This window comes from Rhodococcoides kyotonense (genome assembly GCF_900188125.1).
Lineage (GTDB): Bacteria > Actinomycetota > Actinomycetes > Mycobacteriales > Mycobacteriaceae > Rhodococcoides > Rhodococcoides kyotonense.
The window spans coordinates 113,335-171,005 of the sequence record NZ_FZOW01000004.1 but is presented as its reverse complement, the minus strand read 5'-3'; the positions used below and the strand labels follow the sequence as shown (position 1 = coordinate 171,005).

Below are 57,671 nucleotides of genomic sequence, written 5' to 3'. Positions count from 1 at the left end.
GAATCCGAGATGTTCAGTACGACAGTAGGTTCGATGGACATGGCAAGTCTCCCGGTGACGGAGTGAGGGTGAGCGACGCGGCCTGTCGACTCGTACAGCTCCCCATGACGTCCTCCCGGTTCGGCTACGTGCCGACTTCGAATCGAACACCACGGACCGATCGACCGCCAGGGTTCGAATCAGCGTGATCGCAACTTCCGCGCGCGCTGATCCGAACCGTTGACGGCAGGCGGCGACGGTGGTGAACTCGAGGAATGTCAAGGGAGGGCAGGTCATGGCACGTTTGACCATCACCGACGCACAACGAGAAGCGCTCGCCGACGCGGCCGCGTTCCCCCTGCTCGACGCCATCGCCGGCCGTCGATCGCGCAGGTTCCCCCTCGGAGGTGAGATTCCCGACGGGCCGCTCGCATTCAAGAGTCGCCATCCCGTGACTCCGCTGAGCGAGGTGGAGCGAGCACTGGTGCTGTCCGTCGTCGGCGGTGTCACGGGCTGGCACTACGGAATCACGCGTCACGGCGGTTATGCGCCCAAATTTCCGAATTACTCGGGCAGTGCCGTCGGACGGACGTTCCCGTCGGCGGCCGGTTTTCACACGAGCCAGTTGTTCTTCACCGACGACTCCGGGACCTACGTGCTACCGACGCGTGATCTGCCCCCTCTCGCAGGCGATTTCGACCTGGAGGACTGGCTGAACCATACTGCGGATCACTATGTGAGACTGTCCGATTCGCGTCTCGAACTGCCGCGTGAAGAGCCGTACATGGAGGGCCACAACACGTGGATCGCCAACCATCCCGGCAGCCTCCTCGCGTTCCCTGTCGCGGACCTGTCCGAGCATCTCGTCGCGAATCTGTCGTTCTTCGCGGCCAACGGTTACGTCGTGTTCGACGACGTGAACAACAGGCCGATTCCGGGTATCGACGCGTTCTCTCACCTGACGCATTACGACGATCCGGTGCCGCTGACATTCGTCGAGCAGTACACGTTGACCGAGGCGAGTGCGGAACTCGCGACGGCCACACACAACGGCGTCCTGCTGCTGCAGGCACTCGGCCTCGGGGGATGGATGTTCGACGGCTTGGACCGGCTGTCGGTTCTCGGCGGATCCGGCGACCCGCGGGCGCCAGGGCTGGGATTCAGATCCGACGCCGACCCACGATGGCCGTTCCCCAACGCAACCGGCCTCGACGGCTATTTCGAGACTCTGACGCCACCGCACGTGGCGACGGTGGCAGACGGCGTCGGGAAGTACATCGAACGAAAGTACGGCCCTGGTGGGCCTTTTCATCCCGATACACCGGGACCGTGGGCAGACACTCGCGCGGTGCGGTCGTCGGCGCTGTCGGCCGAGGCGACCAAGGACCTCGTCACGCTGGAGGCGTCGTACATCTACGATACGTTCGGGAAGTTACCCGGCACGGTGCCGACCGTGCATGTGCTGATGTATCTGCAGGCGCAGAACATCGACTTGGACTTCTACGACACCCATTTCGCCCCCGGCGCGTATCTGCGGACGCACGCCGAACACGGAAAGCGTTGGAACTCTTGACCGATGTGATATCCACCGAATTGACCACCGTCGTCGTGGACTGGGGCCATCCGGATGCCGAAGCGCTGCGGGCGGCGATGGCTGCCGAGGTCGGGCCGCGGTATGCGGACCGGGCTGCCGACATGGCACGGACACAGGCCAATGCCGTCGCCGAGGACACGGTGCACCGGACGTTCGTGACCTATCGCGGCGAGCAGGCCGTCGGACATGCGGCTGTGCGATGGAACGGTCCGGATCTGGAATTGAAGCGCATGTTCGTGCACGCCGATCACCGCGGATCCGGGGTGTCGTCGGCGCTGCTGGAGGCCTCGGAGAACGCTGCGCGCGACGAGGGATTGCCGCGCCTGATCCTGCAGACCGGAGACCGGCAGCCCGACGCCGTGCGGCTGTACGAGAAGAGCGGCTACACCCGGATCCCGATCTTTCCGCCGTACGAGGCGATGCCGTTCTCGAATTGTTTCGAGAAGCGACTGACACCGCATGTGCACGAAAATACATAGCGGGTTATGTATTTTCGTGCACATGGGCGAAGCCCCTACTCGAGCTTGAAGCCGACCTTCACCGTCACCTGAAAGTGGGCGATCGCCCCGTTCTCGATGTGCCCGCGCGTCTCGACGACCTCGAACCAGTCGAGGTTGTTGAGAGTCGTGCTCGCACGGGCGATCGCCTTGCGGACCGCGTCATCGGTGCTCTCCGTCGACGTTCCGACGATCTCCGTGACGCGGTAGACGTTGTCACTCATGTTGTCCCCTTCTCTTCGAGTCTCGTGATTCGTTCCGACTCGATGGTTCTCCCTTTCGCCGCGTTTCGAAACCGATTCGAAGAATCACCGTGATTCGAAGTGTGGTCTTCCTTCGCCGCGCAGAGCACACTCGTGCATCAGCATGAAGTGAACAATGACGACATCGCCGCGAGTCTTCAGAAATTCTGAACGAATTGTGAAGCGCACGTGCAGATGTCGCGCGCCGAGCGGTGGAGAGGAGTGCCCGTGAACGTCGATCGCCCGTTTCCGGTGCACTCCTGCCGATGTCGGGTTCGCTGAAATCACAAGCCTTCACTGTCTTTTCTGCACATCCCGACCTTTCTGCACATCCCGAGGAGTACTTCCGCAATGACGCTTCGGCGCTTCCGCACGTCCATGTCCGGACGACAATCCACACCACGACCTTCACGACGTCGGGGCATCCATCTTCTCTTCACCGCTGTCACGGCAACATCGTTGCTGCTCACCGGATGCGCGGCGTCGACCGTCGCGAGCCCGAACGACGATGCCGACGCAGGTGAGCCGGTGTCGGGCGGCACTCTGAAGTTCGCCCTGCTCGACGCACCCGCGAACCTCGATCCTCATTCGGGCGGTTCCTATCCCGAGTCGCTGATCACGAGCAACACCGCGGACAAACTGACCTACCAGAATCCGGAGACCGGCGCGATCGAACCGTGGCTCGCGAAGTCCTGGGAAATCAACGACGACCTGACCGAATTCACGTTCCACCTGCGCGACGACGTCACGTTCAACGACGGAACCAAGTTCGACGCGAATTCGGTGGTCGAGAACTTCGACATCCTCGGCCGAGGCAACGAGGCGTTGAACATTCCGGCCGTCACCGCGTACTGGGTCGGTTACCAGAACACCGTCGCACTCGATCCGTACACGGCGAAGGTCACGTTCGACCGTCCGAGTGCGGGCTTCCTGCAGGCACTTTCGCACTACTTCTCCGGCATCGTCGGGCATTCGACGTTGCAACTGAACAAGGCCGACCGCGCGCTGCCGCAGAACATCGTCACGACCGGCCCGTTCACGGTGACCGAGCATGTGTACCAGCAGAAGACCGTGCTGACGAAGCGCGAGGGGTACAACTGGGCGCCGGCCAGCCGTAAACACAACGGTGACGCCTACCTCGACACCGTCGAGATCGACGTCATCCCCGAGGCCAGTGTGCGTACCGGTGCGTTGCAATCGGGTGACGTCGACGCCATCCTGGACGTCAACTCGACCGACGAACAGCCTCTCACCGCAGCTGGATACCGCATCGTGCCGCAGCTGATTCCGGGGCGCGACATCGCCTTCGACTTCAAGACCGATCAGTTCCCGACCAACGACCAGTCGGTCCGCGAGGCGATCAAACTCGGCTGGAGCCGTGACGCGCTGCAGAAGACGGTGTTGACCGACAGTTACAAGATCTCCAGTTCCGTTCTGTCCGAGCGCGTTCCCGGGTGGAAGGACTGCAGCTCCGACCTGACGGAGGACCAGGAGAAGGCCAAGCAGATCCTCGACGACGCAGGGTGGAAGGAAGGTTCCGACGGCATCCGCGAGAAGGACGGCCAGAAGCTGACGGTCAAGCTGCTCGGCATCAACAACCTGGTCATCAACAAGCCGGCCTACGAGCTGATCCAGCAGAACCTGAAAGAGGTCGGAATCGATCTGCAGCTGAACGTGCTTCCGATTCCGGACTACACGGCCGCGTCGAAGCAGCAGAACACGTGGAACATCACTGCCGCGAACACCAGCCGTGGCGACGTGTCGGTGCTGGAGCAGACGTATTCGCCGTTGTACACCAACGCATCTCGCATTCAGAAGGACAACCCGATCTATCAGGAAGCCGTCGACACGTTGGCCGCCGTCAGCGCGACGCTCGATCCGGACAAGCGTGCCGAGGCATCCGCGACGGCACAGGACTTCCTGCTGAACAAGTACGTCCTCAGCGTGCCGGTCTACAACCCAGCCCAGGTCACGGCCGTGAGCCCGTCGGTACACAACGTGGAGTACGAGGCGCAGTCGCGCAACGTCTTCTACGACACCTGGCTGGATCCGAGGTGAGGCTGACATGACTCGTTACGTTCTCTCGAAACTGGGGCAGTCGATCTTCGTGATCTGGGCGGCGTACTCGATCACGTTCGTGCTGCTCTGGGTTCTGCCCTACGACACTGTCGACGTCATGTTCGACCCGAACGACACCGCATCGATCTCGCTGGAACAACAAGAGGCAGTGAGGGAATCGCTCGGACTGAACGACCCTCTCGTCGTGCAGTACTTCGATCGACTGCTCGCCGCAGCTCAGGGAGACTTCGGTCAGTCCGTCCGCACCGGTGAGCAAGCGTGGTCGATGATCATGGCGGTGTTGCCGCAGACGCTCGTTCTCTCTGCTGCCGCGCTCGTGATCGCCGTCGTGATCGCGTTCGCCGTCGCGCTGACGGCGTCGTACACTCGCCATCGCTGGTTGGCCAACCTCATCGCGGTCGTTCCGGCTGCGGGAGTGTCGGTGCCGGTGTTCCTCGTGGGACTGGTTCTGCTGCAGATCTTCTCGTTCCAACTGCGATGGTTCCCGCCGATGGGCAACAGCGGACTCACGTCGTTGATTCTGCCTGCTGTCACGCTCGCCATCCCGGTGTCGGCGCCCATCGCGCAGCTGCTGCTGAAGAACATCACGCTCGGGCTGCAGGCCCCGTACGTGACGGTGTCCGCTGCGAAGGGCGGCACTCGATTCTGGCTGCTCACGCGTGAAGTGCTCAAGAACGCAAGCCTGCCCGCTCTGACGATCGCAGGTGTGGTCGTCGGGAATCTTCTTGCGGGTGCGGTGATCGTCGAGACCATCTTCTCCAGGTCCGGCCTCGGCAGGCTCGCCGAAAGTGCCGTGCGCACACAGGACGTGCCGTTGGTGCAAGCCATCGTCGTGTTCGCGGCGCTGGTGTTCGTCGTCATCAATTTTGTCGTAGACGTGATCTACCCTCTGCTCGATCCGCGGCTGAAGGCTAGAGCCGGCATCGAGACCAGGCCCGTCCGTGTCAAGGAGGCAGCGCTGTGACCACACTCGACGTACGTGTGCTCGACGACGCCACACTCGAGGAACCGCAGGCATCACCGGTCGCGCCGGAGCGAGCCCGAGAACCCTTGTTGCGCAGGGCACTGGCCGCACCGGGGTTGGTGCTGTCGTGGATCGTCGTCGGCACCGTCATCGCGTGGGCGTTCGTTCCCGGTTTGTTCACGTCGAAGAGCCCGTACGACAGTGACATCGACGCGAGTTTCGCCCCGCCCAGCCTCGCCCACCCGTTCGGTGCCGATCGCCTCGGACGCGACTTGCTTGCACGCGTCATCCACGGGACGTCGACCACGTTGTCCGCGACACTGCTCGCGGTCCTCGTCGGCCTGATCGTCGGATCGGTGATCGGACTGCTCAGCGGATTCATCGGCGGCCGCACGGATGCGATCGTCATGCGATTCGTCGATGTGCTGCTTGCCATTCCGGGCCTGCTGCTCGCGATGACGGTCGTGACCGCGCTCGGGTACGGAACGCTCGAAGTCGCGTTCGCGGTCGGCATCACGGCCATCGCTGCCTTCGCCCGCGTCATGCGCTCGGAGGTGCTCAAGGTCGCGCGAAGCGAATACGTCGAAGCTGCATACGGTTCCGGCGCAAGCTTCGGCCGTGTCGTGTTCCGCCACGTGCTACCCAACTCACGTGCCGCGGTGTTCTCGTTGGCCGCCCTCGAATGCGGGTCGGCCATCCTTGCCGTCGCTGCGTTGGGATTCCTCGGATACGGCGCCCCGCCGCCGCAACCCGAATGGGGCCTCGCCGTCTCGGAGGGTCGCGACTACCTGGCGACATATCCATGGATCGCGATCTTCCCCGGAATCGTCATCGCCGCAGTCGTTCTCGCGACCAACCGCATCAGCAAGACATGGGGAGAGTGAACGGCATGCGTCGGAAGCAGATCACAGTCGATCCCACAGCGCCGCTACTGCAGATCGAGGATCTGAAGGTCGCGTACACCGGTCGTCGCACGAAGCAGGCGGTCCGCGGACTCGACCTCACCGTGCAACCCGGTGAATTCGTTGCCGTCGTCGGCGAATCGGGCTCGGGAAAGAGTACGACGGTGCACGCCGCACTGCGGCTGCTGCCGTCGTCGGCGCAGATCGAGTCCGGGCGAATCTCACTGGGCGGTCTCGACACCACAGACTGGCGTGATCGCAGTCTCGCGCAGCTGCGCGGGCCGTTCGTCGGGTTCGTGCCGCAGGATCCCGGCACGTCGCTCAATCCCGTCAAACGGGTCGGCGTTCAGGTCCTCGAAGCAATTCGACTGCACCGCCAGGCCGAGTCGACGCAGGCCAGAGAACTCGTCCTCGAGAAGCTGCGCTTGGCGGGTCTGAAGGACGTCGAACGGGTCTACGAGCAGTACCCGCACGAGCTGTCCGGCGGTATGAAGCAACGCGTGCTCATCGCCGTCGCACTGGCGAGCGATCCCAAGCTGCTGATCGCCGACGAGCCGACGTCGGCGCTCGACGTCACCGTCCAGAAGGTCATCCTCGACCACCTCGCACACCTCCGTGACACGTTGGGGCTGGGAATTCTCCTGGTCACCCATGATCTCGGCGTGGCGGCGGATCGGGCGGATCGTGTCGTCGTCATGAAGGACGGCGCGATCGTCGAGCACGGTGCCACGTCGGACGTGCTGACCGCGCCGACGAACGAGTACACACAGCGGCTGTTCGCGGCCGCTCCGACGTTCAGGACGGCCCGGCTCGACCCGACACGGGACGCCGTCGCCGTCGACCGACGCGTTGCCGTACTCGAGATCGATCACGTCACGAAGACCTTCTCCGCCGGGAGAGGGGCCGCGTTCACGGCAGTCGACGACGCATCCCTCGTCGTACGAGCGGGCACGACGCATGCCATCGTCGGTGAATCGGGGGCAGGCAAGTCGACGCTGGCACGCATTGCCGTCGGGTTGGCCGCTCCAGACGAAGGCACCGTCACCTTCCACGGTCGCGACGTCGACGGGGTTCTCAGCGGACTACGCCACCGGGCGCTCCGGCCCTTCCGCCGCGAAATCCAACTCGTCTATCAGAACCCGTTCTCCTCGCTGGACCCGAAGTTCAGCGTCGAACAGATCGTTGCCGAGCCGCTCATCGCGTTCGGATCGGTGAAAGACAAGGCAGCGCGGCGTGATCGCGTCGAACAGTTGCTGGCGTCGGTCGCACTCGACGGGTCGTATCTGCACCGGAGGGCCGCCGAACTGTCCGGTGGGCAACGTCAGCGTGTCGCGATCGCCCGAGCTCTCGCTGCGGATCCGCGTTTGCTCGTTCTCGACGAAGCAGTCTCGGCCCTGGACGTGTCGGTGCAGGCGCAGATCCTGCAGTTGCTCGTGGACCTGCAGGCGGAGCTCGGCCTGGCGTACCTGTTCATCACGCACGACCTCAGCGTCGTACGCCTCGTCGCCGACGATGTGACGGTCATGCGGACGGGTCAGGTCGTCGAGGCAGGCGCAGTGGCCGACGTGTTCGCGAGTCCGTCGGATCCGTACACGCGCTCGCTTCTCGACGCCGTGCCTGGTTCCGCGTCCGTGGTGGTGGCCTGACGTGTACGACGTCCGGAGGCTGGTGTTGCTTCGCGATCTCGCCGAGCGCGGGACGATGACGGCAGTGTCGGAACAGCATGGCATCACCACATCAGCAGTGTCGCAACAGCTCCGGATCCTCGAAGAGGAAGTCGGCGCGGCACTGACCAGACGTGACGGTCGGGTGTTGCGGTTGACGGGTGCCGGACGTGTCCTCGTCGACCACACCGCGAGAATTCTGGCGGCACTGGAAGAGGCCGAAAGTGCCGTCGCCGCAACGGGTGACACCATCGCCGGTGTGCTCAAGATCGCGTGCTTCAGTACCGCGATGTCCGAACTGGCGTTGCCCGTCGCGACACAGCTGGGTGCCGAGCACCCCGACCTTCGGGTACGTCTCGTCGACTCGATGCCGATCGATTCCGTTCCGGCGGTGCGGCAACAGGAGGTGGACCTCGCGATCACGTACACGTACTCGTTCGGTGCCGCCGATCTGCCGTCGGGGATGACGACGGACTACCTGTTCAGTGACCCGCTCGTGCTGCTCACACCGCCCGAGTGGCGCGAGCGCATCGCCATCGACGGCCTCGCCGCCGTCGCCGATGCGGATTGGATCGCCGCACCGGACGGGGCGCCGTCGATCTCGTCCATCATGTTCAGTTGTCGTCAAGCAGGATTCACGCCTCGAATAGGCCACCGCAGTGGCAGTTTCGCGATGATGTCCGAGATGGTGGACCGAGGTTTCGGGGTCACGATCGTCCCGCAGATCTCGGTGCCCGACAGATTCCGCCATCTGGTCGCTGCGCCGATCGTCGACGGGGCGCGCCGGATCGGTGTCACCTACCGGCAAGCCTCCATCGAACGTCCCGCCGTCGCGGCTGCGATACGCGCGTTCCGCCAGCGCGTCCGACCAGATGTGGCCGACGTCGGCCTGGCTTCGTAACAATCAGAAGGAGAGTTCATGAGCATCGAAACAGAGGAACGCCGCTCCTCGGCGACGTTGCTCGACGAGGACCGGTTCGCCGACGTACTGAGCTTCATCGCATCACGCGCCGAATTACACGACCGCACTGCGCAATTCCCGCACGAGGCTTTCGCTCGGTTGCACACCATCGGGGCCCAGGCGCTGACGGTGCCGACGGAGTTCGGCGGGCTGGGCGGAACCGTCGCCGACGCGGTCGAGGTCGTCGAGCGGGTCGGTGCGGCGGATCCGTCCGTCGGACTGATTCTGCAGTGGAACTACACGAATCACCTGACGGTGCAGCGCGAGGACAGTCCGTGGCCGGCCGAGTTGAAGGAGGCGGTGTTCCGCACCGCCGTCACCGAGGGCGCATTGATCAACGGCCTTGCCGTCGAACGTGATCTGGGCAGCCTGTCGCGCGGCGGCATTCCCGCGACGACGGCCGAGCTGCAGGACGACGGTTCGTGGATCATCACCGGTGAAAAGGCATACGGCACCGGCATTTCCGGACTGCGGTGGATCACCGTCACGGCGAGCACGACCGAGCCCGATCCGCGGATAGCGACGTTCCTGCTCGACAACGACACCCCGGGCTGGACCGTGCTGCCGACGTGGGACCATCTCGGTCTCCGCGCGTCGGACACGCAGGGCGTTCTGTTCGACGGCACACGGGTTCCTGGCAGTCGGCTCGTCGACATCCGTGATCCACAGGGCGGCACCGCAAAACTCCGTAATGCGGGCAGGCAGGCGCTTCCGCTGCTGCTCGCCGCGAACTACAACGGCGTGTCCATCGCGACGCGTGACTGGCTCGTACGGTATCTGCACACTCGCGTCCCGACGGCCCTCGGCGCGTCGTTGGCGACCGTTCCGCGCTTCCACGATCGCGTCGGAGAGATCGAGGCCCAGTTACAGACGTCGCGCGCGCTACTGCGCCAGGCCGTCGCGACTCTCGGTGACGGTGACACGTCGCTGCCGGGGCTCGCGAAGCACGTCGCGACGACGACGGCCATCCGCATCACCGAATCGGCACTCGACCTGACCGGTAATCCCGGTCTGTCCCGGTCGAATCCGCTCGAACGCCATCACCGCAACGCGATGGTCGGGCGAATTCATTTCCCGCAGAGCGATTTCGTTCTAGCGGCTCTTGGTCGTAGCGCGCTCGATGCAGGGAGGGACGAGTAATGCCACGCGAGGTGCATCTCAACGTCAACATCCTCAATTCGGGGGTCTTCGGGGGAGCATGGAGGTACCCGGGAACCGATCCGTTCGCGTCGTTCGACATCGCACACTACGTGTCCATCGCGCGTAAGGCCGAGGCGGCCAAGCTCGACGCGGTGTTCCTGGCCGACGGTCCGGTGCTCGGTGAGGACGTGCGGCACCGGCCGTTCAACAGCCTGGAGCCGACGGTCGTGCTGGCGGCGATCGCGGCCGCGACGACCCACGTCGGGCTGATCGGCACGCTGTCGTCGTCGTACAACGATCCTTACGACGTCGCGCGGCGGCTCGCGACTCTCGACGTGCTGAGCAAGGGGCGTTCGGGGTTCAACGTCGTGACCACTGCAGGCGCGGCAGCGGCACGTAACTTCGGGCTCGACGGGGAACCGGACCACGGTGATCGCTACCGGTGTGCCGCCGAATTCGTCGACGTCGTCCGCACGCTCTGGAACAGTTGGGAACCCGACGCGCTGGTCGGCGACAAGGCGACGCAGCACTTCGTCGACACCACCAAGATTCACGACGCGGACTTCGTCGGTGAGCATTTCTCGGTGGCCGGTGCGCTCAATGTCCCTCGGTCTCCGCAGGGTGAACCAGTGCTCGTGCAGGCCGGTGCATCGAAGGACGGTCGTGCGCTCGCTGCTCAGGTCGGGGAGGTCATCTTCACGGCGTCGCAGACCATCGAGGAGGCGCGCGAGTACTACCAGGACGTCAAGCGTCGTGCCGCAGCGCTCGGTCGCGATCCGAGCCAGGTGGTGATTCTGCCGGGGCTGTCGACGGTGGTCGGCAGCACGGAGAAGGAAGCGCGTGAGCGTCGTGACCTGCTCGATGAGCTCCTGCCTCCGGGATACGCACTCCGTCGGCTCGCCGGGCAACTCGGCGTTCCGGTCGAGGCACTCGCGCTCGACGAGCAGTTGCCGTGGGATCTGCTGAAGGATCCCGACGAGGCGGGCGGGTCCCAGACGTTCTACCGCATCGCGCTCGGTCTCGCTCGACGCGAACACCTCACGGTCCGACAGTTGTTGCGCCGCTTCGGCGGTGGCGCGGGTCATCGCATCGTCACCGGTACGCCGGAGCAGATCGCGGATTCCATCGTCGAATGGGTCGACGCGGGTGTCGCCGACGGTTTCAACGTCATGCCCGACGTCCTCCCCAGCGGATTCGACGATTTCGCGGACCACGTCGTCCCGGAACTGCAGCGGCGCGGCCGGTTTCGTACCGAGTACACGGGTTCGATGCTGCGCGAGAATCTGGGGCTGCGGACGCCGTCGTTCGTGCGTGACAGTCAGCGGGTGGCGTCGTGAGCCTGCACTTTCTGGTCAACATCGGGGGAGCGGGCTATCACCCTGCGGCGTGGCTGGACCCGGCTCTGAAGGCCGACGCGTTCATCGACCTCGAGCACTATGTGCGGGCGGCGACGATCGCCGAACGTGGTCTGCTCGACGGCCTGTTGTTTCCGGACATCCCCGTGCAGCAACCCGGTATCGCGCGTGCCCCGACGGCCACTCTCGATCCGACGTTGCTCACGAGCGCGCTCGCGGGGTCGACGTCGCACATCGGGTTGATCCCGACGGCCTCGACATCACTGAACAAGCCCTACAACCTTGCCCGACGCATCCTCACGCTCGATCATGTGAGCGGCGGGCGCGCCGGGTGGAATGCGGTGACGACGTTCGAGCACCGCGCCGGTCGGAACTTCGGCATCGACGAACTGCCCGATCGGGACGAACGATACGGTCGCGCAGCGGAATTCGTCGACGTGACCGTAGGTTTGTGGGACAGCTGGGAAGACGACGCACTCGTCGGTGATCAGTCCGAGGCACACTTCGCCGACCCGCAGAAGGTGCACGCGCTGCAGCACCAGGGTGAGTTCTACTCGGTGGCTGGGCCGCTGAACGTCATCCGATCTCCGCAAGGCAGACCCGTTCTCGTGCAGGCAGGGTCGTCGCCGCAGGGCATCGAGTTCGCCGCGAGACACGCCGAAGTGATCTACGGGACGCAGTTCGGTCTGGAGGGGGCGGCGTCGTTCTCGGATGCGGTCGGACGCGGCGCCCTGGCAGCGGGACGGCAACGCTCGGATGTGAAGATTCTGCCGGGATTGGTACCTCTGGTCGGGTCCACCGAGGCGGAAGCGCGGGAGAAGTTCGACGAGCTCCAAGCACGCCTGCACCCGGATCATGACGCGTTCACCTCGTTCGCGCGATGGCTGGGATTCGAACCCGACGACCTGGATATCGATGCGCCGCTGGCCGAGAGGCATCTTCGCCTGCCTGCCGACCGCAACGGCCCGCAGGGGTTCTTTCACACGCTTACCAGATATGCGTCGACCACCGGCGCGACGGTGCGAGAACTGTTGTCGCAGTTCCTCGGTGGTCATCGTGTCGTCACCGGTACGCCGGAGTCCATCGCCGATCACATCGAGACATGGTCGCGATCCGGCGACGTCGACGGCTTCACCATAGTCCCGGCCGTACTGCCGACGTCGCTCGAGGACTTCGTCGACGACGTCGTTCCGGTGCTGCAGCGGCGCGGACTGTTCCGCACCGAGTACGCCTCGAACACATTGCGCGGCAACCTCGGGCTCGCCGAACCCGCGAATACCTTCGTCAACCGATAGAAAGAGAGAGTCAGTGACCTATCGTTACCTCGGCCGCACCGGAGTGCAGGTCAGCCCATTGGCGTTGGGTGCCATGAACTTCGGGGCCTGGGCCAATCAGGACCACGACGACGCGGCGCGCATCATCCACCGCGCGCTCGACGCGGGCATCAACGTCGTCGACACCGCCGACGTCTATTCGCAGGGTGAGAACGAGGAAATCGTCGGGAAGGCACTTGCGGGTCGCCGCGACGACGTGTTCCTCGCGAGCAAGTTCCACGCCGAGGTCGGTGGCCCGAACCGCAGCGGCAACACACGCCGGTGGATCACTCGCGCAGTGGAGAACAGCCTGCGTCGCCTGGGAACCGACCACCTCGACCTGTACCAGGTGCACCGGCCCGATCCCGACACCGACATCGACGAGACGCTGAGTGCACTGACAGACCTGGTGCGGCACGGAAAGATTCGCTACTTCGGCACGACGACGTTCGAGCCGCATCAGCTCGTCGAAGCGCAGATCGCGGCCGAGCGACGGAATCTGCAGCGGCCCGTGACGGAGCAGCCGCCGTACTCGATTCTGGCGCGCGGCGCCGAACGTGCGACGCTGCCGATCGCCGAGAAGTACGGCCTCGGAGTGTTGACGTGGAGCCCGCTTGCAGGTGGTTGGCTGTCCGGACGCTACCGTCCGGGCGAGGCGGAGCAGGCGGTGTCCTCCAGGATCGAACGCCAGGCACATCGGCACGATCCCGCGCTGGCTGCCAACAAGATCAAGCGCGCAGCCGCAGAAGAACTCGTCAAGCTCGCCGACGACGCGGGGCTGTCGCTCGTGCATCTGTCGCTCGCATTCGTGTTGCAGCACCCTGCCGTCAGCTCGGTCATCATCGGTCCGCGCACACTGGAGCACCTCGAGGGCCAGCTCGGCGCCGTCGACGTGAAGCTGAGCAGCGACATTCTCGATCGTATCGACGAGATCGTCGCTCCAGGGCTGACGATCAGCCCGGCCGACGAGGGCTACCTGCCGCCGTCGCTCACCGACTCCTCCGTCCGTCGTTTCGATAGGAAGAACTGATGTCCCTCACCGATCTTCGACTCTTCGGCCGCACCGGCCTGAAGGTCAGCCCGTTCACGCTCGGCACCATGAACTTCGGTGTCCGGGGCAACACCTCGCACGAGGACAGCATTCGCGTCATCCACCGCGCACTCGACGCGGGCATCAACACCGTCGACACCGCCGACGTGTACTCCAAGGGTGAGTCGGAGGAGATCGTCGGGAAGGCGCTCGAGGGTCGACGCGACGACGTGATCCTGGCGAGCAAGTTCCACGGCAACGTCGACGGTAATCCGTTGCACCAGGGCAACTCTCGATGGTGGATCACCCGCGCGGTGGAGGACGGTCTGCGCAGACTGAACACCGACTACCTCGACCTGTACCAGGTGCACCGCCCCGAAGCTCAGACCGACATCGACGAAACCGTCGGCGCGTTGGACGATCTGGTGCACCAGGGCAAGATCCGGTACTACGGAACCTCGGTGTTCTCGCCGGGCGAGTTGCTGGAGGCGCAGTGGTCGGCGGAGCGGCGCTCGTTGAGCCGTTCCGCCAGCGAGCAGGTTCCGTACTCGCTGCTCATCCGCGGCATCGAGCGTGAGACGTTGCCGATCGCCAGGACTGTCGGGCTCGGTGTACTGACGTACGGTCCGCTGGCCGCAGGGTGGTTGTCGGGGAAGTACCGCCTCGGAGCCGGGCAGCCGGAATCGCAGCGCGCGGATCTCATTCCGGGTCGATTCGACGTCGACGCCCCGCACAACGCCGACAAACTACGAGCAGCCGACGCGTTGGCCGTGCTGGCCGAGGAGAGCGGCCTCAGCCTGATCCACCTGGCACTCGGGTTCGTGCTGAGCCACCCCGATGTGTCGTCGGCGATCATCGGACCGCGCACTCTGGAGCATCTGGAGAGCCAGCTGGGTGCCGCGGACGTCGAGTTGTCGTCGGACATCCTGGACCGGATCGACGAGATCGTCCCGCCGGGAACCGTGTTCAACGAACGGGACACGGGCATCGTCCGTGATGCGATCGCGAATCCCGCACTGCGTCGGACAGTCTCGGCCTGATCTGACGCCGGTCCCCGTCCCCGCAAATGCCTATGCATTTGCGGGGATTCTGGGTTTCGGGCCCCGAGCTACTGAGCGCGCACAGGCGCACGACCGGGTATCGCGTCGATGAGCCTGCGGGTGTACTCGGTGCGCGGATCGTCGAACAGCGCACGCGTAGGCCGAGATTCGACGACGCGGCCCGCTTCGAGGACCGTCACGCGGTCGGCGATCTGCCGCACCAAGCTGAGGTCGTGCGAGATGAACACGTACGTCAGGTCCTTGCGCTCACGCAAATCGATGAGCAGGTCCACGATCTGCGCCTGCACCGACACGTCGAGCGCGGACGTCGGCTCGTCCAGCACGAGGATCCGCGGGTCGAGCATCAACGCACGAGCCAGGGCGACGCGTTGGCGCTGACCACCGGACAGTTCGATCGCTCGACGGCCGAGGAGATGTCGGTCGAGCGCGAGGTCGTCGAGGACTTTCTCGATGCGTGCGCGTCGTGCATCCCGCTCGAGATCGTGATGGATGACGAGCGGTTCCTCGAGTAGGGACTCGACGTCGAACCGCGGATCCAGTGCAGCCAACGGATTCTGGTAGATCAGCTGCAGCGTGCGGGCCTGCGAGTCGGACGATGCCAGCGCGCGCCCCTCGACCGTGACGGTGCCGGAGTCGAACGGTGTCAGACCCGCGATGATGCGCGCCGCCGTCGTCTTGCCCGATCCCGACTCGCCGACGATCGCGTGGATCTCGCCCGCGAGAACGTCGAACGAGACGTCGTCCAATGCCGTCGTACGTGCTTGTCGGCCGATCTTCGAGCCGAACGTCTTCGTCAACGACGTCACCGTGATGGCAGCGTCGGTGCTGTCGGCGACGGCCCGCGAGGCGTAGCGATCCGGTGACAGCGCGGGTGCGTCGGCGACCAGCTGGACGGTGTAGGCATGGCGCGGCTGCCCGAGAACCTCTGCAGCAGGACCGTATTCGGCCTCGACGCCGTCGTTGAGGACGAGAACGGAATCGCTGCGATCGCTGGCCAACGCGAGATCGTGCGTGATGAACAGGATGGCCAGGCCGAGGTCCTGCTTCAACTCGGCGAGCAGGTCGAGGATGGTCTTCTGTACGGTGACGTCCAACGCAGAGGTCGGTTCGTCGGCGATGAGAAGACGAGGGTTCTGCGCGATGGAGATCGCGATGAGGACACGCTGCAACTGGCCACCCGACAGCTCGTGTGGGTAAGCCCGTGATCGTTCTGTCGCGTCGCGAATTCCGACCCGATCGAGCAGTTCGACGGCCCCACGCTTGGCCTCCGAACGCGACGACGCGCCTGCCCGCAGCAGCACCCGAGCCAGCTGATGACCTACCTTCTGCAGCGGATCGAGGGAGCCGAGCGGATCCTGCGGTACGTATCCGACGACGCGTCCGTGCAGATCGCGCCACCGACGCCGACTCAGCGACGCCACGTCGGTACCGTCGACCACTGCTGTTCCGCCGATGATCCGACCGGTGGGCGGCAGCAGCCCGCTGATCGCGCGTGCGACCGTCGTCTTTCCCGAGCCGGATTGGCCGACGAGGGCAAGCGTGTCACCGGGATTCAGGCTGAACGAGACGTCCTTGACCGTTGCGGAGACTTCTCTGCCGACTGCATAGCCGACGCTCAACGCGTCGACCTCCAGAACCGGAGTTGTCATGGCTCTACCTCGTTGCGTTGGTGCGAATGATGTTGGCGATGTGGCTGATCGACACCACGGCGGTGACGATCACCAGCGCCGGAAACAGAACGAGCCACGGCGACGACACGATGTACTCACGCCCCTCGGCGACGAGCAGCCCCCATTCGGGCTGGGGCGGGGGAGCCCCGAACCCGAGGAAGCTCAGCGACGCGATCCAGATGATCGACGCGCCGAACTGCAGTGCGGTCAGCGACAACACGGCCGAGTACGCGTTCGGGAGTACGTGTCGCAGCAGCAGCCGACGAGTGTCGGCACCGATGTGCCGGGACGACTCGACGAACGGCAGATTGCGTACGGTCAGTACCTCGGAGCGCATCAGGCGCGTGAACACGGCGACCGACGCGATACCCACCGCGACCGCGGCGTTGAGGCGGCCGAAGCCGAGAGCGGTGACGAGCACCATCGACAACAGCAGCCCGGGAATGGACAGCAGAACGTCGATGATGCGGCTGATCACCGCGTCGACCCATCCACCCGCGTACGCCGCGACGAGACCGAGCGCCCCACCGACACCGAGCCCGATCACGACGGCGATCAACGACCCGAGCAGCGTGCGACCCGTGCCGTGGACGACGCGGCTGAACATGTCGCGTCCGAGATAGTCCGTACCGAACAGATGGGACGCGCTCGGGCCCTGCAGAATCGCGGCGGAATCGGGCAGTAGCGGATCGTGCGACGCGATCAGCCCGGGCACGACGATGAACAGAATCAGCACGACGACGACACCCAGCGCCAGATAGTCGGGTGGTCGTAGCGCGATCGAGCGGGCGGATTTCACGTCAGGCATCGATCGTCTCCTTTCGTGCGGTCGACGGCGCGGTGCCCGCGATGCGCGGGTCGATCTTCGGGTACACCAGGTCGGTGACCAGGCTGACCGTGACGAACACGAGGGAGACGAACGTGACGACGGCCAGAATCACAGGGCTGTCCTGATCTCGCAACGCTTCGCGGGTGACGAAGCCGATGCCCGATCGGTTGAAGATCGTCTCGGTGACGACGGAGCCGGCAAGGAGTTCGCCTGCCGTGATCCCCAACAGGGTGATGACCGGAATCGACGCGTTCTTCAGCACGTGGCGCGCAAGAATGGTCGTCTCGGACAGTCCGGTCGAGCGCAGCACCGTCACGAACTGTTCCTGCGACGACGTGCGCAGCCCCTGGATGAGAACCTGCGCGATGGGAGGTGACACGGCGAGTCCGAGTGTCAACGCGGGCAACAGCAGTGATCGGAAGCCCTCGTCCCGGATCGACGAGACCCACCCGAGTTGGAACGAAAATACCTGCAGCAGAATCAAACCCACGAGGAAGCTGGGTGTGGACTGCAGCAGCGCCGGTATCAGGGTGGCGACCGTACGCAGGCGCGCCCACGGTGCGTACACCGCGATCAACGCCATGACCAACGCGAAACCGATCGCGAACACGAGTCCCATCGACGCCAACCGCAGCGTCTCCGGAATTGCGTCGGTCAGCACGTCGACGACGTCACGCCCCGTCGTGATCGAGAACCCGAAATCACCGGTCACCGCGCGGGACAGCGAGATGACGTACTGCTCGAAGCCCGACTTGTCGAGGTTGTAGTACGCGAGCAGCGACTGCCCGATGTCCTCCGGCAGCGGGTTCTGCGGATTGTCGATCTGATTCTGAATGGGGTCGCCGGGCAACAGGAACAGCGCGTAGAAGACGAACGTGTAACTGAGTGCGACGACGAGAAGCGCCTGTGCGACGCGTTTGATCACGGCGAATGTGTTCATTTCTCCGACAGCCACACTCCCTGGAAGTTGGGACGTGCCGTGGCGTTGTGCGTCAGGCCATGGACGTAGGACTGGGTGACGTAGATCTGCGAGTTGTCGATCGTCGGGATGAAGTAGCCCTGGTCGATCAGGTATGCCTGGATCTCACCGAGGATCTCGTCGGACTGTGCGGTGTCGGTGGTGTCGAGCTGAGCCTGCAGCAGTTCGTCGAGCTTCGGGTCGCTGCCCTTCAGTTGCAACGAATCCGCTTTCGTGCTGCTGAACGAGTTGGTCAACGTGAACGGGTCGACGAAGTTGGATCCCTGAGACAGCAGCGCGAGGGTCTCGTCCTTGACGGCCGTCGGGTACTTCGAGTAGTCGGTTTCCTTCAGCTCCAGGTCGATTCCGATGTTCTTGTACTGGTTCTGGATCAGCTCGAACAGCGGCTTGGCGATGTTGGTGTAGACGTCGATGTACACCGGCAGCGTCAGCGCCTGGCCGTCCTTGGTGCGAATGCCGTCGGCGTTCTTCGCCGACCAGCCGGCCTCGTCGAGAAGCGAATTCGCCTTGTCGGCGTCGAACTGCAGTTTCGACGACTCGTCGACGAACCACGGCTGATTGTCCGCGACGACGCTGCGAGCGGGACGCCACCGGTCCGTGAGCAGGTCGTCGACGAGTCCCTGACGGTCGACGCCGAGCTGAAGAGCCTGCCGAACACGTGGGTCGCCGAGAGCGGGACTCGACTGGACGCGGACACCGAATCCGCTTGTACCCGTTGCGACCTCGATGATGTCGAATCCCGACGCCTCGAGTGCGGCCTCTTCGCTGGGCTGGACGTACCGCAGCGCGTCGCCCTGGCCGGAGCGCAGTGACCCGAGACGGACACTGTCTTCCAGGACAGGAATGAACGAGATCGAGTCGAGGTATGCCTCGCCCTGATTCTCGAACGACGGAGGCGCCCACGCGTATCCGTCGCGTCGATCGAGAACGATCTCCTTGCCTGCCTCTTCCTTGGTCGCGACGAACGGGCCGCTGCCGATCAAGTTGAGGACGCTCGCCTGCTCTTCGCGCGACAGGTCGAGAGTCTTGTTCGCAACGAATCCCAAGGTCTGTTCCGACAGCACCTGCAGGAAATACGGACGGGTTTCCGCGAGCGAGATCGTGACGCTGTTGGTCGCCGGATCCGTCGTGACGGCGTCGATCTTGGGGAAGTAGCTGGAGCGCGTGATGCCTTTCGCCTCGTCGCCGAATGCGTTGAGTTCGAGATTGCGTCGTACGTTCTCGAGGTCGAGAGCAGAACCGTCGCTGTAGGTGACGCCGTCGCGAATCTTGAAGGTGTACTGCTTACCGGTCGGGTCGATGGTCCAGCTCTCGGCGATCCAGGGCTCGACCTCCTTGGTCTCCAGGTTCAGGTAGACGAGGCGGTCGACGATGTTGTTGACGATCGCTGACGTCTGCCAGAACGTGCCGCCGGTCTGCAACTGGAAGGACACGGGGACTTCGGCGTCGAGGTAGACGAAGTCGCCACCGCGCTTGTCCCCCGACGTCGCGGACGCGACGTCGCCGCCGCTGCTGCCACATCCGGTGGCGATCGTCGCGGCCGCGAGGATGACACCCAGCCATGCCGTCGAACGAGGGAATCGGGAAAGTCTTCGAGACATGGGTGGAGAGTTCCTTTGCATAAGAAGTGCGCTGACGCGCACGTGCACGGAAATACATAGCGGGCTATGTATTTTCGTGCACATGGGGGAGGGCGCCGAGAAGTATCCGGACGATCATGGACGACACGAGCGTTCGGCGACACCAAAAAAATCAGGCTGATCGAATCCGTTTTCTCTATCAACTCTGTAGAGAAAGATTGCTCCCACAAGCGCCACCCGATGAGTGGCGCGTATGTCGTGAAAGGACTCGTCGATGGCGCTCGTGTCGATTCTCGTCGGCTCCTCGACCGGTTCCTCGCCGGCCGCAGGGCTCGGCTCGTACGTACAGGCTGCGCTCGAACGCGCTGGTCACACCGTTGTGCTGCTGGATGCGCAGGCCATCGACGCCGCGTCGCTGCTCGATGGCGACTCGTCCGATCCGGATGTGGTCGAGCTGGTCGGTCTTGTCGAGGCGTCCGACGGTGTCGTCGCCGTGACGCCGATGCAGAACAACTCGTACTCCGGAGTGCTGAAGGCGCTGCTCGACATCCTGCCGCACGACGCCCTGGCAGGAAAGATACTGTTGCCGTTGGCAACCGGAGGCAGCAATTTCCATGCCAGCGCGCTCGAATACGCGCTCGTGCCGGTTCTACGGAATCTCGGTGCGCAGCAGATCGTCTCGGGAGCGTACGTACTGGACCGCGACATCGAGTTCCACCCGTGTGAGGTGGTGCTGGCGGGCGACTCCGAATTCGAGATCGACTCCGTGGTCGACGCCTTTGCCGGGTCCTTCGGTAGTCCCACGGGTGAGGACGACTGGACGTCGAGCGTCTCGGCGCGTCAGGCGTTGTCGCTGCTTCGCGACGGTGCCACGTTGCTCGACGTCAGATCGGATGCGCAGGAGCCGGATTCGGGAGACATCGTCGGTGCGACGGTGGTGCCCAAGCCCGATATCGAGGAGCGATTCGGCCTCGATGTCGGCGGCAGGGTCGTCACGAGATTCGAGAAAAACAGCCCGATTCTGGTGTTCTGCAACGGCGCCCGCGGTTCGAGGCCCGTGGCTCTTCGCCTCGAAGCTCTCGGCTACTCGTCGGTTCGCCAGGTGCGGGGAGGCTTTCAGGCCTTGCTGGCCGAGCAACACGGGTCGACGTTTCACGTGAATCCTTGATTCATTCCCCTCCATCTTTCTCTGACAGAAAAGAGAAGCTGTGCGGATTTCCGCGAAAACCGAATACGCACTGAAAGCATTGGCGCAGTTGGCGATCGACTGGGAGAATCCGCAGAGTTCCGAGCAGATCGCACAGCGGCAGGACATTCCGCACAAATTCCTCGAGGCCATCCTGGCAGAGCTGCGTCGCACCCAGTTCATCAGCAGCCAGCGTGGTCACGGCGGTGGGCACCGATTGCGTCGAGACCCGTCGACCATCGTGATCGCCGATGTGGTGCGCGCGATCAACGGTCCACTGTTCAGCATTCGCGGAGAGTGTCCGGAGGACGTCGCGTACTGCGAGCCGGCAGACGCGCTGCAGAACCTGTGGATCGCGACGCGTGTGGCACTTCGATCGGTGCTCGAAGGTACGACGTTGGCCGACGTGGTGGCGGGAACGCTGCCCGAGCACGTCGTCGAATTGACCGAGGACAGCGAGGCGTGGGTTTCGCACACGTATCAGCTGACGACAACGCAGAACACCTGACGAACAAGGACATTGGACGTGACTACAACCATCGATGTGCGTGATACCGACACGCTCGTTCACCGAGCCCCCGGCATCCTCGGCGCGATTGCAGCGGGCGCCGCCGAGCGCGAATCCGACCGTGTGATGCCGTATTCGGAGATCGCAGCGATCATCGACGCGGGGTTCGGCACGTGGCGTGTACCGGCAGAGTACGGCGGACCGGATGCCTCGCTGACACAGTTCTTCGAGTTCGCGATCGCGCTCGCGACTGCCGACGCCAACATCGCTCAAGCACTCCGCTCGCACTTCGCATTCGTCGAGACACTGCGTCGATCGCCGTCCGACGAGGAGAAGGCTCGCTGGTTCGAGCGCGTCCTCGCAGGTGATACCTTCGGGCTCGCGAGCGGCGAAACAGGAGGTGTGCACGGGGTCATCTCGTCGAGGCTCACGGCAGGCGACGACGGCCACACCGTCGACGGCACCAAGTTCTACAGCACCGGAACGTTGTTCGCGGACTGGATCGTCGTACGCGCCGTCGACGACGACGAGAAGCCGCGCTCGTTCGTGTTGCCGTCGAACCGAGCAGGCATCGAGCGTATCGACGACTGGGACGGAATCGGCCAGCGCTTGACCGCCAGTGGTACGACGACGTTCAGTGGCGTACGAGTGGAGGACTCCGACTTCCTGATTCAGCGCGACGTCGAGGGTGCACGGCCGCGGCAATCTCCGTTCTTCCAGTTGTTCCTCGCCGCTGTCGAGGTCGGGATCGCGAAGAATGCGCTGGCGGACGCCGTCGAGTACGCGCGAGGCAAGGCGCGTCCGATCAAGCACGCCGGTGTCTCGCGCTCGGTCGACGACCCGTACGTGCAGCACGCCGTCGGCGAGATGGCCGCACGGACCTACGCCGCCGAGGCAGGCGTTCTGCGTGCTGCGGCCGCGATCGACCGGACCCACGGCCTCGATCCACACGGAGCCGAGGAGGACGCCGCGGTGCTCGCCGCGAGTCTCGAAGTGTCGCAGGCACAATTCTTCGCCATCGAAGCCGCATTGAAAACGTCCGAGCTGCTGTTCGACGTCGGCGGTGCGTCCACTGCGCTGCGTAGCCACAACTTCGATCGGCACTGGCGCAACGCCAGAACCGTCGCCAATCACAACCCACGCGCCTACAAGGCGTCGGTCGTCGGGGCATATCTGCTCGCCGACGTCGAACCGCCCATCACCGGATTCTTCTGAGAGGGACCATGTCTTCCGTATTCGATTCCATCCGTTCGTACTTCTACGTTCCGGCGTACCGCGAGGATCTCGTCGCCGCCGCATTCGACAACGACGCCGACGCCGTCGTGTTCGATCTCGAGCACCTCACTCCTGACGACCAGAAGGACGCAGGCCGCGCGCTCGTCGCGCGGGTCGTCGCGACAGAGCAGCCCAAGCCGGTGTTGGTCCGTGTCAACGGCTACCCGACGGGCTGGTACGAGCAGGATCTCGACGCCGTCGTCGGGCCAGGTTTGACTGCGCTGCGAATCCCTAAGTCCGAGAGCGCATCCGAGGTGCGCGCCATTGCGCGGGCACTCGACGCACGCCGGGCTGCAGCAGGCATCACACGCGTCATTCCGCTTCAGGTCATGATCGAAACCGCCGTCGGCGTCACCGCTGTCGATGAATTGGCCGTCGCAACGCATCTCGTCGAGTCCATCGGGCTCGGCGAGGGTGACCTGAAGGCCGATCTCGGCACCGCGACCGACGAGGGGCTCGCGTTCTCGCGTGCTCGATTGGTCGTCGCCGCACGCGCTGCCGGGCTTCCCGGTCCCGTGCAGGTCACGTTCAACCCGGCCGGTAGCCACGACGAGCTGCGCCGGTCGACCGAACTGGGTCGGAGCCTCGGCTACAGCTCGCGCACACTGCTCGATCCGGCGCATGTGGCGCTGGTCAATTCCGTCTACGCCTGACCCCTAGAAGAGAACCGATGAAGACTCAGAAGGTATTCACCCTCGCGGCCTCCGCAGCCGTACTGTCCCTCACCGCAGCATGCGGGGGAGCGTCCACCGCACCCAATGCCGATGTGGGCGACCCGGTGTCCGGCGGTTCGATCCGATACGCGGTCTCGGCGTGGCCGAAGTGCGTCGACCCTGCATTGCAAGCTCGTGGACTGAGCGCGTCCCAGCAGTACGTCGAGACCCTGACCGACCAGGATCGTACGACGGGCGAGGTCATCCCTCGGCTCGCCGAGTCGTGGGAGGTGTCCGACGCGGCGAACAGCTTCACGCTCACCCTGCGCGACGGTGTCACGTTCTCCGACGGCACTCCGCTGACCGCCGAGGTGGTCAAGGCCAACGTCGACACGCTGAAGCAGATCGCGGACAGCGGACGCGCCGACACCCCGCTGATCAGCGCGCTCAACACGTACGTCGGAACGACCGTCGTCGACGACCGAATCGTTCGATTCGACTTCGGTGCACCGGAACTGGGCTTTCTGCGCAACCTCAGCGACCCGTACTTCGGCATCTACGCGTCGTCGACGGTCGCCTCGTCGTACGAGGAGCGCTGCGCGGGAACATCCTTGGTCGCGACGGGCCCGTTCGTCATCACAGACGTCGTGCAGGGTCAGAAGCTCGAACTCGACCGTCGTGACGACTACGGCTGGGCGCCTGCAGGAGTCACCTCGCACACCGGCGCCGGATACGTCGACTCCATCTCGTTCGAGCTCATCCCCGAGTCCGGCGTCCGCGTCGGCGGCTTGCAGTCGGGTGAATTCGACATCGTCGACGACGTACCGGTCCTCGATCAGGACGTCGTCGCGGCGCAGGGTGACCAGATCATCACCGGCCTCGTCCCGAATCTCGTTCCGGGACTGCGGCAGAACCCACTCAGCCCGCTCGGCAGCGACGTCGCGGTGCGGCAGGCACTGCAGAGCGGCATCGACCGCGAGGAAATCCGAGACACGCTCTACTCGGACCGATACAGCCTGCCGAGCAGTGCGATCGCGTCGAACACGCCGCTCTGGGCGGACCAGTCGGACGGGCTCGTCTACGACCCGGATCGATCGGAGAAGATCCTCGCCGACGCCGGGTGGGCCAAGGACGGCGACGGCATCTGGGCCAAGGACGGCACGCAACTCGCCCCGCGCATCACCTACACGCCTGGTTCGACGCAGGGTGCGACGCAGCAGGAACTCGAGCTGATCCAGCAGCAGCTCGGACGTATCGGCATCAAGGTACAGCTGTCGCCGATCACCGCAGCGGAATCCTCGGCGTACATGAAGGACAAGGCGGCAGCGCCGTACGATTTCCTGACCGGCAGCGGACCCGCGAAGGACGTCGACTTCCTGGCTGGGCTTTTCCTGAAGACCAATCCCGCGCTGGCGCCCGCCGATCAGCCCGAGCTCGAAAGTGCCGCGAAAGCACTGAATCTGGCCGCGACGGACGCCGAACGTGAAGAAGCCGCTGCCGCACTGCAGAAACTCCTGGTCGACGGCGGCTACTGGATCCCGGTCCGGGAGCAGACGCGCGCGGTCGGTGTCAGCGCCGACATCCAGGGCGTCGAGATCGATCCGTACGGCGGAACCGTCCTCTACGACGCCTGGAAGGTCGGCGGCACATCATGAGTTCCAGCACCGCTCGGCGCTTGATCGGCCGTCTCGGCCAGGGCGTGTTCGTGCTGTGGGCGGCATTCACGATCACGTTCGTGATTCTGTACCTGCTGCCGAGCGACCCGGTCGAGATCATGCTCAACTCGGGTGGTGACGCGGTCGGGATGGATCCGGCCGTCGTCGCCGCCCTGCGCGCCGAATACCACCTCGATTCGTCACCGCTCGTGCAGTACCTGTACGCGCTGTGGGACGTCGTACGCGGTGATTTCGGTCGGTCGATTCCGACGAACGAGGCGGTCACGACACTGATCGCCGACGCGTTGCCGGACACCGTCGCGTTGACGGCGTTCGCGTTCGTTCTCGCCGTCGTCTTCGGTGGCGGGTTGGCGTTGGCGGCCACGTACACGACGATCTCGTGGGTGCGGCAGCTGCTGCTGTCGTTGCCGCCGGTCGGAGTGTCGGTGCCGACGTTCTGGATCGGTTTGATTCTGCTGCAGGTCTTCTCGTTCCGGACGGGACTGTTGCCGTCGACCGGTAACGCGGGGTTCAGCTCGCTCGTGCTGCCGGCGGTCACGCTGGCGATCCCGACGGGAGCGATCGTCGCGCAGCTTCTGGCGAAGAATCTCCGCACAACGTGGGCGCAGCCGTACATCGACACCGCGGCGGCAAAAGGTGTGTCGCGTAGCAAGATTCAGTTGAGTCACGCACTTCGGAACGCAGCGATTCCCGTTCTGACGATGATCGGCATCATCGTCGGGAATCTTCTTGCGGGTGCCGTCGTCGTCGAAACGGTCTTCTCCAGGCGTGGCGTGGGCCGGCTGACCGAGGAAGCCGTTTCCGCACAGGATATTCCGATGATTCTGGGGCTCGTCGTGCTCGCCGCCGCGATCTTCGTCGTCGTGAACCTGATCGTCGATCTGATCTATCCGCTCGTCGACCCACGTTTGAAGCGTGTTCGGCCCGTGCACCTGCAGGACGCCCCATGACCCTCGCCGATACCGTTCTGGACCACGAAGTGACCGACGTCGCAGAACCGGACGTCACCGATTCACGTGTGCGACCGCGTGCTGCGCGACGGGTTCCCGGTCTGTTTCTGTTGCGCAAGCCTGCGCTCGTTCTCTCGATAGCTCTGTTGCTGTTGATGATCGGGTGGGCACTGTTCCCCGAGGTGTTCACCTCGCACGACCCGTACGTCGGAGTCCCGAAGGACAAACTGCAGCCGCCGAGCGCCGAATACCTCTTCGGCACAGATCATCTGGGGCGTGATCTGTACACCCGTACCGTCTACGGGACGGCGCTGTCGATGCAGGCGACGCTCATCGCGGTCGTCGTCGGGCTGTTCGCGGGCTCGGCCATCGGTCTGCTGTCGGGATTCGTCGGCGGCAAGTTCGACGACGTCGTCATGCGTTTCGTCGATGTCCTGCTGTCGATTCCCGGCCTGCTGTTGTCGCTCGCGGTGGTCTCCGTTCTCGGGTTCGGCACCGTCAACGTCGCGATCGCGGTCGGCGTCGCGTCGGTGGCGAGCTTTGCGCGCATCATGCGATCCGACGTATTGCGCATGCGGACACAGGTATTCGTCGAAGCGGCGACTGTATCCGGTGTGAAAGGACCGGAAGTGTTGCTACGCCACATCTTGCCGCATTCGTTGGGTTCGGTTCTGGTGTTGGCGGCGTTGGAATTCGGGGCAGCGATCCTCGCTGTGTCGGCGCTCAGCTTCCTCGGATTCGGAGCACCACCACCGGCGCCGGAATGGGGATCGCTCGTCGCCGAAGGCCGCAATTATCTCGCGACGGCGTGGTGGCTGACCACGCTGCCCGGTGTCGTCATCGCGCTGTCGGTGCTCGCGACCAACCGCATCAGCCGTGCTCTCGACGACGGAAAGGACCGCCTGATATGAGCGATCCGATACTCGAACTCGATTCTCTCGGAATCGGTTACCGCACCGCGACCGCAGACGTGGATGCCGTGCGGTCGGTGTCACTGACGGTGGGGCCCGGCGAGGTGGTGGCACTCGTCGGCGAGTCCGGCTCGGGAAAGTCGACGACGGCGCACTCCGTCATCGGACTGCTACCGGGCAACGGTGCCGTGACGAGCGGACGGATCGTGTTCGACGGCCGCGACATCACCCGGCTGAAAGCCAAGAAGCTCAGGGAAATTCGCGGCGCGGAGATCGGTTTCGTTCCGCAGGACCCGGGCATCGCGCTGAACCCCGTCAAGAAGATCGGTGTCCAGGTCGCCGAGGCACTGTGGGTGCACGGGCTCGCCGGACGCAGGGAGGCGAAGGAACGGGCCATCGAGATCCTTGCGCGTGCAGGCCTGTCGCACCCTGAGGCGCGTGCGCAGCAATACCCGCACGAACTGTCCGGCGGAATGAAGCAGCGGGTCCTGATCGGCATCGCGCTCGCATGCAGGCCCAAACTTGTCATCGCCGACGAGCCGACGAGTGCTCTCGACGTCACTGTTCAGCGACGCATCCTCGACCATCTGCAGGAGCTGACGGCCAGCTCGGGCACGGCGGTCCTGTTGATCACGCACGACCTCGGAGTGGCCGCCGACCGGGCCGATCGCACCGTCGTCATGCGCCATGGCGAGGTCGTCGAGCAGGGGCCGACTCGCCAGATCCTCGGCAACCCGCAGGTGGCCTACACGCAGAAGCTGCTGCAGGCCGCGCCGAGTCTGTCCGGGGTCCCGCTGGTGGATTCGAAGGCAGTTCCGTCGACGCCTTTGTTGAGCTTGACCGCGGTGCGCAAGGAATTCGAACTTCCCGGGACGCGCGAGCCGTTCGTCGCCGTCGACGACGTGAGTTTCGAGATCGCGCGCGGGCGTACCTTCAGTTTGATCGGCGAATCGGGATCCGGTAAGTCCACAGTCGCGCGGAGCGTGCTGCGGCTCGAACAGATCACGAAGGGGCGCATCGACTTCGACGGCGTCGACGTGGCGTCGCTGCGCGGTGAGGACCTGCGTCAGGTGCGTAAGCGGATTCAGCTGGTCTACCAGAACCCCTTCTCGTCGCTCGACCCGCGATTCTCGGTGGCAGACGTCGTATCGGAACCGTTGCGCGCGTTCGGCGTCGGCGACAAGACTTCTCGACGCCGACGCGCGGGTGAGTTGCTGGATCAGGTCGCGCTGCCGACGTCGGCGTTGGATCGCAAGGCCGCCGAACTGTCCGGTGGTCAGCGTCAACGCGTCGCCATCGCGCGGGCGCTTGCGCTCGATCCCGAGTTGGTGGTGCTCGACGAACCCGTGTCCGCGCTCGATGTCTCGGTGCAGGACCAGATTCTGCGTCTGCTCGTCGAACTGCAGGAACGCCTCGGCGTGGCGTACCTGTTCATCTCGCACGACTTCGCCGTCGTCCGGCAGATCTCGCACGAGGTCGGTGTACTGCGCGCAGGCAAGCTCGTCGAAATCGGTTCGACCGAGCGGGTGTTCAGCGCGCCCGAGCAGGAGTACACGAGGGCGCTGATCGATGCTGTTCCTGGACAAGCTGTTTCGCTCACTGCAACCCGAGGAGAAGTGCACTATGCCTCCTGATATTCGACTGTCACTCGTACTCGACCCGAATGCAGAAAGCCCGGGCCACGTCGTCGAACAGGCCAGGATCGCCGAACGCGGACTGTTCGATGCGGTGTTCGCCGGTGCCTCCGGGCGTACGGGGCTCGAGCCGTCGACGCTGCTCTCGGCGGTGGCCGCGTCGACGACGCACATCGGTGTCGTCGGCGCGGTGTCACCGCAATACACGGCACCCTACAACCAGGCGCGGTACATCAGCACGCTTGACCATCTGTCGAAGGGACGGACGGGCTGGAATCTGGTGCTGCCGGAGCAGGATACGGATCCAGCGCTGCACGGCAGGTCGCAGCGGTCGTCCTCTCGCGAACGGTACTCGCGAGCCGACGAGTTGGTGACGGTGCTGAAGGCTCTGTGGGAAGCCTGGGACTCCGATGCCGTCGTCGCCGACAAGTCCAGTGGACTGTACGTACGCCGTGAGTCGATTCACCGAACCGACCATCGTGGTGAGCATTTCGCGGTAGCGGGCCCGTTCAATCTGCCGCGCAGTCCGCAGGTGCACCCACCGCTGTATGCCTCGGTCGGATCCGCGGAGTCTGCGGATTTCGCTGCGGCACATGCCGATGTTGCGGTGCTGAGTGCCTGGGCGCCAGCGGTGTCGTCGGTGTCGAATCTGCGGGAAGTGGCTGTCTCAGAAGTGGATTCGCTCGCAGCCGAATTGGTCGAGCAGGCCGATCGAGATGGCGTCGACGGGTTCGTTCTGCACGCCTCGGTCGATCTGACGCGCGCGGTCGTCGACACCGTGGTTCCGCAGTTACAGGCCGCGGGTCGCTACCGGTCCGCCTATTCGGAATCGACACTGGCGCCGCGGCTGAAGGCCGACGCCGGAGTGGGAGCAGTACTGTGAGCGAACATCTGGCACTCAATCTGAACCTGCGCGGCGTCGGCTTTCACCGCGCCGGGTGGCGGCACCCGAGTGCGACTCCCGAACGGGTCACGGAGCTCGACTATTTCGCGGACATCGTCGCCACCGCAGAACGAGGCAAGTTCGACGCCGTGTTCTTCGCCGACAGCCCACGCCTGTTCAGCGACCGTGAGCCGCTCGCGATGTCGTTGGAGCCGCTGACATTGTTGGGTGCGTTGGCTGTTCGCACGACGAACATCGGCTTGATCGGGACGGTATCGACCACCTACAACGATCCGTACGAGATCGCGGCGCGCTTCGCGTCGCTCGATCAGCTGTCCGGCGGACGCGTCGGGATGAATTTCGTGACGTCGTCGGGTGATCCGCTGGCGCACAACTTCGGCTACGACAGCCATCCTGACTTCGACCAACGATACGAGCGCGCAAGCGAATTCGTCGACGTCGTTCTGAAGCTGTGGACAGGTGAACCCGTCGCGCATGCGGGTCGATTCTTCGACGTGCACGGAACGCTACCGATTCCTGCGTCGCCGCAGGGACATCCGGTGCTGGTGCAGGCCGGGGCGTCGAACAGGGGTCGTGACATGGCCGCGCTGCGGGCCGAGGCCGTCTACACCGGGTCGTCGACCATTCCCAACGGCATCGAGTTCTACGAGGACGTCAAGAACAGGGCCGTCGGATTCGGTCGTCGGCGATCGGATGTGAAGATCCTGCCCGGGCTCGTGCCGTACATCGCGGACACGGAAGCCGAAGCCAAGGCGCTGGTAGCGGAACTCGAGCAGCTCGCGACCAAGAACATCGACGTCATCGGGCAGTTGAGCACCGAACTGGGGACCGATCTGTCGGTGTACGACCCGGATTCGCCGTTCCCCGACGAGGCGTGGCCCAGCTTCGAGACACACAAGGGTGGTCAGAGTCGGATCAACCGTCTGCGCACATGGGTGGAGCAGGAGAACCTCACCGTGCAGCAGTTGGCGACGAAGGTCGAGAAGGGCCTCGGCGTCGTGCACTGGACCACCGCGGGCACCGGTGAACAGGTGGCCGACGAGCTCGAAGCCTGGTTCCGCGCCGGCGCCGCCGACGGGTTCAACGTGCTGGTCCCTCTGCACCCACGGGGGACCGAGGACTTCGTCGAGCAGGTCGTCCCGATCCTCCAGCGGCGCGGCCTGTTTCGCGAGGAGTACGAGAGCTCGACATTGCGGGACAACTTCGGACTGAGTGCGCCTTCGGCGCCCGTGCGTGCGTAGTTACCGCGCAGACCAACTTTGCGTGCACGGGTAGCCAAGGCGCACTTGGCATCACCGTGATTTCAATCATGGCCAGGCGGTCGCCGGGCGTCGAAGATGGTGCGGAAGTCCTGCCCGCGGACGGGTACGGCCAGAACAGAAAGACTTTCGATGACACGCACACTTCGGCGTTGGGCGATCCCTGTGGTCGTGCTGACGGCCGCGTTGACGCTCAGCTCGTGCGGCTCGGCGCTCGGCGGATCCGAGTCCACGTCCGGCGGCGAAGACAGCGATCGTACGTTGACGCTCGCACTGTCCCGGCAGCTGACCGGTCTCAACCCGCACAACGGCGGATCACCGGACAGCGACGGGTCGGTCAAGGGAACCGTCTACGAGGCGTTGACCTACCTCGACCCTGACGGCTCGGTGCACCCCCGGCTGGCGGAGAGCTGGGAGAACACAGGGCCGCTGCAGTGGAAGTTCGACATTCGCGACGGCGTCGAGTTCTCGGATGGTACTCCGTTGACCGCCGAGGACGTGGTCTGGAACTTCCAGGAATTGCTCGACCCCGAGACCAAGAGTCAGCTCGGCGCGCAGTTCAAGATCTACGTCGACTCGGTCAGCACCGACGAGCCAGGGGTGGTCACGTTCGATCTGAAGTCGCCCGCGATCGACTTACCGTCACGCTTGTGGAACATCTACCTGACGACACCGCAGTTCTGGCAGACGGGGAACCTCAACACCGAAGCACTGGGCACGGGGCCGTACACCTTGGCCTCGATCGACCTCGAGAACGGTGCAAAGCTGACGGCCAACCCGAACTACTGGGGTGAGCAGCCGGCATTCGAGAACGCCGAATACAAGGTCCTCGCAGCGGAATCCGCACGAGTGTCGGCGGTGCAGGCGGGTGAAGTCGACATTGCGCTCAACCTTGATCCGCTCAGTATCGGCCAGTTCGAGTCGAATCCCGACTACGACACCACATTGTCGGATTCGTCCTGGGTGCAGGTCATTTCGATCAACGAGAACAAAGGTGGGCCGCTTGCGGACGTTCGCGTGCGACAGGCGCTGAACTACGCGGTCGACAAGAAGTCGATCATCGACGGTCTGCTGGGCGGAGCGGTCGAGCCGTCTCAGGGCCAGGTCATCGCACCGCCTTTCTACGAGACCAATCCGGCCGTCGGCGAATATCCGTACGATCCGGACAAGGCGCGACAGTTGCTCGCCGAAGCGGGGTATGCCACTGGCGTCGTACTCGATCTGGACGTCCCCGCGGGCACGTACGCAGCCGGAGCCGCGATCGGTCAGGCCGTCGCGCAGCAGGCTGCCGACGTGGGCATCACGATCAACATCACCGAAACGCCGTTCCCGGCATGGTTGTCTCGGCAGAACCAGGACAGCGCGGCAGCCGCGGACTTGGTCTACATCGGCTGGGGTGGGCAGTACCAGAATTCCTGGGCGGTGTTCGATCCGTTCACCAGTAAGTCGCGGTACAAGCAGAGCAACATCACCGACCCCGAGTTCGACGACGTCGTGAACCGGCTGCAGGCCGCGACGGACGAGGCTTCGGCGAGGCAGCTGGCCGATCAGGCGACACAGATCTACCACGATCGCGCGCACACCGTGTTCCTGTGGCCCGGCACGTTCACGTCGGTTGTCGCGAACGACATCGACTGGCCTTCTCGCACGACTCGGTACCTCTACGCGCAGCAGGTGACGAAAAAATGAGTAACAGGCAGCTCTTCCTGGCCGGCTATATCTTGTTCCCCGGCAACCATTTCGCCGGTGCGTGGCGGCATCCGTACTCCGAACGAGACTTCAACGATCGCGGCTTGTTCGAGGACGCGGCGAGGACACTCGAGCGCGCGAAATTCGACATGGCATTCATTCCGGAGACCCTCGCCTACAACCCGGCGTTCGCGCGCTACGGGCTGAGCAACGCGGTCAAGCACGATCCGACGCAGTTGGCTTCGGTCATCGCCGGCGTCACGCGGCACCTCGGAATCGGAGTGACATTGTCGGCGTCGTTCACCGCTCCGTACCACCTCGCACGCACCCTCGGCAGCCTCGATCAGTTCAGCGGTGGACGGGTGGCGTGGAACATCATCATGAGTCGCGGTGCACCGACCTATGCGAACTTCCCGTTCGTCGAGGAGCTCGAACGCGAGGAGCTCTACGATCGCGGTGACGAGGTCGTCGAAGCGACTGTCGCACTGTGGGATTCGTGGCAGAATGACGCACTGGTCGTAGACAAGGCGACGGGGGTGTTCGTGGACCCGGACAAGGTCACCACCCCCGACTATCAAGGCAAGTACGTCCAGGTGAAGGGGCCGCTGACGTTGCCGCCGTCACCGCAGGGCAAGCCTGTGCTGATTCAGGCAGGCGATTCGCCTCGCGGCAGACAGTTCGGTGGCAAGTGGGCGGAGCTCGTGTTCGCGATCGAGAACAACGAGGACGACCTGAGGGCCAAGCGCAACGATCTACGACGCCTTGCTGCGGAAGCCGGCCGTGATCCCGACAGCATCAAACTGATTGCCGCCGTGCAACCGATCGTCGGAGAGACAACGGAGATCGCGCGAGCGCGTCAGAGATATCTGACCTCGTTGCTCGACACCGATGCGGCGATCGCGTTCCTGAGCCATTTCGTACGAACCGACTTCACAGGACTGTCCCCGGACACCAATTTCACCGAGGCCGTCGGTGCGCGCAGCACCGACGAGAACGCCGGAGTCCGATTGCTGGACAACCTCCGTAACCTCGCCGCGGGTTCCGGGGAGTCGCTCGACGGCGGCCTGACACTGGGCGAGGTCGCGAAGACCTTCTCCGCCAGCGAGTTCACACCGCAGATCGTCGGATCACCGTCCGAGGTGGCCGACCAGCTGGTTCATCTGTTCGAAGCAGAAGCCGTCGACGGTTACGTGTTGTCTCCCACGCACTTTCCCGGTGCGTTCGACGACTTCGCGCGTGCTGTCGTTCCGGAACTGCAGCGGCGCGGGGTCTTCAGAACCGAGTACAGCGATACGACGCTGCGAGGCAACATCGCCGGCACGAAATGGACGGACGGCCGGCGATGACGACCGTCGCCGAGGCCGCGGCACCGAAAACGCTGTCCCGCCGCGTCGTACGCGTCCCTGTCGACGGACGATACGTGCTGCGGCGAGCCGTCACCGGGCTCGTCGCGGTCTGGGGCGCGATCACGCTGGTCTTCTTCGCGCTGTACTCCACGGGCAACCCGGCCGTCATGCTCATTGCGCCCGACGCGCCCGCGGGTGAACTCGAACGAGTCACCAGGTTGTACGGGTTCGACAAGCCGATCTACGAACAGTACGTGCGATTCTTCGGTGCCGTGTTGTCCGGGAACTTTCCCGAATCGATCCGCTACGAGGAAGATCCGCTGGGCATCGTCCTGTCGCGCCTCGCCCCGAGTATCACACTGGGAGTAGCCGCACTCCTCTTCGGAATCATCATCGGTGGGGCGCTCGGTTACGTGTCCGCAACGAGTTCATCACCGCTGCTTCGTAAGCTACCGATCAGCGTGGCCACCGCGCTCGATGCAATCCCCGGATTCTTTCTTGCGCTGTTGCTGGTTCTGCTGTTCTCGGTAACCTGGCATGTGCTGCCGCCTCGCGGGTCCGGCTCCCTTGCACACCTCGTGTTGCCCGCGGTAACACTCGGCATCTACTTCGTTCCGACCATTGCGCGCGTCTTCCGCACCGCAGTGCTGGACGTGCTGGAGTCCGATCACGTCAGGACGGCCAGATCGAAAGGGATCGGTCCGGTGACACTGACGGTGCGCCATATCGTCGGCAACTCGCTCGGATCCACGTTCAACGTCCTGGGTATCCAGGCAGGCGTACTGCTCGGCGGCGCGGTCATCACCGAGTCGATCTTCTCGTGGCCCGGTGTCGGACAGTTGTCGATCAACGCAGTGCAGAACCGTGACTACCCCTTGGTCATCGCATGTGTGTTGGTGATCGCCATCGGCTTCGTCATCATCAACCTTCTGGTCGACGTGCTGTCGGTCGTCTTCGATCCGAGGATTTCGTCATGACTGCATCCGCAGTGGAGTTGGACCTGCCCGTCACACCTCGATCGCGTCGGAGATCCTCGGTCACCGGGATTCTCGGCGTCGTGATACTCGCCGTGCTGGTCGTGACGTCGGTGCTCGCCCCCGTTCTGGTGTCGTATTCACCGCTCGAACAGGACTTGGGTGCGGTCCTGCAGCCCCCCAGTGCACTTCACTGGTTCGGGACGGACGAGCTGGGCCGCGATCTGTTCAGTCGCGTCCTCTACGGCGGACGGACTGCGTTGTCGGTGACGTTGATCGCCAGCGTCATCGCGGCGCTCATCGGCATCGTCCTCGGGCTTGCCGGCGCGCTGATCGGCGGCTGGGTCGACGTGGTCGCCGGACGATTGGCCGACGTCCAGCTCGCGATTCCGACGATCGTTCTCGCCCTCGTGATCCTGTCGTTCGTCGGCAATTCCATCGGACCGCTTCTGATCGTCCTCGTCGCTGGCTCGTGGGTGCTGACGTTCCGAGTCATTCGTGGCCATGCGCAATCGGTCGTCGGGCAGCCGTACATCGAGGCGGCCCGTCTCAGTGGCCTCGGGCGCGTGCAGATCGCCGTCCGGCATCTGCTTCCGAGCGTGCTTCCGCTGTTCGTCGTGGCTTTCACGTTGAACGCGTCGGCGATCTTGCTTCTGGAGTCGAGCCTCGGCTTCCTCGGGCTCGGAGTTCAGCCACCCACAGCCGACTGGGGAGCCATGGTGGCGCAAGGACAGGCACGACTGGACTCGGCGCCGTGGGTCGCACTGTTTCCCGGGGCCGTCCTCATTCTGGCGGTGGTGAGCTTCCAACTCATCGGCGACGCGTTGGCAGACAGATTCGGAGCGCGAACATGACCGATCCCGTATTGACTCTCGACAATCTGCATGTCTCGGTGGGGAGCGAGGACGATCGAACCACCGTCGTGCGTGGAGTGTCGCTCGATGTTCATCCGGGCGAGACGGTCGGACTGGTCGGTGAGTCGGGGTCGGGCAAGACCATGACGGCCCTCGGCATCGTCGATCTCCTGCCCCGCACAGCTCGAATCGATTCCGGCCGTGTGCTGCTGGCCGGGACCGACGTAACAGCGCTGGACGCGCGAGAGCGCCGCCGGGTCACGAGCGCGGATGTCGGCGTCGTGTTTCAGAATCCGACGGCATCGCTGAACCCGCGGCTGACGATATCGACCCAGGTCGTCGAGGCTCTGCCGCGATCGGTCGGGTCGAAGCGCGAGCGTCGGGCCCGCGCGGCCGAACTGCTCGACGCTGTCGGCATCCCGGACGTCGGCAAGGCGTTGTCGGCATTTCCTCACGAGCTGTCCGGTGGATTGAATCAACGCGTCGTCATCGCTCTGGCGCTTGCGCGCTCGCCGAAACTACTCGTCGCCGACGAGCCGACGACCGCACTCGACGTCAGTGTCCAGGCGCAGGTTCTCGACCTGATCGATCGGCTCAAGGTCGAGTTCGGGCTTGGTGTGCTCCTGGTGAGCCACGACATCGGTGTTATTGCGGACCGGACCAGTCGGGTCAACGTGATGAACGGCGGTGTCGTCGTCGAGTCCGGTGCTACGCGGGAGGTCCTGTCGGCACCCGAGCAGCCCTATACACGGACGCTGCTGGCAGCAACTCCGAACCGATTGGTACGTCCTGTGACGGCGACCCCGACCGTCGACTCTGCCCGCCCACTCGTGGAAGTACGTGATGTCCGACGGGCTTTCGCCGTCGCTCAGCCGGGCAAGCTCCGGCGTGTCTCGCACGTTGCCCTCGACGGAATCGATCTGGCCGTGCAGCGCGGTCAGTCGCTCGGTATCGTCGGCGAATCCGGTTCCGGCAAGACCACTCTCGCGCGACAGATCGTCGGTCTGGACCGACCCGACGCCGGTTCGGTGGTGTTCGAGGGGGCCGACATCAGCACTCTCGATGCCCACGGAGCTTGGCGGTGGCGTCGGGAAGTGCAGTACGTGTTCCAGGACCCCTACGGTTCATTGAACCCAAGGCTGACCGTCGAGCAGTCCATCTCGGAACCGTTGCGATACAACGACGTCGACCTTGGAGGTTCGACGGTCCAGGCTCGCGTGAGTTCACTGCTCGACGAGGTGGAGTTGCCGACAGCATTCCGCAGCAGGCGGCCACACGAGCTGTCCGGTGGTCAACGTCAGCGCGTCGGCATCGCACGCGCACTCGCCAACGAACCGTCGTTGATCGTCGCCGACGAACCGGTGTCTGCACTCGACCTGTCGGTTCAAGCGCGCATTCTTCGTCTGCTGCAACGGCTTCGACAGGAACGCGGACTGACGCTCATGCTGATATCGCACGACCTCGCCGTCGTCCGGTATCTGTGCGACGACGTGGTGGTGCTCAGGCACGGCACGATCGTCGAACAAGGTGCGACCGAGGACGTGTACGACGACCCGAAGCACGAATACACGAAGGCTCTACTGAATTCAGTTCCAGGACATGCGGCTGCGCCCGTGCGTGCGTAGTTACAGCGCAGACCAACTTTGCACGCACAGGCGCCGAAGGCGCACCAACGAAGGGAAAATCATGACCCAGACACTCGGAACCGATCTGCACTCGCTGCTGTCCCATCGGGGCACCGATCGGCAGCTCGCCGGAGGATTCGGGCCACCCGCGACCGGGTTGGCGGAGAACACCATTCGCCTGCTCGGGGGAGTGCCGGCAGACGAAGCGTTGCCGACGGCCGAGCTCGCGGAGGCTTTCAAGGAAGCGCTGACCGAGCCTGCAGCACTGCACTATTCGGTACTGCCTGGTATCGCACCGCTCCGTGAGTGGATCGGTGCACGAGAAGGAGTCGACGACGGTCGCATCCTCGTCACCAACGGCGCGCTGCATGCGCTGAACCTCATCTTCGACGCCGTGCTCGAACCGGGTGACGTCGTCGCCGTCGAGAGCCCGACCTTCCCGCTCGCACTGCGCGAGGCCAGCTACTACGGCGCGACCTTCCTCCCCGTGCGGACCTCCGAGAATGGCCTCGACCTCGACGGCTTCGAGGAACAACTACGCGCAGGCGCACGACCGAAACTGTTCTACGTCATCCCTGACTTCCAGAACCCGACCGGCAGCACACTGTCCGCCGAGGCCCGCACGCGGCTCGTCGGGCTGGCCGAGCAGTACGGATTCCTCATCGTCTCGGACAATCCGTACAAGGAACTGCGGTTCGGCGGAACGGCAGTCGACGACTTCGACCTCGGTAGCGACAACGTGATTCGCGCCAACACGTTCTCCAAGACACTCGGCCCGGGACTGCGCCTCGGATGGATCGCCGCGCCGCAGTGGCTGATTCCGGCCTTGACGCGGATCCGCAGCACGCAGGATCAGCACACATCGCTCGTGACGCAGACCGCCGTCGCGCGGCTGCTTCGTTCCGAGGGTACGTTCGATCGCATCGTCGCCGGCGGGCAGAAGTTGTACCGCGAACGCTCGTCGATCCTCGTCGACAGGTTGGAATCCGCCCTGCCAGGACAGCTGCAGATCGTCCGGCCGGAAGGTGGAATCTTCCTGTGGCTCAGGGCAACCGATCCAGCCGTCGACCTCGCCGACGTGCAGACCAGGGCACGCGGCCTCGGCGTCGACTTCTCGCTCGGTCGGTACTTCGACCCGACGGGGCCCGTCGGGTACCTGGGCAGTGCACGCCTCGGCTTCAGCAACCAGACCGTCGAGAATCTGGTCGCGGGCGCGAACCGGTTCGCGGAGGCATTCACGCAGGCGACATAGCGTCGGCTGTAGCCTGGGCGCCGTGAATTCTTCCCGTTTGTCGTTTCCCGGTGTCGTCGTGGCCGGAGCTGCGTCGCTCGCCCTGATGCTCTCTGCCTGCAGTTCCGACTCCGAGCCGTCGACCGAATCGTCGACGGCCGCAGCCACCACCTGCCCGTCGGGCGATCCCGACGCCGGTGGCACCCCCGACTGGACACTGGACGGCGACACCGGCAGCGTCTCGGTCGTCGGTTCGACGGACTCCGCGTCGCCGCTGGTCGAGGTGGATCCGCCGTTCAGTGTCACCGAGACGCAGGTCGAGACTCTCGAGGCGGGATCCGGTCCGGTCGTCGCCGACACCGCCGAGGTGTCGGTCTGCTACGTGGGTGTCAACGGCCGCGACGGGTCCGTCTTCGACAGCAGCTATGAGCGGGGAGCGCCCGCCGAGTTCCCGCTGACCGGCGTCGTCACGGGATTCCAGAAAGCAATCGCGGGTCAGACCGTCGGATCGAAGGTCGCCGTTGCGATGACGTCGGCCGACGGTTACCCCGACGGTCAGCCCAGGGCCGGCATCGAGGCAGGCGACAGCCTCGTCTTCGTCCTAGACATTCTCGACGTCACCGGATAACTCGAAAGCCCGTGTGACTGCTCGACGTATCCTCGCTGACGCCCGAGCGCGCCGACGTCCGATATCGACGGCAGTAGCTCGCGTGACACAGATGGGATCCGCCGCGGATCACGGCGCGGCGGTCCCGGCGGGACGCGTCGAACATCCCGGTGGTCCATTCCCAGACGTTGCCGGTGCAGTTGTACAGGCCGAAGCCGTTGGGCTCGTACGACTGCGCGGGCGCCGTGAAGATCGCATCACTGTGGTTGCCGGGGAACTCAGCGCGCCACGTGTTCATGCGGTCCAGGTTCTCGTCGTCACCCCACGGAAACGGCTTGCCTACCAGGCCCCCGCGGGCCGCGTACTCCCACTGTTCCTCGGACGGCAGCGCGGTTCCGGTCCAGGTGCAATAGGCCTCGGCATCGCGTCTCGACACGTGCGTCACGGGGTGATCGGCCAGGTCACGGACCGCATCGATCGACGACGACGGCCCGGCAGGCATGCGCCACGATGCCCCTGCGACGACGCGCCACCACGGCGTCGCCGGAACGATGGGTGACGCGTCGCCCCTGGGGAGCGAGCCGCTGAACACGAGCGAATCCCCGAAGCGTTCGGCGTCGGAGAGGTGGCCGGTTTCGCGGACGAACTTCTCGAACTCCGCGACCGTCACCGTCGTGGCCGAGATGGAAAATGCGTCGACGTCGACGCTTCGGACCGGTCCTTCGAGATCCAGCGGGTAGGCCAGGTCGTCCTCGGAGCCCATGAGGAACGTGCCGCCGGGTATCGGAATCAACGTCGGCCGCGTGCCGCCCGTCACTGCAGAAGCGCGGCTGTGCGACTCGCCGCCCCGATCCGGTGTGCAACATCCGCCTGCCATGTCTTCATGCTGCCATTCCTACCGATGTGCTAGGCAATAGGAATGACGAAAGAGAACGTCCTCCTGATTCACTGGCACGATCTGGGTCGTCATCTGGGCGCGTACGGGCACCGCTCGGTGAGCAGTCCGCGGCTCAACGCGCTGGCGGCGGAGGGCATTCTCTTCACCCACGCGCATGCGACTGCGCCACTGTGTTCGCCGTCGCGCGGGTCGTTGTTCACCGGCCGCTATCCGCACAGCAACGGCCTCGTCGGTCTCGCGCATCACGGGTGGGAGTATCGCCCGGACGTCAGGACGCTTCCCTCGCTCCTCGCCGAACAGGGTTGGCAGACAACATTGTTCGGAATGCAACACGAGACGTCGTTCCCGACGCGCCTCGGCTTCGAGCATTTCGACGTGTCGAACTCCTTCTGCGAATACGTGGTCGACAAGTCCGCCGCGTGGCTGAAGGAGGATCGGATCGAGCCGTTCTTTCTCACCGCGGGGTTCTTCGAGACGCACCGGCCGTACCCGGCCGACCGATACACGCCCGACGACGCGTCGGCGATCGAGATTCCCGACTACCTCCCCGACACCCCCGAGGTGCGCGACGACCTCGCCGAGTTCCACGGCTCGATCACCGTCGCGGACGCCGCCGTCGGCGATCTGCTCGACACGCTCGCCGAGACGGGCCTCGACCGGAGCACGTGGGTCGTCTTCATGACCGACCACGGGCCGGCGTTCCCGCGCGCGAAGTCGACGCTGTACGAGCCCGGCACCGGCATCGCGTTGATCGTGCGGCCGCCCCTTGGCCGCGACGTGCCGCCGCGGGTGTACGACGACCTGTTCAGCGGCGTCGACCTGGTCCCGACGCTTCTCGAGTTGCTCGGTCTCGAGGTTCCGGACGACATCGAGGGGTTGTCGCACGCGCGGCATCTGATCGGGGAACATCGGCCCGCGCGCGACGAGGTGTTCACGTCGAAGACCTATCACGATTCGTTCGATCCGATCCGAGCCGTGCGAACCAAGGACTTCAGCTACATCGAGAACTACGCCGACCGACCCCAGCTCGATCTGCCGTGGGATATCGAGGAGAGTCCGTCGGGCCAGGCCGTCGCACAGTCGGTGCGTAGTCCCCGCGCCCGGTACGAGCTCTACGATCTGCGCACCGACCCCGGTGAGACCGTGAATCTGCACGACGACGACGAGTATCGTTCCATCGCAGAGGATCTCGCGCTGCGGCTGCACACGTGGCGTGAGGAGACCGGTGACGTCATTCCATCGGACTTCGTGGGGTCTCGTATCTCGGACCGCTACACCCACGACTACATCGTCACGCATGGACTGAAGCCGACGTCGCGGTCGCCTTTGAGCGCCGAACGCGGCATCTCGCTCGACCGAGATGCATAGAGCGGCCAAAAAGGCAACAGTTCTACGCATCGAGATCGAAAATGTCTGGCGTGCAGAGCGTTTGACGCATGTCTAGTATCTCCTTCCATGAGCGATCATGTGCACGGGAGGCCTCGGTCCTATCTGGTCCTGGCGTCGCAGCGCAGCGGAAGCACGCTGCTGGTCGAATCGCTGCGTGCCACCGGCCAGGCGGGCGAACCCGAGGAGTTCTTCCAGTACCTGCCGACCACGTCGCTGGCGCCGCAGCCGCGGCAATGGTTCGACGGCGTCACCGACGAGAACGTGCTGCGACTGCTCGCGCCGCTCCAGACAGGCACGCCGTCGACCGAGACGCCCGAGGAATGGCGTCGGCGCATCCTCGAGACGGGACGCACGCCCAATGGCATCTGGGGCGGCAAGCTGATGTGGAACCAGACGCCATTGCTGGTCGAGCGTGCGGACGGGCTGCCAGGCCGATCGGGGACGGACCTGCTGTCGGCCATCGGTGACGTCGTCGGTGAGGACGTGCTGTTCGTGCATGTCTCCCGACGCGATCGCGTCGCGCAGGCGGTTTCGATGTGGCGAGCCGTGCAGACGCAGGTGTGGCGCGGTCACGCTCCCGCCGAGGTCGACGAGCGAGCCGAGTACAACGCCGACGGCATCGCGCATCTCCATGCGATCCTCGAAGATCAGGAACAGCAGTGGCAGCGGTGGTTCGCCGATGCAGGAGTCACCCCGCTCGAGATCGACTACCACCAGCTCGCGGCCGACACTCCCGGCGAGGTCGCGCGGGTCCTGACGGCGCTCGGGCTCGACCCGGCGCTCGCGCCGCCACCAGCGCTGGAACGGCAGAGCAACGGCCGTTCGAACGACTGGGCGCAGCGATACCGCGACGAGAGGATCGCAGTATGAGTACCGATGTCACGCACGTCGACGAGCTCCGAATTCTGGAAGCCGAAGCCGTGCACATCATCCGCGAGGTCGTCGCGGAACTGGAACGGCCCGTGCTGCTCTTCTCCGCGGGCAAGGACTCGATAGTCCTTCTTCGGCTGGCCGAGAAAGCATTTCGTCCGTCGCCGCTGCCGTTTCCGGTCATGCACGTCGATACAGGACACAACTTCCCCGAGGTCATCTCCTTCCGCGATCGCAGGATCGAATCCGCGGGGCATCGTCTCATCGTCGCGTCGGTGCAGGACTCGATCGACTCGGGCCGATCGAACGAGGTCGGTGGACCCAATGCATCGCGAAATCGGTTGCAGACCAGAACATTGCTCGACGCGCTCGAGGCCGGCAGATTCGACGCGGCGTTCGGCGGGGCACGTCGTGACGAGGAACGTGCACGTGCGAAGGAACGTGTACTGAGCTTCCGAGATGCGTTCGGCCAGTGGGATCCTCGTGCGCAGCGTGCGGAACCGTGGTCGCTGTACAACGGCCGGATTCGACGTGGTGAACAGGTCCGAGTGTTCCCACTCAGCAACTGGACCGAGCTCGACATCTGGCGTTACATCGAACTCGAACAGCTGGAACTGCCGAGCATCTATTTCGCTCACGAACGTGAGGTGTTCGCGCGCGACGGTATTCTGCTCGCGACCTCGGAGTTCACGGCACCGTCCGACGCGGAGAGTGCTGCGACGGAATGGGTTCGGTACCGGACAGTCGGTGATCTGACGATCACGGGAGCAGTTCGATCGCAAGCGACCGACATCTCGGGCGTCATCGACGAGATCTCCGCAGCCACCGTGTCCGAACGAGGAGAGACGCGCGCCGACGACCGAACGTCGGTGGCCGCGATGGAAGACCGCAAACGCGAGGGGTACTTCTGATGACACGGCAACTACTGCGTCTGGCGACGGCCGGCTCTGTCGACGACGGCAAGAGCACCCTGATCGGGCGTCTGATGTTCGACACCGACAGCCTGCCCCTGGACCACCTCGATGCCGTCACGCGCGACGGTGTCCCCGACCTCGCGGCGCTGTCCGACGGTCTGCGTGCCGAGCAGGAGCAGGGCATCACCATCGACGTCGCCTACCGCTTCTTCTCCACGGCCACACGGAGTTACATCCTCGCCGACACCCCGGGCCACGAGCGGTACACCCGCAACATGTTCACCGGCGCGTCGACGGCGGACGTCGCGGTGCTCCTCGTCGACGCGCGGACCGGCGTGCTTCGCCAGACGCGCCGTCACGCCAGGATCTCCACGTTGTTGGGCGTCGAACATCTCGTGGCGGCCGTCAACAAGATCGATCTGATCGACTACGACGAGAAGCGATTCCGCGAGGTCGAAGCCGACCTGCAGAAGCTGGCGCTACGACTCGGCGGCGTCGAACTGACCGTCGTACCATTGGCGGCGAAGGACGGTGACAACGTGGTGCATCGGTCGTCGAACACGCCGTGGTACGCGGGTCCGACATTGCTGGAGCACCTCGAATCGATCGAATTGACTGCTCCCGCAGCGATTCCCGGAGAGGTCCGCCTACCGATCCAGTGGGTGTCACGTCCTGTGGCCGGCGAGCGTCGGCGCTACACCGGCAGGTTGTCGGCCGGGACACTGGCGGTGGGGGACGCGGTGGTCGCGCTACCGTCGGGATCGCGCAGTACCGTGACCGCACTGGACACGCTCGACGACTCGCGGTCGATAGCCGTTGCACCACTGTCGATTTCGGTGTCGCTGGCCGACGACATCGACATCGGGCGCGGCGACGTCATCGTCAGCGGCGACGACGGTGCACACGAGCCGGTTCTCGCGCGTGAAATCGACGCGACGGTGTGCTGGTTCGGCGCGACGCCGTTGCGCGCGGGGGATCGAGTCGCGCTGAAGCACACCGCGTCGACCGTACGGGCGACCGTGCAGGCGCTGCACACCCGATTGGACCCGGAGACGCTCGACGAGCAGGACTCGCCGGTCGAATTGACGCTCAACGACATCGGTACTGTCACGCTGCGGACGTCGTCGGTGATCGTGGCCGATCCGTACCTCGGCAACCGCGACGCGGGCGCGTTCATCCTGATCGACGAAACGTCCAACGACACCGTCGGTGCAGGCACGATCGGCACGGCCCGCGAGGTCAAGCCCGGTGAGCAGACCCGCAACGACATCAAGTGGCACCCGTCGGCACTCGATCGTGCGCACCGCTGGAGTTCGACGGGTCAGAGAGGAGCGACGGTATGGTTCACCGGACTGCCCGCGTCGGGAAAGTCCACTGTCGCAGTCGCTTTGGAGCGTGCTCTCGTCGAATCCGGTCGTGCTGCCTACCTGCTCGACGGCGACAACGTGAGGCACGGACTGTCCGACGACCTCGGCTTCACGCCGGGTGACCGAGCCGAGAACATTCGACGCGTCGGGCATCTGACGCGGTTGCTCGCCGACGCGGGGGTCGTCGCGATCGCGTCGTTGGTGTCGCCGCTCGAGTCGGATCGTGCCATCGCGCGTGCGCTGAACGACGCCGCAGACCTGACGTTCATCGAGGTGGCCGTCAGTACGCCTCTGGCCGAGTGCGAGCGTCGCGACCCGAAAGGTCTGTACGCCCGCGCGCGTGCCGGGGAGCTCAAGGGGTTGACCGGCGTCGACGCGCCGTACGAGCCACCGGCCAACCCGGATCTCACCATCGACACGACGGGTGCCGACATCGACCAGCTGGTTGCCCGGGTGCTCGAGGTTCTCGACGGACGATGACGACGTTGGTGGTCGTGTCCGGCCTGCCCGCTACCGGAAAGACAACCGTGGCGCGGGCGGCTGCGTTGGCCGTTCCTGCGGGAACTCGACATCCCCGGGCTCGCGGTGCCGTCGTGGACCGATATCGTCACCAGCGACTACGAGCCGTGGACGCAGACTCGTCACGTCCTCGACACGGCCCGGTCGTCGGTCGAGGAATCGGTTCTGCGATGGACTCGTTCGGTTGCGGCAGAGAAAGGCACGCAGTGAGCACGCAGTACGTCGAGGGAATTCATCCGCTGGACGATCCGATCAGAGGATCCCTGCAGGGAGCGCATGCGCGGTTCGCCCGGGTGTCGGGACGAGTGTTCCGATTCGACCCGGAGGTCGCGCCGTTCCTGGGTCACCCTCCTGTCCTGGAGGCCGCGGACTGGGACGACATCGTGGAGTTGTTCGGCCCTGGCGAGGTTGTCTCGCTGCGGGGCGTCGGACACCAGGTTCCTGCAGGCTGGGACGTGATCGACCAGATCGGGCTCGTCCAGCTCGTCGGCACACACCTCGAGACACGGCCCTACCCGGATGCGCTCGTCCTCGGCGCCGACGACGTACCGGAGATGCTCGACCTCGTCGGGCGCACGCAGCCCGGACCGTTCCTGCCTCGGACGTTCGAGCTCGGGACGTATCTCGGGATCCGGGATTCAGGTGCTTTGATCGCCATGGCAGGGGAGCGGATGCACCCCAAGGGTTGGACCGAGATCAGCGCCGTCTGCACCGACCCCGCATACCGCGGCCGAGGCCTGGCCACCGAACTGGTTCGCGCGGTCGGCCACGGCATCCGCGAGCGCGGCGAGAAGCCGTTCCTGCACGCGGCCGCGTCGAACGAGAACGCGATCAGGCTGTACCTGTCGATCGGATTCGAGCTTCGCGAACGATCCGAGCTCACACTTCTGCGAACCCCTGCCTGAGAAATTCCCTTCGACTCACGGTGATCGGATCTCTTTTCCCTACCTCGCCGATAGGGAAGAGTTGAGCCCGAATCGATCCATCGAAAATGGGAGTGCCTGCATGAGCTCGAACGAAGCGTCGTTGATCAGCCCCGCCCAGGCAGCGGAAGCGCAGGCGACCTTGATCGATGTACGCAGTGAGAAGTCGCGGATCGAGTTCGGCACCATCGCGGCAGCGATCGTCGTCGACAAGTCGGACGTGCAGACCGAGTTCGGCGCGCAGAACCGTGACCGCAGCGAACCGATCGTCGTGTTCTGCGGATCGGTGAAGGGCTCGGGACCGGTCGTCGACGAGCTGAAGGAACTGGGCTACACCAACGTCTCCCACATCGACGGCGGCTACCCGGCCTGGAAGGAGCAGGGGCTCCCGACTGTGTCGTGAGCCGGTTCCTGCTGCCGCCCGGGGGCTGGAGGCTGGCCGCCCGGGCCGGAGCGAATGTGACATTTGCTCACTCTGAGTGACCGAATGCCGCCCTCGCTCTATGCGGGCCGCAGGCCGGGCCGGAGCGAATGCCTCATCCAGTCACTCTGAGTGCCCAAATGTCACATTCGGTCACTCCGGGGGTGGGCGGACAAACAATCGGGCCACCCGGGGCAGACGTTCGGTAGCCGGGGGCGAAGGACGAAACATTCGGTCACCCAAGAGGAATCCAGAAAGGCTGATCACCGTGTCGACGAAGGAAGACGGACTGCTCCTGGCGCTGGAGCTGGAGGGCGGGAACGACTCTCCGCGCGCACTGCGCGAGACGGTTCAGGCCGCGGAACTAGCCGGGTTCACTCTTGTCACGTTCACCGAGAACCCCGGGGACGCGCTGGATGCCGGGACGCGCGCGGCGTTCGTGTCGAGCAGCACCAGCACGATCGGGCTCGCGCCGACGGTGCACACGCTGACCACCGAACCCTTCTTCCTCGCGACTCAGATCGCGAGCGTCGATCACACCTCGCACGGCCGCGGGGCGTGGGTCGTCGGAGCCGACAACAGTGCAGCGGCGCACGACGCGGTCGGATCGACTGTGCGAGAGCCGGATTCGATTCGCCAGGAGATCCGTGACGTCATCGACGTCGCTCGGCGCCTGTGGGACTCGTGGGAGGACGACGCGGTGATTCGCGACGCCGCGTCGGGCAGATATCTCGATCCCGACAAGGTGCATCACGTGCGCTTCGAGGGTGAATTCTTCGACATCGTCGGACCGCTGATCACGCCGCGACCGCCGCAGGGGCAGGTCGTCGTGGTCGGCGATGCGGCGCTCGGCGTCACCGATCTGCTGGACATCGCGCTGGTCCAGAGCCTCGACCAGGTCGACGACGCACGTACCGACGGTGCTCCGCTCGTGTTCCTGGACGCGGGTGCCGACGACGACTTCGCATCGCTGGTGGGCGTCGTCGACGGGGTTCGATTCCGGGCAGGAACCGCCGAGGACCTCCGCGCGATCCTGGAGAACGTCGTCCCGACGCTCGCGATCCGACGTCCTACCGCCACGACCCTGCGGGAAAATCTCGGCTTGCCCCGGCCCGTCAGCCGGTACGCAGCAGCGAAGGAGAACAGCTGACATGTCGACGGTCGACACGGGCGCACCCTACGACGAGAACGCGCAGATCCACCTGGGCGTGTTCTACCCGGGCATCGGCGCGCAGACGGTGTGGGAAGACGCGAACGCACCGGACCAGGTAGCGACCGACACGTTCGTCGAGGTCGCGCAGACACTGGAACGAGGCCTGTTCGACGCGTTCTTCCTCGGCGACGGACAGCGCGTGCGCGAGAATCGTGGTGCCATCCTGTCGACGGACATCGCCGGACGACCGGATGCGATCATCCAGCTGTCCGCGCTCGCGGCGGTCACCGAGCGCATCGGCCTCGTCGCGACGCAGAACGCCACGTACAACCTCCCGGCGGAACTCGCGCGTCGGCTCGCCAGTCTCGACGCACTGTCGGAAGGGCGTGCCGGCTGGAACATCGTGACCACCGACAACGCGTGGACCGGTGAGAACTTCAGGCGCGGTGGCTGGTTGGAGCACGAGCGCCGATACGAACGCGCAACGCAGGTCGTCGAACTGGCCAAGCAGTACTGGGCGGGCCAGAAAGTGTCACACGACACCGATCTGGTGAAAGCTGTTGCACAGTCGCGCATTTCGGAGAGCGCTCAGGGTCGGCCGGTGCTGTTCCAAGCCGGTGACTCCACCGGTGGCCGTGATCTCGCAGCCCGTCACGCGGATGTGGTGTTCTCGGCCAATCATGCATTCGACGATGCCGTCGCCTACGCGCGCGACCTGCGCGCACGAACGGCCGCGTTCGGGCGTCCTGCGGACGCCGTCAAGATTCTGCCCGGCGTCACTGTCGTACTCGGGGACACCGAGGCGGAAGCCGAGGAGAAGGTGCGGTGGTTGCGGGGCAACGCGCACAACGGAGTTCGGGCGGTCGCATTCCTCGAGCATTACTGGGGCAAGGATCTGTCGTCGTACGACCCGGAGGGTCCGCTGCCGGACATCGACCCCGTCGAGGACGAACTCGACCCGTCGCGCGGAACGCTGGCCATCGCAGCACGCACAGGCAAGCTCGAGCAGATCGCACAGTGGCGAAAGTTGGCGTACGACAAGGGACTGTCGATTCGCGAACTCGTTCTCGAAGTATCCCCGGCGTCGCGTTTCCACTCGGGCACGCCCGCCGCCGTCGCCGACCGCTGGGCCGATCTGGTCCGAAATCGAGTGGTCGACGGATTCAACATCAACCCGTATCACGTGCGCGATTCGGTGAACGACCTTGTGGACAAACTGGTTCCGGCGCTGCAGGAACGCGGCGTCTACCGCACCGAATACACGACGACGACATTGCGCGGCCACCTCGGTCTGGACGACGAGACCGCGTCGGACAAGAAAGCATCATGACGTACTCAGCAGCAGATACTCGATACGACAACGCAACGTTCCGAAGGAGCGGCCACAGCGGCTTGAAACTGCCTCAGTTCTCGCTCGGATTGTGGCAGAACTTCGGTGAGAATCGGAACTTCGAGACCCAGCGCGAGATCATCCTGCGTGCTTTCGATCTCGGCATCACGCACTTCGATCTGGCCAACCGATACGGTCCACCGTTCCGCGCGGCAGAGAAGGTGTTCGGCCAGGTCTTGGGCCGCGACCTCGGACGGTATCGGGACGAGATCCTGATCGCGTCGAAGGCAGGCAACCCGATCGGTGCGAGCCCGTACCTGAAGGGTGGATCGCGCAAGACGCTGCTCGACTCGCTCGACATCAGCCTCCGAGACCTCGGTGTCGATCACGTCGACATCTTCTACTCGCACAGCCCCGACCTGGAGACTCCGCTGGAGGAGACGATCGGTGCGCTGGCTTCGGCTGTGCAGCAGGGTAAGACGCACTACATCGGCATCTCCAACTACACCGCCGAGCGTGCACACGACGCAGCCGTCATCGCCGCGAGACTCGGTACCCCTCTGCTCGTACATCAGTCCCGCTACTCGATCTTCGACCGCACCGTCGAACTGGACGGGCACCTGGACACCGCAGCTCAGGACGGCACGGGCGTCGTCGCGTTCTCGCCGCTGGCTCAGGGCCTGCTCACCGACAAATACCTGCAGGGCGACGTCCCCGCTGATTCGCGCGCGGCGTCGAGTGCATTCCTCTCGGCCGACGACATCTCCGACGACTACATCACGCGGGCGGGCTTCCTGAACAAGATCGCCGAATCGCGCGGACAGTCGTTGCCGCAGTTGGCACTTCAGTGGGTGCTCCGCCGCCCCGAGGTGACGACGGCACTCATCGGTGCCAGTTCGACCGCCCAGCTCGAACACAACCTTGCTGCCACCGACTTCCCGGAACTGACCGACGACGACCTTGCTCGCATCGACGAGTACGGGATTCACGGGACGGTTCTGCGGCGCAAGAAGTAGAAGTGAGTGCTCCTACTTCGGTAGTCGGGGCGGACCTCGGTGCCGCGGACAATCCGCGCATCTTCCGCACCGGATTGTCGGCGATGATCCGGGGCAGCCGTGGATACCGGGTGGCCACGCCCGTCTCGATTCTGTCGGGCGTGGTCAACGGCGCCACCATGGTGCTCAGCGCGGTCGCCATCGGCTGGGCGACCGACCACTTGATCCTCCCTGCCTTCGGCGGTGAATCGCCCAGTGCAGCAACGTGGTTGATCGCGGTAGCGTTCGTGTCCGGTGTATCGCTCCTGCGCGTCACGACGATCATCGTGCGTTCCTATGCGGCGGCCGTCGTGCAGTTCGGCAATCAGGCGACGACGCGTCGGGACCTGGTGCGGCAGTACACGAGGCTCGGAGTGCCCTGGCACCGAACGCATTCGACGGGGCAACTGCTGTCGAATGCGGTGTCCGACGTCGACGCGCTGTGGGCGCCCATGCAGTTCTTCGCCTTCGCGCTCGGGTCGGTCTCGATGCTGGTGTTCGCATTGGCCAACATCGCTCGGTCCGATCTGTATCTCGCAGGTGCGGCCGCCCTGCTGATGGCATTCGTCGTCGCGGCCAACGTTCTGTACCAACGATTCACGGCTCCGCGCGCTCGTGACGCACAACGAGCGCGCGCGGACGTGAGTACCGTCGCCGACGAGAGCGTGCGCGGAGAACAGGTCATCCGTACCCTCGGCATCGCACGGGCCGAAACTCGGCGTTTTCAGGACGCGTCGACGACGCTGCGACGCAGCAATGTCCGTATGGCGTATGTTAACGCGGTGTTCGACCCGGTCATCGAACTCGCCCCCACAGCAACGGTTCTCGTCGTCCTCGTCGTGGGTGCTGCACGTGTCGACTCGGGCTCGCTGACCGTGGGGGTCCTCGTCGAAGTCATCTACCTCTTCCTGACGATGGCGTTGCCGCTCAGTCTGATCGGCCGATTTCTCGGGCTGTTGCCGCTCGGTGTCGTCGGACACGACCGCGTCAGCGGGGTTCTGGCCGCCACCGACTACCCCGCGCAGGGCGAAGCGCTGCTGGCCACCGACGGTCCCATTCCGGTCAGCATTCACGACGGGTCGTTCTCCTACGAGAGTGACAGTGTCGCGCCGACTTTGGGCCCCGTCGACCTGCACTTCGACGCCGGGGATGTGGTCGCGGTCGTCGGTGCGACGGGCTCGGGCAAGACGACACTGCTCAACGTCGTCGGACGTCTCGCCGACCTCGACGACGGAGAAGTCCGCTACGACGGAACGGACATCTCCGATCTGCACGGATCCGAGACGGACAGCAGAGTCGCCGTCGCGCAGCAGATCGCGTTCCTGTTCGACGCCAGCGTTCGAGACAACGTCGCGATGGGCAGAGACATCGACGACGACCGTATCTGGTGGGCGCTGACGCTGTGCGCCGCAGACGATTTCGTGCGATCTCATCCCGACGGGCTCGACGCGCAAGTCGGCCGCGGTGGTCGCAGCCTCAGCGGCGGGCAACGTCAACGAATCGCGTTGGCGCGTGCCCTCGTCGGGCGGCCGTCGTTGATCGTGCTCGACGACGCCACCAGTGCACTCGACCCGACCGTCGAGGCTGCCGTTCTGGACAACATTCGACGGGAGTTGCTGACCGGGCAACCTGGGGAGAGGGCGTCGACACTGGTGATGAGTGCATCGAGAAAGACGACCGTCGCGCTCGCCGAGCGTGTGGTACTCCTCGAAGACGGTGTGATCGCCGACGTCGGCACACACGACGACCTGAACGCGCGTAGCCAGCGCTACCGGGACATCGTCGACGCCTACGTGGATCCACTGTGACCCGGTGGTGGCTGACGGCCGCTCTGGCGGTGGTCGCCGCAAGTGGTCGCATCGTGGTCCCGCTGACCGTCCAGTACGCCCTCGATCACGCATTGCTCGACGAGTCGGCACAGGACCGAACGACGGTGTTGATCCATTCCGTGCTGGTCGGTGCCGTTGCGGTCGCGATCGCAGGGACGTCGTCGTGTCTGCTGAACCGTCGGCTCGTGTCGTTCGTCGAGACGGCGCTTGCGGCGTTGCGTGAGCGTGCGTTCGAGCACATGTTCCGGCTGTCGCCCGCGTCGGTGGCCACCATCGGCACCGGCACGCTGGTGGCTCGGCTGACCGGCGACATCGACACCATCTCGCAGTTCACCCGCGCCGGTGGAATCACGTTGGTGATCAACGTGTCCCAGATGATCGTTGCCGCGACCGTCATGTTCGTCTTCAGCTGGCCGCTGGCATTGCTCGTCATCGGAGTCACCGGCGTGACCGTCGTGCTCATGCGGTTGATCCAGCGCGTCGTGGCACGACGATTCGCCGTCGTTCGCGTCGAAGTCGGTGCCCTGTACGACGGCATGTCCGATCTCGTGAACGGCGCCGAGATGATCCGCGCGTTCGGGGCAGGACAGAAGTACGAGACGCGCGTCGGCGATCTCGTGGAGCGCACGCGTCGCGCGCAGATGAACACGCAACTCCCGCTGAATTTCAATGCGTCCCTGGGTGAGGCAGCCAGCGGTGTGATCACCAGTGCCGTCGTCGTCGCGGGTGCTGCTGCCGGCGCAGGATACCTCGGCTGGATCGACCTCACCGCAGGTCAATTGGTCGCGTTCCTGTTCCTGATCACGTTCTTCGTCCGGCCGATGCAGTTCACCGTCTCCATGCTCGGCGAGGCGCAGAGTGCGGTTGCCGGGTGGCGACGCGTGCAGGAGCTGTTGGCCGAACCCGTCGAAACCGTGTCCGACGACGACGGAGTCGCCTTGCCGGACGGCGGCATCGCACTCCACCTGTCCGGCATCAGATTCGGGTACGACGCGTCGTCGACTGCTCTGGAGATCCCCGAATTGCACATCGACGCGCACGAACACGTCGCTGTCGTCGGCCACACCGGGTCCGGGAAGTCGACGTTCGCGAAACTGCTGACACGACAACTGACGCCGACCGAAGGCGTGGTGTCGCTCGCGTCGGTGAATCTCTCGCGCGTCGCACCGGCGTCGCTCGCTCGTCGGGTGGCGATCGTGCCGCAGGACGCATTCCTGTTCGATCGGACCGTCGCCGAGAACATCGCGGTCGCGCGGCCGGAGGCGACGCACTCCGAGGTGATGGACACAGTGCGGGACCTCGGACTCGACGACTGGGTGCGCGGCCTGCCCGCCGGTCTCGACACTCGCGTCGGTGCACATGGAGAAGCGTTGTCGGCGGGGGAGCGTCAGCTCGTTGCGCTGGCGCGCACTGCGCTCGTCGACCCGGATCTGCTGGTGCTCGACGAGGCCACCAGCGGTGTCGATCCGGCCACCGACGTGCGCGTGCAACGAGCGCTCCTGCGGTTGACGAAAGGCCGGACGACGGTGACCATCGCGCACCGCATGATCACCGCCGAGAACGCGGATCGGATTCTTCTGTTCGAGGACGGCAAGCTCGCCGAGCAGGGAACCCACGAGGAACTGGCGGCGTCGGGAGGCCGGTACGCGTCGATGTTCCGGGCGTGGACGGCGATGAACACGTTGTAGTCGCGTCGGGGGTATCTGACGCTCCTTTATCTTGCGAAATTTACGGGTTTCGGGAAATTTCGCAAGATAATGGAGCACGATTCTCGAATCGTGCTGATCGAAAGGGTGTTTCATTCCTGGCCTGCTCCGTAGGGTCGGACGTGCAACCTACGGATAGGACGCACAGTGTCGAATCGAAATCCCGTTCCCGTCGGTGTTCGCCTCAGCAGTGGTTCGTCGCTGACGATTCGAGGGCTGACTCACACCGTCGGTGTACTCGACAGATCCGCAACCGGTTTCGTGGTGCTCGGCACCGAAGTCGCGGGGCTGGAACCCAGCGCCGTCGCCGGATTCGTCGCCCGGCGGACGTCGGGGCTCGGCCTCGTCGTCGACGCTGCCGTGCAACGCGATCATCCGTACAACATCGCCCGCCGCACAGCATCTCTCGATCATCTGTCCCGAGGCCGGGTCGGGTGGTGGGTACTGGGCTACTCTTCCGACACGGAACTCGGCCTCGGACAACGTAGTTCATGGGTCGACGCGTCGGCCCAGGCGCGAACCGAGGACGCCGTGACCGCGGTGCGAGCGCTGTGGCGAACGTGGCCTGCCGAGGCCGTCGTCGGAGATGTCGCCTCCAACGTGTTCACCCGCGCCGAGGACATCAGGCACGCCGATCACGACGGAATCTTCACGACAGCAGGGCCTCTCACGGTTCCGACGACACCACAGGGCGAGCCGGTCGTATTCGGATCGCACGGCGCCGACGTCACCGTCGGGCCTACCGGATTCGCCACGGTGACCGTCGACGGAATCGACGACGCCCTCGCATCCGGTGCGACCGGCATGGTCGTCGAGATCGACGACGTCGCGAGGTGGACCCGTGTGCTCGCGGACCTGGTTGCGCGCGGGTCCGTCAAGCCGCGTGACGGCGTGACGACCTTGCGAGACTACCTCGGCGTCTGCGTCCCCGCCGAACCCGACCTATTCAGCCGCAGGCCAGCATTCACCTGAACCAACGAGGAGAAGCCCATGTCGTCGGAGCACGTCATACTCAACATCAACGTTCTCGACATCGGCATTCACGTTGCGGCATGGCAGAATTCAGGCCTGCCGCCGACGGCGTTCGTCGATCCCGGGTATTTCGCCGACATGGCGCGCCTCGCCGAGCACGGCACACTCGATGCGCTGTTCCTGGCCGACGGCCCCGCGCTCCGGGACGACCCACGCCTCAAACCGTCACGGGCGCTGGAGCCGTCGGCGATCCTGTCGGCGGTGGCTGCCGAAACGACACACCTCGGCGTCATCGGAACATTGTCGACGACCTTCAACGACCCGGTCGAGTTGGCACACCGGCTTCTGACACTGGATCACCTGAGCGAGGGACGCGCGGCGTGGAACGTCGTCACCACGTATTCGCCGCAGGCGGGGCACAACTTCGGGCTCGCGGACTACCCGGAGCGCAGCGTTCGGTACCGTCGCGCATCGGAGTTCGTCGATGTGGTTCTCGCTCTGTGGCGTAGCGCTGCATCACGTGAACCGGTATCGCACCACGGTGAGTTCTTCGACGTCGACGGACTGCTTCCGCTCGGAGCGTCTCCGCAAGGCCACCCGCTGATCGTCCAAGCTGGAGGGTCGCCCCAGGGCCGGGAACTTGCTGCGCGGTCGGCGAACGCGGTGTTCAGCGCGGAACTGACCCTCGACGCAGGTCGGCACCATTACCGGCAGGTGAAGGACGATGCCGGTCGGCTCGGTCGCTCACCGGACGACGTCGCGATTCTCCCGGGATTGATCACGGTCCTTGCGAAGACGAGGGAAGAAGCTCATCGACGCTTCGAGTATCTGGAAAGCTTTCTGCCCGAATTCTATTCGCTCGACAGGCTGTCCACCGTGCTGGCGTACGACCTACGGGGACTCGACCTCGACGACCGTGTTCCGGACGAAGCGCTCGCCGACATCTCGCCCGACGCGTTCACCGCATCCATGGGATTTCGGGAGTCGATCGTGCGGTCCATTCGAGATAGCCGAGCGACCGTCCGAGAAGCGGTGCGGCAGTTCAGCGGAGGCGGTCACCGGATCGCGGTCGGATCCCCGGAGGACATCGCCGACACCATCGAGGAGTGGTTCCGGGCCGGTGCGGCCGACGGCTTCAACCTCATGCCCGACGTCTTTCCGTCGGGCCTGGAGGATTTCGTCGACCACGTCGTACCGATCCTGCGCGATCGAGGGCTGTTCCGACGCGAGTACGCGGAAACTACTCTGCGAGAGAGGTTCTCGTCGGTGAACAGCCTCGACCGCGCTGGATGATCAGAAGAAGCCGGCCTCGGGCAGCTCGGCGTCGTTGACGACGATGTCGCCGAGCACCCGTGCCTTGTACGACGTCGGGTTGTGCGAGAACAGCGTTCGCAGGTTGCGCCAGTGGATGTCGAGTGACCGCCCTTGCCGCGTCGCCGATGCACCACCGACCTCGAACAGTCTGCCTGCCGCAGTGAGTGCCAGATCTTCGATGGCGACCTTGGTCTTGGCGGCGGCGATCGATGCACGGGCTTCCAGCTCCCGGTCGACGCCCGTCGTGCGTGCTGCATCGGCAGCGATGTCCTGAGTCGCAGCGGCCGCCGCAACGGCGGCCTCGGCAACGAACGTGGCGGAAGTGAGGCGTCCGACGATCTCGAGGAGTTGAGGATCCTCACGAGGGGACTCGGCCGCTGCGAACGTGAACGTCCGCTTGCGGCTGCGCAACAGGTCGGCCGCGTCGGAGGTGACCGACCGGAGAATGCCTGCGGCGATCGCGTGCAGAATCAGCTGGACGAAAGAGTTCCTTGGCCGTCGTTCGATCGGTTCGTTGCGGAACGGGAGTGTGTCACCGGCGTCGACCTCGACCCGGGTGAACACGGTCGTTCCACTGCCGGTGTGGCGCTGGCCGATACCGTCCCAGTCGTCCCGATGCTCGACGCCGTCGCTGTGGGTCGGCACGATCGCCGACAGCACCTCGCCGTCGGGCAGATTTCCCGACACCCGGATGTAATCCGAGTAGATCGATCCGGTGCTGTAGAACTTGGTGCCGTCGACGACGTATCCGGTCGCGGTGGGGGTCAGGGTGGAGTCGAATGTTCCGCCGCCGACGTTGTGGGAACTGAGTTCGGAGTTCGCTCCGCCGAACAGCTTTCCTTCGACGACGTGCGGCAGCCATTTCAGCTTGGCCTCCGACGACGGGACGCGCAGGATGTCCTCGACGAAACTGAAGTGCACGCGAAGAATGTGCGGCACATCGGGATCCGCCTCGGCGAGATCGACCACGAGCTCGAACAGCTGCGCCAGCGTGTAGCCGCCACCGCCGAGTTCGACCGGAACCCGGGCTGCGCCCAGGCGGTGTTCCTTGACCAGAGCGATTGCTGCGGTGGGTGGTTCGTGTCCTCCGTCGGCGCGGCGTCTGCGGGCGTCGGCTGCGATCTGCTGGACCAAGGAGCTCAGTTCGGCCGAACTCGGAGCGGGGACGGATGTAAGGGTGGAGGTCATGAATGATTCCCTTCGTTGGTGGTTATTCTTCGATCCACGTGTCGTAGAAGAACGGCGGTGAGTTCGCTGCGTTGCGGAAGCCGCGGACGTCCGGTGCCACACCGAAGATCTGGGTGTCGGCGAGCAACGGAATCGTGTAGGCGTTGTCGATGATTCTGTTCTGTGCCTCCCGCAGAATGGATTCGCGCTCGGCCGGATCGGTCTCGGTGATGTGGGCACGCAACAGGTCGTCGAGGACGGGGTCGTTTCCCTCGAGCTGGAACAGGTCACCTCGGTCGCTGTCGTAGTTGACCGACAGTCGGACGGGATCCGGTGCAGGCCAGCCATTTCGGCGCAGGCTCAGCTTCGGATCGGTCGTGGCCTTGGGATAGTTGGCGAAGTCCGTCTGCTTGATCGTCAGCGAGACACCGATACGGCGCAACTGCCGTTGGACGAACTCGTACAACGGCTTCGACGTGTGGTCGTAGACGTCGACGTAGATACTCAGGTCGAGCGGCTTCCCGTCCCGGACACGGATGCCATCGCCATCGCGCTGGGTGAAGCCTGCATCGTCGAGCAGACGATTCGACTCGTCGGGATCGAAGCGCACTTCGTCGGACCTGTCGGTCCACCCCTGAACGCCTTCGGTGGTGACGTTGGTGGCGACCTTCCAGTTGTCGGTGTAGAGCGTGTCGACTATCTCCTGACGGTCGATGCCGTACATCAGGGCCTTACGGACGCGAA

Annotated in this window: 51 protein-coding genes (2 of these 51 only partly in view); 42 read left to right on the top strand and 9 right to left on the bottom strand. The window is 64.8% G+C overall.

Going from position 1 to position 57,671, the window contains the following annotated elements:
* Positions 1 to 41, bottom strand: the start of a protein-coding gene (locus CHB96_RS08525; RefSeq protein WP_089245061.1) for a winged helix-turn-helix domain-containing protein. Its footprint begins 439 nt before the window's first position; only the first 41 of its 480 coding nucleotides appear in the window; it begins with the start codon at positions 39 to 41; its stop codon lies beyond the left edge, outside the window.
* 233 nt (positions 42 to 274) lie between these two features.
* Here CHB96_RS08525 and CHB96_RS08520 point away from each other — a divergent pair, with 233 nt between their 5' ends.
* On the top strand, positions 275 to 1,552 hold the full coding sequence (locus CHB96_RS08520) for a hypothetical protein (protein ID WP_089245059.1): 1,278 nt from the start codon (positions 275 to 277) through the stop codon (positions 1,550 to 1,552).
* 77 nt (positions 1,553 to 1,629) lie between these two features.
* Positions 1,630 to 2,052 carry a GNAT family N-acetyltransferase gene (locus tag CHB96_RS08515; protein WP_371828997.1) on the top strand — a complete coding sequence of 141 codons (423 nt, stop codon included), beginning with the start codon at positions 1,630 to 1,632 and terminating at the stop codon, positions 2,050 to 2,052.
* A 35-nt stretch (positions 2,053 to 2,087) separates the two neighbouring features.
* Here the strand turns inward: CHB96_RS08515 and CHB96_RS08510 are convergent, their stop codons facing one another.
* Complete coding sequence (locus CHB96_RS08510; RefSeq protein ID WP_089245055.1) at positions 2,088 to 2,294, bottom strand: dodecin; 207 nt, start codon at positions 2,292 to 2,294, stop codon at positions 2,088 to 2,090.
* Between the two features lie 369 nt (positions 2,295 to 2,663).
* Here CHB96_RS08510 and CHB96_RS08505 point away from each other — a divergent pair, with 369 nt between their 5' ends.
* From CHB96_RS08505 to CHB96_RS08460, 10 genes are read left to right on the top strand one after another with little or no spacing between them, the layout of a single operon-like run.
* Positions 2,664 to 4,370, top strand: a complete 1,707-nt coding sequence (locus CHB96_RS08505) for an ABC transporter substrate-binding protein (protein ID WP_245865358.1) — start codon at positions 2,664 to 2,666, stop codon at positions 4,368 to 4,370.
* A gap of 7 nt (positions 4,371 to 4,377) precedes the next feature.
* On the top strand, positions 4,378 to 5,355 hold the full coding sequence (locus tag CHB96_RS08500) for an ABC transporter permease (protein ID WP_089245053.1): 978 nt from the start codon (positions 4,378 to 4,380) through the stop codon (positions 5,353 to 5,355).
* The gene (locus CHB96_RS08495) at positions 5,352 to 6,239 is read left to right on the top strand and encodes an ABC transporter permease (protein ID WP_089245051.1); all 888 of its coding nucleotides are present in this window, start codon (positions 5,352 to 5,354) and stop codon (positions 6,237 to 6,239) included. Before CHB96_RS08500 ends, CHB96_RS08495 begins: the two co-directional genes overlap by 4 nt.
* Positions 6,240 to 6,244: 5 nt before the next feature.
* A complete protein-coding gene (locus CHB96_RS08490; protein ID WP_089245452.1) occupies positions 6,245 to 7,903 on the top strand; it encodes a dipeptide ABC transporter ATP-binding protein in 1,659 nt (552 codons plus the stop codon).
* Position 7,904: 1 nt separating this feature from the next.
* Positions 7,905 to 8,822 (top strand): LysR family transcriptional regulator, encoded by a 918-nt coding sequence (locus CHB96_RS08485; protein ID WP_089245049.1) that lies wholly within the window; start codon positions 7,905 to 7,907, stop codon positions 8,820 to 8,822.
* Between the two features lie 18 nt (positions 8,823 to 8,840).
* Positions 8,841 to 10,022 carry an acyl-CoA dehydrogenase family protein gene (locus tag CHB96_RS08480; RefSeq protein WP_089245047.1) on the top strand — a complete coding sequence of 394 codons (1,182 nt, stop codon included), beginning with the start codon at positions 8,841 to 8,843 and terminating at the stop codon, positions 10,020 to 10,022.
* Positions 10,022 to 11,359, top strand: coding sequence for an LLM class flavin-dependent oxidoreductase (locus CHB96_RS08475; RefSeq protein WP_089245045.1), 1,338 nt, complete (start codon positions 10,022 to 10,024; stop codon positions 11,357 to 11,359). Before CHB96_RS08480 ends, CHB96_RS08475 begins: the two co-directional genes overlap by 1 nt.
* On the top strand, positions 11,356 to 12,672 hold the full coding sequence (locus CHB96_RS08470; RefSeq protein WP_089245043.1) for an LLM class flavin-dependent oxidoreductase: 1,317 nt from the start codon (positions 11,356 to 11,358) through the stop codon (positions 12,670 to 12,672). Before CHB96_RS08475 ends, CHB96_RS08470 begins: the two co-directional genes overlap by 4 nt.
* Before the next feature lie 13 nt (positions 12,673 to 12,685).
* A complete protein-coding gene (locus CHB96_RS08465; RefSeq protein ID WP_089245041.1) occupies positions 12,686 to 13,720 on the top strand; it encodes an aldo/keto reductase in 1,035 nt (344 codons plus the stop codon).
* Complete coding sequence (locus CHB96_RS08460; RefSeq protein WP_089245039.1) at positions 13,720 to 14,760, top strand: aldo/keto reductase; 1,041 nt, start codon at positions 13,720 to 13,722, stop codon at positions 14,758 to 14,760. The genes CHB96_RS08465 and CHB96_RS08460 overlap by 1 nt, the downstream gene beginning before the upstream one ends.
* A gap of 68 nt (positions 14,761 to 14,828) precedes the next feature.
* Here the strand turns inward: CHB96_RS08460 and CHB96_RS08455 are convergent, their stop codons facing one another.
* Genes CHB96_RS08455 through CHB96_RS08440 form a run of 4 tightly spaced genes read right to left on the bottom strand, consistent with a single transcriptional unit; the run spans position 14,829 to position 19,860 of the window.
* Positions 14,829 to 16,430, bottom strand: coding sequence for a dipeptide ABC transporter ATP-binding protein (locus CHB96_RS08455; protein ID WP_089245037.1), 1,602 nt, complete (start codon positions 16,428 to 16,430; stop codon positions 14,829 to 14,831).
* 4 nt (positions 16,431 to 16,434) lie between these two features.
* Positions 16,435 to 17,259, bottom strand: a complete 825-nt coding sequence (locus CHB96_RS08450) for an ABC transporter permease (protein WP_089245035.1) — start codon at positions 17,257 to 17,259, stop codon at positions 16,435 to 16,437.
* Positions 17,252 to 18,220 carry an ABC transporter permease gene (locus tag CHB96_RS08445; protein ID WP_245865355.1) on the bottom strand — a complete coding sequence of 323 codons (969 nt, stop codon included), beginning with the start codon at positions 18,218 to 18,220 and terminating at the stop codon, positions 17,252 to 17,254. Before CHB96_RS08445 ends, CHB96_RS08450 begins: the two co-directional genes overlap by 8 nt.
* A complete protein-coding gene (locus CHB96_RS08440; protein WP_176444208.1) occupies positions 18,217 to 19,860 on the bottom strand; it encodes an ABC transporter substrate-binding protein in 1,644 nt (547 codons plus the stop codon). The genes CHB96_RS08445 and CHB96_RS08440 overlap by 4 nt, the downstream gene beginning before the upstream one ends.
* A gap of 253 nt (positions 19,861 to 20,113) precedes the next feature.
* Here CHB96_RS08440 and CHB96_RS08435 point away from each other — a divergent pair, with 253 nt between their 5' ends.
* The 17 genes from CHB96_RS08435 to CHB96_RS08355 all read left to right on the top strand — a co-directional run bounded on the left by CHB96_RS08435 (position 20,114) and on the right by CHB96_RS08355 (position 39,142).
* Positions 20,114 to 21,007 carry an NAD(P)H-dependent oxidoreductase gene (locus tag CHB96_RS08435; RefSeq protein ID WP_089245031.1) on the top strand — a complete coding sequence of 298 codons (894 nt, stop codon included), beginning with the start codon at positions 20,114 to 20,116 and terminating at the stop codon, positions 21,005 to 21,007.
* Between the two features lie 40 nt (positions 21,008 to 21,047).
* Positions 21,048 to 21,533, top strand: coding sequence for an RrF2 family transcriptional regulator (locus CHB96_RS08430; protein WP_089245029.1), 486 nt, complete (start codon positions 21,048 to 21,050; stop codon positions 21,531 to 21,533).
* 18 nt (positions 21,534 to 21,551) lie between these two features.
* Positions 21,552 to 22,748, top strand: a complete 1,197-nt coding sequence (locus tag CHB96_RS08425; protein ID WP_245865354.1) for an acyl-CoA dehydrogenase family protein — start codon at positions 21,552 to 21,554, stop codon at positions 22,746 to 22,748.
* Between the two features lie 8 nt (positions 22,749 to 22,756).
* Positions 22,757 to 23,461, top strand: a complete 705-nt coding sequence (locus CHB96_RS08420) for an HpcH/HpaI aldolase/citrate lyase family protein (RefSeq protein ID WP_089245025.1) — start codon at positions 22,757 to 22,759, stop codon at positions 23,459 to 23,461.
* A gap of 17 nt (positions 23,462 to 23,478) precedes the next feature.
* Positions 23,479 to 25,116: an ABC transporter substrate-binding protein gene (locus tag CHB96_RS08415; protein WP_089245023.1), complete on the top strand. Its 1,638-nt coding sequence runs from the start codon at positions 23,479 to 23,481 to the stop codon at positions 25,114 to 25,116.
* Positions 25,113 to 26,087 carry an ABC transporter permease gene (locus tag CHB96_RS08410; RefSeq protein WP_089245021.1) on the top strand — a complete coding sequence of 325 codons (975 nt, stop codon included), beginning with the start codon at positions 25,113 to 25,115 and terminating at the stop codon, positions 26,085 to 26,087. Before CHB96_RS08415 ends, CHB96_RS08410 begins: the two co-directional genes overlap by 4 nt.
* Positions 26,084 to 26,998 (top strand): ABC transporter permease, encoded by a 915-nt coding sequence (locus CHB96_RS08405; RefSeq protein ID WP_089245019.1) that lies wholly within the window; start codon positions 26,084 to 26,086, stop codon positions 26,996 to 26,998. Before CHB96_RS08410 ends, CHB96_RS08405 begins: the two co-directional genes overlap by 4 nt.
* On the top strand, positions 26,995 to 28,632 hold the full coding sequence (locus tag CHB96_RS08400; protein WP_089245017.1) for a dipeptide ABC transporter ATP-binding protein: 1,638 nt from the start codon (positions 26,995 to 26,997) through the stop codon (positions 28,630 to 28,632). The genes CHB96_RS08405 and CHB96_RS08400 overlap by 4 nt, the downstream gene beginning before the upstream one ends.
* Complete coding sequence (locus tag CHB96_RS08395) at positions 28,622 to 29,515, top strand: LLM class flavin-dependent oxidoreductase (RefSeq protein ID WP_176444207.1); 894 nt, start codon at positions 28,622 to 28,624, stop codon at positions 29,513 to 29,515. Before CHB96_RS08400 ends, CHB96_RS08395 begins: the two co-directional genes overlap by 11 nt.
* A complete protein-coding gene (locus CHB96_RS08390) occupies positions 29,512 to 30,777 on the top strand; it encodes an LLM class flavin-dependent oxidoreductase (protein WP_089245013.1) in 1,266 nt (421 codons plus the stop codon). The genes CHB96_RS08395 and CHB96_RS08390 overlap by 4 nt, the downstream gene beginning before the upstream one ends.
* 150 nt (positions 30,778 to 30,927) lie before the next feature.
* A complete protein-coding gene (locus tag CHB96_RS08385; protein WP_176444206.1) occupies positions 30,928 to 32,484 on the top strand; it encodes an ABC transporter substrate-binding protein in 1,557 nt (518 codons plus the stop codon).
* The gene (locus CHB96_RS08380) at positions 32,481 to 33,830 is read left to right on the top strand and encodes an NtaA/DmoA family FMN-dependent monooxygenase (protein ID WP_089245009.1); all 1,350 of its coding nucleotides are present in this window, start codon (positions 32,481 to 32,483) and stop codon (positions 33,828 to 33,830) included. Before CHB96_RS08385 ends, CHB96_RS08380 begins: the two co-directional genes overlap by 4 nt.
* Entirely contained in the window at positions 33,827 to 34,807 is a 981-nt protein-coding gene (locus CHB96_RS08375) for an ABC transporter permease (protein ID WP_176444205.1), read from the top strand. Before CHB96_RS08380 ends, CHB96_RS08375 begins: the two co-directional genes overlap by 4 nt.
* Complete coding sequence (locus CHB96_RS08370; protein WP_176444204.1) at positions 34,804 to 35,658, top strand: ABC transporter permease; 855 nt, start codon at positions 34,804 to 34,806, stop codon at positions 35,656 to 35,658. The genes CHB96_RS08375 and CHB96_RS08370 overlap by 4 nt, the downstream gene beginning before the upstream one ends.
* Positions 35,655 to 37,283, top strand: coding sequence for a dipeptide ABC transporter ATP-binding protein (locus tag CHB96_RS08365; protein WP_089245003.1), 1,629 nt, complete (start codon positions 35,655 to 35,657; stop codon positions 37,281 to 37,283). Before CHB96_RS08370 ends, CHB96_RS08365 begins: the two co-directional genes overlap by 4 nt.
* Before the next feature lie 61 nt (positions 37,284 to 37,344).
* On the top strand, positions 37,345 to 38,535 hold the full coding sequence (locus tag CHB96_RS08360) for an aminotransferase-like domain-containing protein (RefSeq protein ID WP_176444203.1): 1,191 nt from the start codon (positions 37,345 to 37,347) through the stop codon (positions 38,533 to 38,535).
* A gap of 85 nt (positions 38,536 to 38,620) precedes the next feature.
* Positions 38,621 to 39,142, top strand: a complete 522-nt coding sequence (locus CHB96_RS08355) for an FKBP-type peptidyl-prolyl cis-trans isomerase (RefSeq protein ID WP_089245448.1) — start codon at positions 38,621 to 38,623, stop codon at positions 39,140 to 39,142.
* Here the strand turns inward: CHB96_RS08355 and CHB96_RS08350 are convergent.
* Positions 39,132 to 39,998: a formylglycine-generating enzyme family protein gene (locus CHB96_RS08350; protein WP_089244999.1), complete on the bottom strand. Its 867-nt coding sequence runs from the start codon at positions 39,996 to 39,998 to the stop codon at positions 39,132 to 39,134. The two genes, CHB96_RS08355 and CHB96_RS08350, sit on opposite strands and share 11 nt — an antisense overlap.
* A 42-nt stretch (positions 39,999 to 40,040) precedes the next feature.
* On the opposite strand from CHB96_RS08350, the gene CHB96_RS08345 reads away from it, so the two are divergent.
* The 13 genes from CHB96_RS08345 (at position 40,041) to CHB96_RS08280 (ending at position 55,739) form a co-directional block, all read left to right on the top strand.
* On the top strand, positions 40,041 to 41,387 hold the full coding sequence (locus CHB96_RS08345; protein WP_089244997.1) for a sulfatase family protein: 1,347 nt from the start codon (positions 40,041 to 40,043) through the stop codon (positions 41,385 to 41,387).
* Between the two features lie 87 nt (positions 41,388 to 41,474).
* Positions 41,475 to 42,278 (top strand): trehalose 2-sulfotransferase, encoded by an 804-nt coding sequence (gene stf0 / locus CHB96_RS08340; protein ID WP_089244995.1) that lies wholly within the window; start codon positions 41,475 to 41,477, stop codon positions 42,276 to 42,278.
* On the top strand, positions 42,275 to 43,189 hold the full coding sequence (gene cysD / locus CHB96_RS08335; RefSeq protein ID WP_089244993.1) for a sulfate adenylyltransferase subunit CysD: 915 nt from the start codon (positions 42,275 to 42,277) through the stop codon (positions 43,187 to 43,189). The genes stf0 and cysD overlap by 4 nt, the downstream gene beginning before the upstream one ends.
* A complete protein-coding gene (gene cysC / locus CHB96_RS08330; RefSeq protein WP_089244991.1) occupies positions 43,189 to 45,039 on the top strand; it encodes an adenylyl-sulfate kinase in 1,851 nt (616 codons plus the stop codon). Before cysD ends, cysC begins: the two co-directional genes overlap by 1 nt.
* A 209-nt stretch (positions 45,040 to 45,248) precedes the next feature.
* Positions 45,249 to 45,983, top strand: coding sequence for a GNAT family N-acetyltransferase (locus tag CHB96_RS08320; protein ID WP_089244989.1), 735 nt, complete (start codon positions 45,249 to 45,251; stop codon positions 45,981 to 45,983).
* Between the two features lie 100 nt (positions 45,984 to 46,083).
* Positions 46,084 to 46,404 (top strand): rhodanese-like domain-containing protein, encoded by a 321-nt coding sequence (locus CHB96_RS08315; RefSeq protein ID WP_089244987.1) that lies wholly within the window; start codon positions 46,084 to 46,086, stop codon positions 46,402 to 46,404.
* 286 nt (positions 46,405 to 46,690) lie between these two features.
* Positions 46,691 to 47,572 carry an LLM class flavin-dependent oxidoreductase gene (locus CHB96_RS08310; RefSeq protein WP_245865351.1) on the top strand — a complete coding sequence of 294 codons (882 nt, stop codon included), beginning with the start codon at positions 46,691 to 46,693 and terminating at the stop codon, positions 47,570 to 47,572.
* 1 nt (position 47,573) lies between these two features.
* Positions 47,574 to 48,905 carry an LLM class flavin-dependent oxidoreductase gene (locus CHB96_RS08305; protein WP_089244983.1) on the top strand — a complete coding sequence of 444 codons (1,332 nt, stop codon included), beginning with the start codon at positions 47,574 to 47,576 and terminating at the stop codon, positions 48,903 to 48,905.
* On the top strand, positions 48,902 to 49,921 hold the full coding sequence (locus CHB96_RS08300) for an aldo/keto reductase (protein ID WP_089244981.1): 1,020 nt from the start codon (positions 48,902 to 48,904) through the stop codon (positions 49,919 to 49,921). The genes CHB96_RS08305 and CHB96_RS08300 overlap by 4 nt, the downstream gene beginning before the upstream one ends.
* Positions 49,922 to 49,923: 2 nt before the next feature.
* A complete protein-coding gene (locus tag CHB96_RS08295) occupies positions 49,924 to 51,747 on the top strand; it encodes an ABC transporter ATP-binding protein (RefSeq protein ID WP_089244980.1) in 1,824 nt (607 codons plus the stop codon).
* Positions 51,744 to 53,456 (top strand): ABC transporter ATP-binding protein, encoded by a 1,713-nt coding sequence (locus CHB96_RS08290; RefSeq protein WP_089244978.1) that lies wholly within the window; start codon positions 51,744 to 51,746, stop codon positions 53,454 to 53,456. Before CHB96_RS08295 ends, CHB96_RS08290 begins: the two co-directional genes overlap by 4 nt.
* Before the next feature lie 165 nt (positions 53,457 to 53,621).
* Positions 53,622 to 54,446 (top strand): LLM class flavin-dependent oxidoreductase, encoded by an 825-nt coding sequence (locus tag CHB96_RS08285; protein ID WP_245865349.1) that lies wholly within the window; start codon positions 53,622 to 53,624, stop codon positions 54,444 to 54,446.
* An 18-nt stretch (positions 54,447 to 54,464) separates the two neighbouring features.
* Entirely contained in the window at positions 54,465 to 55,739 is a 1,275-nt protein-coding gene (locus CHB96_RS08280) for an NtaA/DmoA family FMN-dependent monooxygenase (protein WP_089244976.1), read from the top strand.
* On the opposite strand, the gene CHB96_RS08275 is transcribed toward CHB96_RS08280, so the two are convergent.
* A complete protein-coding gene (locus CHB96_RS08275) occupies positions 55,740 to 56,948 on the bottom strand; it encodes an acyl-CoA dehydrogenase family protein (protein WP_089244974.1) in 1,209 nt (402 codons plus the stop codon).
* Positions 56,949 to 56,970: 22 nt separating this feature from the next.
* Positions 56,971 to 57,671: the 3' end of an ABC transporter substrate-binding protein gene (locus tag CHB96_RS08270; protein ID WP_089244972.1), read on the bottom strand. The gene runs 928 nt beyond the window's last position; 701 of the gene's 1,629 nt are visible here — the last part of the coding sequence; its start codon lies beyond the right edge, outside the window; its stop codon occupies positions 56,971 to 56,973.

Coding starts and splice junctions, on each gene's coding strand:
- CHB96_RS08520 (WP_089245059.1), top strand. CDS start 275: ATGGCACGTTTGACCATCACCGACGCACAACGAGAAGCGCTCGCCGAC.
- CHB96_RS08515 (WP_371828997.1), top strand. CDS start 1,630: ATGGCTGCCGAGGTCGGGCCGCGGTATGCGGACCGGGCTGCCGACATG.
- CHB96_RS08510 (WP_089245055.1), bottom strand. CDS start 2,294: ATGAGTGACAACGTCTACCGCGTCACGGAGATCGTCGGAACGTCGACG.
- CHB96_RS08505 (WP_245865358.1), top strand. CDS start 2,664: ATGACGCTTCGGCGCTTCCGCACGTCCATGTCCGGACGACAATCCACA.
- CHB96_RS08500 (WP_089245053.1), top strand. CDS start 4,378: ATGACTCGTTACGTTCTCTCGAAACTGGGGCAGTCGATCTTCGTGATC.
- CHB96_RS08490 (WP_089245452.1), top strand. CDS start 6,245: ATGCGTCGGAAGCAGATCACAGTCGATCCCACAGCGCCGCTACTGCAG.
- CHB96_RS08480 (WP_089245047.1), top strand. CDS start 8,841: ATGAGCATCGAAACAGAGGAACGCCGCTCCTCGGCGACGTTGCTCGAC.
- CHB96_RS08475 (WP_089245045.1), top strand. CDS start 10,022: ATGCCACGCGAGGTGCATCTCAACGTCAACATCCTCAATTCGGGGGTC.
- CHB96_RS08460 (WP_089245039.1), top strand. CDS start 13,720: ATGTCCCTCACCGATCTTCGACTCTTCGGCCGCACCGGCCTGAAGGTC.
- CHB96_RS08455 (WP_089245037.1), bottom strand. CDS start 16,430: ATGACAACTCCGGTTCTGGAGGTCGACGCGTTGAGCGTCGGCTATGCA.
- CHB96_RS08450 (WP_089245035.1), bottom strand. CDS start 17,259: ATGCCTGACGTGAAATCCGCCCGCTCGATCGCGCTACGACCACCCGAC.
- CHB96_RS08445 (WP_245865355.1), bottom strand. CDS start 18,220: ATGAACACATTCGCCGTGATCAAACGCGTCGCACAGGCGCTTCTCGTC.
- CHB96_RS08440 (WP_176444208.1), bottom strand. CDS start 19,860: ATGTCTCGAAGACTTTCCCGATTCCCTCGTTCGACGGCATGGCTGGGT.
- CHB96_RS08435 (WP_089245031.1), top strand. CDS start 20,114: ATGGCGCTCGTGTCGATTCTCGTCGGCTCCTCGACCGGTTCCTCGCCG.
- CHB96_RS08420 (WP_089245025.1), top strand. CDS start 22,757: ATGTCTTCCGTATTCGATTCCATCCGTTCGTACTTCTACGTTCCGGCG.
- CHB96_RS08415 (WP_089245023.1), top strand. CDS start 23,479: ATGAAGACTCAGAAGGTATTCACCCTCGCGGCCTCCGCAGCCGTACTG.
- CHB96_RS08410 (WP_089245021.1), top strand. CDS start 25,113: ATGAGTTCCAGCACCGCTCGGCGCTTGATCGGCCGTCTCGGCCAGGGC.
- CHB96_RS08405 (WP_089245019.1), top strand. CDS start 26,084: ATGACCCTCGCCGATACCGTTCTGGACCACGAAGTGACCGACGTCGCA.
- CHB96_RS08400 (WP_089245017.1), top strand. CDS start 26,995: ATGAGCGATCCGATACTCGAACTCGATTCTCTCGGAATCGGTTACCGC.
- CHB96_RS08395 (WP_176444207.1), top strand. CDS start 28,622: ATGCCTCCTGATATTCGACTGTCACTCGTACTCGACCCGAATGCAGAA.
- CHB96_RS08385 (WP_176444206.1), top strand. CDS start 30,928: ATGACACGCACACTTCGGCGTTGGGCGATCCCTGTGGTCGTGCTGACG.
- CHB96_RS08380 (WP_089245009.1), top strand. CDS start 32,481: ATGAGTAACAGGCAGCTCTTCCTGGCCGGCTATATCTTGTTCCCCGGC.
- CHB96_RS08375 (WP_176444205.1), top strand. CDS start 33,827: ATGACGACCGTCGCCGAGGCCGCGGCACCGAAAACGCTGTCCCGCCGC.
- CHB96_RS08370 (WP_176444204.1), top strand. CDS start 34,804: ATGACTGCATCCGCAGTGGAGTTGGACCTGCCCGTCACACCTCGATCG.
- CHB96_RS08365 (WP_089245003.1), top strand. CDS start 35,655: ATGACCGATCCCGTATTGACTCTCGACAATCTGCATGTCTCGGTGGGG.
- CHB96_RS08360 (WP_176444203.1), top strand. CDS start 37,345: ATGACCCAGACACTCGGAACCGATCTGCACTCGCTGCTGTCCCATCGG.
- CHB96_RS08355 (WP_089245448.1), top strand. CDS start 38,621: ATGCTCTCTGCCTGCAGTTCCGACTCCGAGCCGTCGACCGAATCGTCG.
- CHB96_RS08350 (WP_089244999.1), bottom strand. CDS start 39,998: ATGGCAGGCGGATGTTGCACACCGGATCGGGGCGGCGAGTCGCACAGC.
- CHB96_RS08345 (WP_089244997.1), top strand. CDS start 40,041: ATGACGAAAGAGAACGTCCTCCTGATTCACTGGCACGATCTGGGTCGT.
- stf0 (WP_089244995.1), top strand. CDS start 41,475: ATGAGCGATCATGTGCACGGGAGGCCTCGGTCCTATCTGGTCCTGGCG.
- cysD (WP_089244993.1), top strand. CDS start 42,275: ATGAGTACCGATGTCACGCACGTCGACGAGCTCCGAATTCTGGAAGCC.
- cysC (WP_089244991.1), top strand. CDS start 43,189: ATGACACGGCAACTACTGCGTCTGGCGACGGCCGGCTCTGTCGACGAC.
- CHB96_RS08320 (WP_089244989.1), top strand. CDS start 45,249: ATGGACTCGTTCGGTTGCGGCAGAGAAAGGCACGCAGTGAGCACGCAG.
- CHB96_RS08315 (WP_089244987.1), top strand. CDS start 46,084: ATGAGCTCGAACGAAGCGTCGTTGATCAGCCCCGCCCAGGCAGCGGAA.
- CHB96_RS08305 (WP_089244983.1), top strand. CDS start 47,574: ATGTCGACGGTCGACACGGGCGCACCCTACGACGAGAACGCGCAGATC.
- CHB96_RS08300 (WP_089244981.1), top strand. CDS start 48,902: ATGACGTACTCAGCAGCAGATACTCGATACGACAACGCAACGTTCCGA.
- CHB96_RS08280 (WP_089244976.1), top strand. CDS start 54,465: ATGTCGTCGGAGCACGTCATACTCAACATCAACGTTCTCGACATCGGC.
- CHB96_RS08275 (WP_089244974.1), bottom strand. CDS start 56,948: ATGACCTCCACCCTTACATCCGTCCCCGCTCCGAGTTCGGCCGAACTG.